Genomic DNA, 44,116 nt, shown 5'->3' on the forward strand with positions numbered 1-44,116 from the left:
GCACGCATCGACGGCGCGACGACCTGGCAGCTGTTCTGGCGCATCCATGTGCCGCTGTCCGTCCCCGCGCTCTCTTCGCTCGCGATCCTGCTGTTCCTGTGGACCTGGAACCAGTTCCTGCTCGCCGTCGTGCTCGTGGACGACCCGACCAAGCGCACGATGGCCGGTGCGCTGGGCGCTTTCCAAGGGCAGTGGGGCACCGACGTCCCGCTGCTGTGCGCCGGATCGCTGCTGATCCTCACTCCGACGCTGCTGGTGTTCCTCGTCTTCCAGCGCCAGTTCGTCGCCGCGCTGCTGCAGGGCTCGGTGAAGGGATGAGGGAAGGCCCGGGGGCGCCCCCGGCGTTCGATCCGGACGTGGCGCACGCGCTGCGCACCACCGACGACGTGGTCACCTCGCTGCGCCCCGAGGGCATAGCCGAGCTGCGCGAGCGGGCGGTGCCACCGAGCGAGTACGAGATCACGCTCGGCGGGAGCCTGGCGCTGACCCGCCACCTCGTCCCGGCGGGGGACGCCCCCGGCATCGCGCTCCTGCTCCTGCGTCCTCGCAGGCGCGGCGCGCGCCTGCCGGTGCTCTATCACGTGCACGGCGGCGGGCTCGTGGTCGGCTCCGCGGCCGACGATCTGCCTGCCCTGGCCGGGACGGCTCAGGACCTCGGGCTCGCCGTGGCATCCATCGAGTATCGCCTTGCGCCGGAGTTCCCCTACCCCGTGCCTGTGGAGGACGTCTACCGAGGGCTGGTCTGGTTGATGGAGCACGCCGATGCGCTGAGCCTCGACCCCGACCGTGTCATCGTCGGTGGCATCAGCGCCGGTGGCGGGCTGGCGGCGGCCACGGCGCTGCTCGCCCGGGATCGCGGCGGACCATCGCTGCTGGGACAGCTGCTGGTGTGCCCGATGCTCGATGACCGCAACGACTCGGGCTCGGCAGACCAGATGGCGGGCGTCGGCGCGTGGGACCGCGTGGCCAACGAGACGGCGTGGAACGCCTACCTCGGTGCCGACCGCGACGACGTGGCGATCTACGCCTCGCCCGCCCGAGCGAGCGATCTGTCGAATCTCCCGCCCATGTTCCTCGATGTCGGATCGGCTGAGACCTTCCGTGACGAGGTGGTCGCCTATGCGGCTCGGTCCTGGGCCTGCGGAGGCGACGCGGAGCTGCATGTCTGGCCGGGCGGCGCACACGGATTCGATGCGCTGGCCCCCGATGCCGAGATCAGTCGCCGCGCCCGCGCCGCTCGGGCGGAGTGGCTCCGTCGACTGCTCGCCCGCAGCGGTGCCGCGGCACTGCGCTGACCCGCGGCGTCAGAGTTCGCCCGCGAGCGCCCGGCGATCCAGCTCCTCTTGATCCTGCACATACGGAGTGCCGTGGGTGTGGAAGGTCGGGATCGTCTTCATCCCCCACGCCTGTCCCTTGGCGCGCTCGGCCTGGGACCACTCGACGGTCGGCCAGTCCGGGTCCAGCAGCAGGCGGGCGCCGGCGTTGGCCAGCTCGATCCGGTTGCCACCCGGCTCCCAGACGTAGAGGAAGAACGTCTGGTTGATCGCGTGCTTGTACGGCCCGTACTCGATGTACACCCCGTTTTCGAGAAAGATGTCGGCGGCTTTCAGGATGTCCTCGCGGGTGTCCGGTGCGAGGGCGAAGTGGTGGAACCGGCCCCGCTGCTTCGTCCAGTCGTCGGAGTAGACCACGTCGTAGGACTTCTGGTTGAACCGGAACCATCGGGCGCCGTAGCCACCGGCATCCAGTCGCACCCGCTCGGACTCGCGCGCGCACATGACGTCGCTCCAGAACTCACCCGCCGCCGTCACATCGGCGGCGAGGTAGTTGATGTGGTCCATCCTCCGGGTGTTCACCCCACGGCCGGGAAAGGCCGACGCCTGATTCTTCAGCGCTGGGCGGTCCTCGTCGTCAGGGACGTACAGCTCGGTGTCGTAGTGCAGGGCCATGAGGTGCCCGTCCGGGTCCTCGAACTCGTAGGAGCGCCCCACTCCCACCTCGGGATCGCGCCAGCCGTGACCCAACCCGCTGCGTTCGATCGCCGCAACCCGCCGCTCCAGGGCTTCGGGTCCCGAGGCCCGGTAGAGCGTGCGGCCGACGCCGTTGGTGTCCGAGGCGGTGAGCTTGAGGGTGTAGAGCTGGTACTCGTCCCAGCAGCGCAGGTAGGCCGAGTCGCCGATGCGGGCGACCTCGCGCATCGCGAGGAGGTCGCGGAAGAAATGCAGGCTCTCCTCGAACTTGGGGGTGAACAGCTCCACGCCACCCAGGTGGGCGATGTCGAAGTTCTCACTGGTGGCCATGGGGCGTCCTCTCTGACGGTCCTAGGGGCGCGGACGGGGGTACACCGTGCCGTCGAAGATCTTGCGTGCGGTGCGGATCGATCTCGACGACGCCTGCCAGCGTCCCTGCTCATCCTGGGCCACGGTCACCTCGGCGCGGAAGGTGCCCGAGGGGTGCTCGATGTCGGTGCCGACGGCATCCGCCTCGAGGCGGGCGAGGTCGGAGCCGACGGCGCCGGGGATGCGGATGCCGGCAGCGACGGATGCCGCCATGAGCACGCCGATCGACGTGTGCACGCGGGTCGGGATGAACGCGCGCGTCGAGACGGCGCCGCCGGCTGCGGGGGCGGAGAGCAGGATGAGCTTGGGGACGGTCTGCGCCGCGACATCGCCGAGTCCCATGAGCCTTCCCGCCTCGAGTCGGATGCGCTCCAGCTGCGCACGCAGGTCGGCGCGCTGCTCGAGGTCCACCGGGTCCTCGTCACCGGCCACGGCGAATTCGTCTGCCTGCAGCAGCACCACCGGCATCCCGTTGTCGATGAGGGTGACGCGGTGCCCGTCGATCTCCTCGCTCACCTGCCCGGTCGGCAGCAGCGGCCCGCCGCCGCCGGCGAGGTCGATGAGCACCGGGCTCGCCGTGCCGGGGACGCCGTCGATGGCGGTATCGCCGTCGTAGGTCGGGGCGCCGTCCCGGGCCTTGAAGGTGACCGTCGCGACGCCGCCGGTGTTGAGCAGGCGGATGCGCACGGTGCACTCCTCGCCTGGCGCGGAGAGAAGCCCGCGCTCGAGCGCGAAGGGGCCGACACCGGCGAGCAGGTTGCCGCAGGTCTGCAGATCGGCGACGACCGGTTCGTCGATACCGACCTGCAGAAACAGGTAGTCGATGTCGACGTCGGCCAGAGGCGAGGCCGAGACGACGGCCACCTTCGACGTCAGCGGGTGCGCGCCGCCCAGGCCGTCGATCTGAGCCCGGTCGGGACTGCCCATGATCCGCAGCAGCAGGTCGTCGCGCACATCATCGTCGGCGGGCAGGTCATCCGCGAGGAAGAACGCGCCCTTCGAGGTGCCGCCGCGCATGAGCATGCAGCGGATGCCGTCTCTCAGCGGGTCAGCGCCCGGCACCGTCATGCTCCGTCTGCGTCACGTACCGCACCCCGGCCTGATCCAGCACGGAACGGAGGCGGTTGATGTCCATCGAGATCTCACCGTCGCGGTAGCGCGCGCGGTTCGCCTTCTCCCGATCTGCGCGCTCGCGGGCCGCCGTGAGCGTGGCTGCCGCGCGATCCCGAGGCACGATCGTGACGCCGTCGTCGTCGGCCACGACGATGTCGCCGGGGTGCACGTGGGCGGACCCGAGCATGACCGGAACGTTCACCGACCCGGCTGCCTGCTTGACGGTCCCTTCCGCGCTCACGTGTGCGGTCCACACCGCGAAGCCCATGCGCCGGAGCTCCTCGGTGTCGCGCACGCCGCCTGAGGTGACGTAGGCCCGCACGCCGCGGACCTGCATCTGCGTGGCCATGAGCTCGCCGATGACCCCGTGGGCGGGGCCGTCCGTCGGGACCACCACGATGACGTCGCCTTCCCGGGCCTGTTCGATCGCGGCGTGCACCATCAGGTTGTCCCCTGGGGGCAGACGGACGGTGATCGCGGTTCCCGAGATGGCGGCGCCCTGCTGGATGGGTCGGATCTGCGACCCCGCGTAGCCGGTGCGCCCCAGCGCTTCGTGAGCGGTGGCAGAGCCGAACTCGGCGAAGGCGGCGGCCGTCGCGGCATCCGCCCGCTCGATGTCGGTCACCACGACGTGCGTCACTCCAGCACTCCGGTCACCTGCGGGAGATAGCGCATGTAGGCCTCGCCCATCGTCTCGTGGGCAAGGCCCAGGTTCGGTCCGGCGTTGCGCTTGAGCTGCACGCCCCGCCGCACCGCGAGGTCGGTGTAGTACGACCACATGTGCTGCTGCGCCGGGAGGGCCTGCATCGCCGCGCGCTTTGCGGGAAAGGCGGTGGTGATGTCCAGCAGCACATTGGGCGAGAAGCCGCACTGCTCGGGCTGGTGCGGCTCGAAGAAGAACACCGGCGGGGCGCCGATGATCTCGTCCTTCGTCGGCATCGTGCCGTCAGAGCCCGCCACGCCGATCGCCTGTGCGAGCACCCGAGCCTGCAGGGCCATGCGCGCGGCGGCCGGATGGTCGCCGTTGTACGGATCGGCGAGCGTGTGGGTGAGCACCACCGTCGGCTGTACGCGGCGGTAGACGTCCACCAGCACGGCGACGGCCTCGGGGGACTCCCGCAACGGATAGTCGCCCAGATCCAGAAACTCGATCTCGGCGCCCAGGGCGGCCGCGGCCGCCGTCGCCTCGGTGCGGCGCAGGTCCTTGATCTCGTCGAGGGACTTGCCCAGCAGCCACTGGCTCGCCGATTCGCCCCGCTCGCCATAGCTCAGGCAGACCACGCTCACCCGCTCGCCGCGGGCGGCGGCGGCCGCGATGGCCCCGCCGGCACGCCAGACGAAGTCGCCGGCGTGTGCGCTGATCACGAGCATCGAGGCGGTGCTGCCGGGCATGTCCACTCCTGTCGGGCGATTCGATCAGCGAACCACACGGCGCGTGACGTGGTCAAGATTTTGTTTACAATCATGGCGACCAGAACCACTATGGACAGAGGGAAATGGTCTCCGTACGATCACGGCTAGACCGATCAGACGACGAAGTCGAGAGGGAAACCCCAATGGCACGCACCCTGCAGGATCTGCTGGACGAGAAGGGGAACATCGTCCAGATGCTTCGCGACTCGCAGCTCGGTACCTACATCTACCCCGTCGTTCCGGCGGAATTCACGAACTGGCGACGCGAGCAGAAGGCGTGGCGCGACACCGCGGTGCTGTTCGACCAGACCCATCACATGGTCAACTTCTTCCTGTCGGGACCGGGTGCGCTGCAACTGCTCAGCGACACGGGCATCAACTCGTTCGCGAACTTCCCCGTGAACACCGCGAAGCAGTTCGTGCCGGTCTCTGCGGCGGGCGGGGTCATCGGCGACGGCATCCTGTTCCACCTGGCGCAGGATGAGTATGTCTACGTGGGTCGGGCGCCGGTGGCGAACTGGCTGCAGTTCCACGCCGAGACCGGCGGCTACGACGTGGAGTTCCGCTACGACGACCGCTCGCCCTCGCGCCCGTATGGGGCGGCGGTGAAGCGCGACTACTACCGCTTCCAGATTCAAGGGCCCAACGCCTGGGACATCATCGAGCGGCTCAACGGCGGGCCCCTCGAGAAGGTCAAGTTCTTCCACATGGGGCACCTCACGATCGCGGGCGAGCGGGTGCGGACGCTGCGGCACGGCATGGCGGGGGCGCCGGGCCTGGAGATCTGGGGGCCGTACGAGCACACCGAGAAGATCCGCGACGCCGTGCTCGAGGCCGGCCGGGAGTTCGGCATCGAGCCCTGCGGCTCGCGCGCGTACTCGTCGAACACGCTCGAATCCGGCTGGATCCCCTCGCCGCTGCCGGCGATCTACACCGGTGAGGCCGAGCGCGCCTACCGCGAGTGGCTGCCCGCGAACAGCTACGAGGCGATCAACGCGCTCGCCGGCTCGTTCGTCTCGGACGACATCGAGGACTATTACCTCACGCCGTGGGAACTGGGCTACGGGTCGTTCGTGAAGTTCGACCACGACTTCATCGGGCGGGACGCGCTGGAGAAGGTCGACCCCGAGGTGCAGCGCAAGAAGGTGACGCTGGCGTGGAACGACGAAGACCTCGCCCGCATCCTCGCGAGTGTCATCGACCGAGACGGCGTGGGCTACCAGTTCTTCGATCTGCCCAATGCCAACTACGGCTCGTCGAACTACGACGCCGTGATCGATGCCGACGGTGACACCGTCGGGCTGTCCCTCTTCACCGGCGTGACGGCGAACGAGCGGCGAGGGCTGTCGCTGGCCACGGTCGACCGCGGCGTGCCGATCGGCGCAGAGGTGCGGGTGGTCTGGGGGGAGCCCGACGGCGGCTCGCGCAAGGCCACCGTGGAGCCGCACGAGCAGATCGCGGTCCGCGCCGTCGTCAGCCCGGTGCCCTACGCCCAGACCGCACGCCAGGAGTACCACGGCGGCTGGCGCACCGCGGGGGCGCTCTAGCCGCGGCGGTCACGCGGCCGTGCAGCGGCGCGGCAGCCGGTGCGAAACGGAAGGGCTCGCATGAAGGCGCACTACAGCGACGTGTGGCAGGCGGTGGCCCGCGCGCTGCCCGACCGCGCCGCGATCGTGACGCCGACCGAGACCATGACGTACGGGCGGCTGCGTTCCGAGGCGGGCGCCTTCGCGGGCTATCTGCGGGAGCTGGGCGTGCAGCCGGGCGATGCGGTCGCGCTGCTGCTCTACAACCGTCCCGAATACGTCGTGGCGCTGTTCGCGTGCCTCGCGACGGGGATCGCGCCGGTGCCCCTGAACTATCGGTACCGCGCGCCCGAGGTGCGGGCGCTGTTGGAGGATTCCCGGGCCCGAGTGCTGGTGTACCCGACGTCTCTGGAGGAGGTGGTCCGCGAGGCCGTCGCCGGCTTGCCCGACGCGCCGCACATCGTGGCGATCGACGACGGGCCGGCGCCCGAGGCGGCCGCGTGGGCGCAGATCGTTGCGCGGGGCGGTGAGCTGCCGGCGAGGGCGCCGGAGGGGGGCGAGCTGCGCCTGTACACCGGGGGCACGACCGGACGGCCGAAGGCGGTTGTATGGGGCGGCGAGGACATCTTCGCGGTGCAGAGCTACTCGATCTACACCACGGCAGGGCTGTCCATGCCGGAGGCGATGGCGGATGCCGTCGCGGTCGCAGTCGATGCGGCGCGGCCGCCTGTGGTCACTCTGCCGCTGTCGCCATTCATGCACGGCACGGCCCTGTTCACCTCGATGAACACCCTCGCCCTGGGTGGCACGGTGCTCGTCACCTCATCGCCGCGATTCGATCCGGACGCGGCCGTGCGATTCGCCGTCGAGGCCGGTGCCACGCGCATCATCGTGGCAGGGGACTCCGTCGCGCTGCCGCTGGTCGAGGCGGTGGAGCGGGCAGGGCTGGACGTGTTCGGGTGCGTGCGGTCCATGATCAGCTCCGGCATGCGGTTCAGCCCGGAGGTCAAGCGCCGGTGGCACGCACGAGGCGCCATCACGATCACCGACCTGCTCGCCTCGACCGAGGGCGGCCCCTACGCCGTCAACGAGACGACATCCGCCGCGGACCTGCCGGGGGAGCTGCGCCTGCTGCCCGGCGCGGTCGTCCTCGACGACGAGCTGCGCGACGTGCAGCATGTCCCGGGTGCGCGCGGCGTCCTCGCCTTTCGCGGCACCCTGCCCCTGGGGTACTTCGGCGATGAGACCAAGACGCGCGAGACGTTCCCTGTCATCGACGGCGTGCGCCACGTCATGCCGGGGGACTGGGCCGTGGCCCGTGGTGACGGCACCGTCGAACTGCTCGGCCGTGGCAGCGCCGTGGTCAACACCGGAGGCGAGAAGGTGTACCCCGCCGAAGTGGAGGACGCCCTCGTGGCCTACCCCGGCATCGTGGACGCGGTCGTGTTCGGCATGCCGGACGAGCGCTACGGCGAACTGGTGACGGCGGTGGTCGTCACCGAGCCCGGTGCCGAGGTCGACGCGGAAGCCCTGCGGGCGCACGTGGACGCCCGGCTCGCCGGCTACAAGAGGCCTCGGCATCTGTTCGTCCGGGACTCCCTCGACCGCAGTCCGCACGGCAAGGTCGACCTTCCCCGGCTGCGGACGGATCTCGCGGTCCTGATCGGCGCCGCAGCCCCCACGACGACAGGCGCGGGAGTCTGGTGGCGGAGGGCATGATGCGGGTCGCTGTCATCGGCCTGGGTGAAGCAGGCAGCATCTACGCCAGCGACCTGCCGACGCGCGGGGCATCGGTCGTCGGTACCGACGTGCGCGGCTCGCTCTCCCCGGCGGGCGTGGACCGCGCCGTCGACGTCCCCCGCGCCGTCCGCGGGGCCGACCTGGTGCTGAGCCTGGTGGGCGCGAGCTCTGCGGCATCCGTGTTGGCCGAAGCGCTGCCGGCGATGGATGCCTCGAGCGTCTACGCGGACATGAACACGAGCGGACCCGCCGACAAGCGACTGCTCGCGTCGGCAGCGGCCGAACGCGGCATCCCCTTCGTGGATGTGGCGATCCTGGCCCCGGTGCCGCGCGCGCGGATCGACACCCCGCTGCTGCTCAGCGGCCCCGGGATCGGCCGGCTGCGTCCGCTTCTCGCGCGACTGCACATCCCCGCTACCGAGGTCGGCCCCGAGCCGGGGGCTGCGGCACGGCTGAAGCTGCTGCGCAGTGTGTTCATGAAGGGCCTGGCCGCCGTCGTCGTGGAGAGCGTCACGGCCGCGGAGATCTTCGGCGCCCAGGACTGGCTGATGGATCAGATCGCGTCGGAGCTGGGTGCACCCGACCTGCAGCCCGTGCACCACCTGATCGACGGAACCCGCACGCACGCGGTGCGGCGGGAGGCCGAGATGGTGCAGGCGCGGGAGTTCCTCGACTCCCTGGACGCACCGCATCCGATGACCGACGCGACCATCGAGTGGCTGCGTGCGATCGCCGGACGGGGGGATGCCGCGGGCTGACCCCGGCCCCGTCGTCGCGGGTTACGCGTCGGGCCACACCTCCGCGGCCAGCGCGACGGTCTCTTCGATCTTCGCCCACTGCTCGGCCTCGGTCAGGACGTTGCCCTCCTCGGTCGAGGCGAAGCCGCACTGCGGGCTCAGCGCCAACTGCTCCAGCGGTGCGATCTTCGCGGCCTCGTCGATGCGGCGCTTCAGCTCGTCGGGGTCCTCGAGAGCGCCTGACTTGGTGGTGACCAGCCCGAGCTCGACGACCTTGTCACCCCGCGGCAGGAACCGCAGCGGCTCGAAGCCGCCGGCGCGCTCGCTGTCGTACTCGAGGAAGTACCCGTCGTAGGCGGTCTCGGCCAGCAGCTGCTCGGCGACCGGCTCGTACCCGCCCGAGGAGATCCACGTCGAGCGGAAATTGCCCCGGCACACGTGCGTGGTGACGACCATGTCCGCGGGCTTGTCGCGCAGGGACGCGTTGATCAGCGCCGCGTAGCGCTCGGCGAGATGATCGGTGCGGATGCCGCGCTCGGCTGCCTTGGCCATCTCGACCTCCGAACAGAGGTAGGCCCACGCGGTGTCGTCGAACTGCAGGTAACGGCAGCCGGCGTCGTAGAAGGCCTGCACGGCCCCGCGGTAGGTGGCGGCGAGGTCCTCGAAGATCTCGTCGTGTCCCGCATACGCCGACCCCTCGAGCGCATCGCGCTCCAGCCGGAAGTCGAGCACCGTCGGTGCCGGAATCGTGAACTTCGGCACCACGCCGGCGGCATCGGCGAGCGGCTTGAGCGCGAGGAAGTGCTCGATCATCGGATGAGCCGACGGGAAGGCGATCTCGCCGTCGATGCGCAGACCGAGCGGGCGGGTCTGGACACCCTGGAACTGGATGCCGTGGTCCAGCTCGACGACGTTCACTCCCTCCAGCATTCCGAAGAAGTCGAAGTGCCACCATGACCGGCGGAACTCTCCGTCGGTTGCCACCTTCAGTCCTGCGGCGGCCTCCCGAGCCACGAGGGCCGCGATCGCGTCGTCTTCAACCTCGCGCAGTCCGGCATCGTCGAGCTCCCCTGCGGCATGGCGCGCGCGGGCGTTCTTGATGGCTTCGGGACGCAGGAAGCTGCCGACGATGTCGGCGCGGAAAGGCGGGTTCACGGACATGCCGGTAACCCTAGTTCAGCCGTGCGGCTCATCCCGGCGGCGTGACGCGAGGTTACGGGTGCACCGTTCTTCGCCGCCGTGATTTGCAAAACTCGTTCCAAAATCGTTGACAATCCAATCGCGACTCCGTACCGTCCAGACAGCGGGGTGGATCCGGCCTCGCGTCGTGTGCGGTGTGGCAACGACGGGGAGGTGAGCATGGCGGCTCGGCTGGCTCTGCAGGAGGTCACCCTCCGGTTCGGGGGCATCACCGTGCTGCGTGACGTGGGATTCGCGGTCGAGCCGGGGGAGATCTTCGGTCTCGTTGGACCCAACGGCGCGGGCAAGACGTCCCTGTTCAACTGCATCAGCGGGCACTACCGGCCCAGCTCCGGCTCGATCACGATCGACGGGGAGGAGATGCTGGGATCGACGCCGGCCGCTCTGGCGCAACGGGGGCTCGCCCGCACGTTCCAGCATCCGGCCCTGCAGCTGCACTCGAGCGTTCTGGAGAATGTGCTGCTGGGTGCCCACACCCGGCTGCCCGGCGGGCCGGTGAGCTGGTCCTTGCGGCTGCCGCGCACCGTGCGCTCCGAGCGCCGGCTTCGCGCCGAGGCGGTCGAACTGCTCGAGCGCCACGGCCTCGGCTGGGCGGCGCACCTGCCTGCCGACGAGCTCTCGCATGGACTGCACAAGGGCATCGAACTGTGCCGCGCGCTGCTGTCGCGGCCGAGCCTGCTGCTGCTGGACGAACCGGCCGCGGGCCTGCCGCACTCCGAGGTCGAACAGCTCATCCACTCCGTGCGTGCCATCCGCGACGACGACATCACCGTCGTGATCGTCGAGCACCACATGGGTCTCATCGCCGCATTGACCGACCGGGTGGTCGTGCTCGATCACGGGAGCAAGCTGATGGAGGGCACCGCCGCCCAGGCGCAGTCCGATCCGCGCGTCATCGAGGCGTACATCGGCAAGGAGGCCGTCGATGACGCTGCTTGAACTCGAGGACGTCACCGCGTTCTACGGACCCGTGCAGGTGCTCGACGGTGTGTCGCTGACGGTGCCCGAGGGCGGCGCTGTCGGCATCCTCGGTGCCAACGGCGCAGGCAAGACCACCACGTTGCGCGCCATCAGCGGGACGGTGCGCGCCGGTGGCGGCATCCGCTTCGACGGCAAGGACATCCGCGGCAGCCGGCCCGACCGCGTGGCTTCCCTCGGGATCGCCCACGTGCCCGAAGGGCGGGGGACCCTCGGTGGGCTCACGGTGCGGGAGAACCTTCGCGTGGGGGCGTACCGGCGCAAGGATCGCAAGGGCATCGCGGCGGACATCGAGTACTGCCTCGACCTGTTCCCGAACCTGCGTGAACGCATCCGCTCGCACGGCTCTGCGCTCTCCGGGGGCGAACAGCAGATGCTCGCCGTCGCGCGCGGCGTCATGGCCAAGCCCCGGCTCATGCTGCTCGACGAGGCGTCGCTCGGCCTCGCGCCGTCCACCGCCAAGAACGTCTACGACGCGATCGCGCGGCTGAGGCGCGAGTCGGGGATCGCGATGCTGGTGGTCGAGCAGAACGCCAATCTCGCCTTCCGGCTCGTCGACACCGCGACGGTGCTCGAGACCGGACACAACGCCCTCACCGGCACCTCGGCCGAGCTCAGGGGCATGGACGAGATCCGACGCGCGTACCTGGGGGGCTGAGATGGGCACCTTCATCCAGCTCGTGGTGGACGGTCTGTCGCTCGGCTCCGTCTACGCAGCCCTCGCCCTCGCCATCGTGCTGGTAAATCAGGCCACCGGGCTGATCAACTTCGCCCAGGGCGGCATGGCGGTCCTCTCCGCCTACATCGCCTGGTGGTTCGCGGGGCTCGGGGTGCCGCTGATCCTCGCGATCCTGCTCTCCGTCGTGGTGTCGTTCCTGATGGGCGCGGTCATCGAGCGGTACGTGATGCGCCGCTTCGAGCAAGGCGACCCCGACACGGCGGTGGTGGTCACGATCGGGCTGCTCACGCTGATCACCGGCATCTGCGGCTGGCTGTGGACCTACAACAACCAGCAGTTCCCCTCGCTGTTTCCGCTTGACACCGTCTCGGTGTTCGGGGCGGCGGTGAGCGTGCGCTCCATCGGCACGACGGTGGTGATCATCGCGATCATGCTCCTGCTGCAGGGACTGTTCCTCGGCACGAAGCTCGGGCTGGCGCTGCGTGCGGTCGCAGTGAACCCGCAGTCCGCCGCCTTCTCGGGGTTGCCCGTCGGCCGGCTGCTGATGGTCGGGTGGGGCCTGGCCGCGTGCCTGGGCGCGGTGGCGGGCGCCCTCATCGCGCCGCAGCTGACGCTGACCCCCGGAATGATGGACACGGCGCTGGTCTACGCCCTCGCCGCCGTCATCCTCGGCGGCATGTCCAGCCCCATCGGCGTGGTCCTGGCCGCCTGGATCATCGGCGTCCTCGAGAACCTCGCCGCCGTGTACGTGCCGTTCATCGGATACGACTTGAAGGTCGCTGTGCCGTTCGTGCTGATCTTCATCGTGCTGATCGTGAGACCCCAAGGTCTGTTCGGACGCAGATCGGTGGTGCGAGTCTGATGCCCGCCTACTCCGCCTTCTTCTCCCGCCGGTGGGTTCGGCTGGTGATCGCGCTCGTGATCGTCGTCGCCGTGCTGCTGCTGCCGCTGGCTCTGCCGGAGTTCGCCAATCAGACGCTCGCCCGCATCGGCGTCTTCGCCGTCGCCGTGCTCGGACTCAATGTGGTGATGGGCTACACCGGCCAGGTGTCGCTCGGTCAGATCTTCTTCGTCGGGCTCGGAGCGTACGTCACCGCCTACGGGGTGCGCAACGACGTGAACATCGTCCTCGTCCTGCTTGCCAGCGTGCTCATCCCGGGAATCGTGGGGCTGGTCATCGCGCTCGCGGCGGCACGACTGGGTGGCCTGGCGATCGCCATGGTCACGATCGCGCTGCCCATCGTGGGGGTGCCGCTGGCCAAACGGCTGTCGGAGTTCACCGGCGGATCGCAGGGCACCTCGGCCCGGTTCTCCGACGCCCCCGAGTGGACCGGTCTGTACGACGACCAGTGGCAGCTGTACATCGTGATCCTGATCGGCGGAATCGTGTTCCTGCTCACCCGCAACCTCGTGCGGGGAAAGTACGGCCGCGCCTTCGCCATCGTGAAAGAGAACGAGGCCGTCGCCTCGTCGATGGGCATCTCGCCCTACCGCTTCAAAGTGCTCGCCTTCACCATCGCCTCGCTCATCGGCGGCGTCAGCGGCTTTCTGTACATGGTGGTCGTGCAGTACACGTCGCCCGAGACCCTCAGCTTCGGGCACTCCATCCAGCTGCTGGCGGCGATGGTCATCGGCGGTGCCGGCAGCATCGTCGGCTCGCTCCTCGGCGGCGCCTACTACGTGCTGGCCCCGCAGCTGACGAACGCCGTCGACCCGAGCCTCACCGCCGTCCTGCAGGGCGCGCTGCTCCTGCTCGTGCTGTTCGTCCTCCCCGGCGGGCTGGCATCGCTTCCCGCCCGCCTGCAGCGCCTGCGCCGACGCGCCGCCGGCGGCCGCGAGCACCACCCCGGCGCACCACCCACTTCGAGCACGGACGTCCCGACGCCCGCCGCGACGAAGGGAACCCAAACAGAGAGGCACGATCAGTCATGAACATGAGCAAGAGACATCGGAGCATGCTGGGCATCGTCGCCCTCGGCTCTGCGCTCGCATTGACGCTCGCCGGCTGTGCACGCGGCGGTGAGGGGACGGGAGCGACCGACGACGCCGCACCGGCGAGCCCAGGCATCACGGACAGCTCGATCGCCCTCGGCATCACGACCCCGCTGAGCGGGCCGACGGCGGGGCCGGGCACCTGCACCGTGGCGGGCATCACCGCGTACTTCGGTGAGCGCAACGCCGAGGGCGGGATCGAGTTCGGCGACGGTGTGACCCGCACCGTCGACATCGAGGCCCTCGACGACGCGTACGATCCGCAGAAGGCAAAGGCCAACTACGACCAGCTCAAGGACAGCGTGTTCGCGATGACCTCGGGCCTGGGCACCCCGACCAACCGCGCCTACCTCGAGGCCGCGATCGCCGACGAGGTGCCGCAGGTGCTCGTCATGACGGGCGATCCGATCTTCAGCGACACCGGCGAGAGCCCGTCTCAGCTGGGGTTCGTGCCGATCTACCAGAACGAAGGGCTGGCGTTCGGCGAGCTGCTCGTGGCGTCCGGTGATGACCACAAGGTGGCGATCCTGTCCCAGAACGACGACTTCGGCGAGGGCTACGTCGAAGGCTTCAAGGAGGCTGTCGAGGGGGCCGACAACGTGGAGATCGTCGAGGAGCTCACCTACGAGGCGACCGACACGGCGGTGGACGGGCAGCTCACCGAGCTCGCGGCATCCGATGCCGACGTCTTCTTCAATGCGATGTCGATCACCCCGCTGGTGATCTCTTCGCTGCAGAAGGCGCAGCAGCTCGGCTGGACTCCCAGTTGGTTCCTGCCCTCCAACACCTCCAGCCCCGCGGCGATCCTGCAGCCCGGCGGCGCCGAGGCTTTCCCCGGTGTCTACTCGGTGTCCTTCGCCAAGGCCCCCGCGAGTCCCGCCTTCGCCGAGGACGAGGACGTGCAGACGTTCCTGGCCAGTCTCAAGGAGTACGCGGACTACCAGGACATGCCCGCCTTCCCGCACTGCATGTGGAGCTACATGGTCGGGGCGACCCTCGAGCAGGCGTTCATGGAGATGACCGAGCCGACGCGCGAGAGCTTCATGGAAGCGCTGCGGTCGATCACCGACTTCCAGGCGCCGCTCATGCTCGAGGGCACCGCGGTGGACACCACCACCGACGGCCAGCCGGCCGTGTCGAGCGTGGTCGTGCAGAAGTACAACGGCAAGGGATACGACACGGTCGAATCGTTCGGCTGACCCGTGCCCACGACGGCGGTCCGGCTCCACGTCGGACCGCCGTCGTGCGCGATGACCCGGGTCACACCAGCGTGCGGAGGAACTCCACGATGCCGGCGAGATGTTCGCGGGTCGCGGTCTCGGCGGCGTCGGGATCCCGGGCGATCACGGCGTCGATGATCGCGAGGTGCTCCGGGAGCGACTGGGCTGCCCGTCCGGGGTGGAACGCGAGGCGGAACTGATGCCGCGCCGACTGCGCCCGCAGGCGTTCAAGGAGCTGCACCGCGGTGGCGTGGCCGCTGAGCTCGCGCACCTGGCGGTCCATCTCCTGGTTCAGGCGGGAATACCCCACCAGGTCGCCCGACGCGACCGCGCCCGTGATCGCGTCTCGAAGCTCACGCAGCCGCGCCGTGCCGGACTCGTCGATCCGCTCGGCCGCGCGGCGGGCGCACAGCGACTCCAGTCCTGCGCGCACCTCCACGATCTCCACGGCCTCTTCGACGCTGATCGCCCGCACCCGGGCGCCGCGGTTGGGCAGCCTCTCGACCAGGCCCTCGTTGGCGAGGGTGAGCAGCGCCGTGCGCACGGCAGCCCGAGTCGCCTGGAAACGTTCGCTCAGGTCCGCCTCGATCAGTCGCTGATGGGGCGCGAACTCGCCGTCGAGAATCGCCTCTCGGATCTGCGGGGCGAGATCTGGGCGAGCGAGGTCGACTTCAACGTGGGGCGTGGACGGGAACGTCATGGGGAATCGCCTCTCTGACTCCCGCGGAGCCTCGGGATCGTCGGCACCATTGTCGCCGATCTGCGCGCCAATCCGCTCCATCCGCACTGGTCGATCGTCGACCGTCAGCGTGCGGCCGGGACACCGAGCCGGTCGACGAGCGCGAGTCCCTTCTGCGCCCACTGGATCTCGCCGCGTGCGCGCTCGACCAGGCCTTCGTACGCGAATCGCTTGTAGGCGATCGTGCGCTCCCGGTCGGCCTCGGGCGTGACGGCGAGGCGGCGCTTCAGCATGGGGTTGTCGACGGCATCGATCCGACGGATCTCGCCCTCCCATTGCTCCCGCTCGCCCTCCCACTGCGCGATGTGCGCGCGCAGGAACGCGCGGGCCTGGTCGGGCGTGGCCGATTCCAGATAGGCGGCCCTCAGGTGGGCGGGGTCGCGGACCCGCTGATATTCCGGCGGCGAGGCGATCCAGTCCAGGAAGGCCTGGTCGCCGGCCGGCGTGACGTGGTACATCCGGCGGGTGCCGCGCTGGCCCCGGGCCTGCTCCTCGCCGCGGATGAGGCCTTCGGCCTCCATCTTGCGCAGCTCCGGATAGATCTGCGAGTCCGGCGCGTGCCAGACGTGCCCGACGGATACCGCGAACTGCTTCTGCAGGTCGTAGCCGGACTGCGGGCCCACTCGGACGAGTGCGAGCAGGGCGTAGCGCAGACTCATCGGATGTCCTCCTTCGGCGCCGGCGTGCGCATGCCGGCCGTCTGCCGAGATTACCGTCGGACGCCGCACCCGGCGGCACGAGGCCCTCAGGCCTACGGGCCCCGGGGCGCCGGCTGAATTGCCGGTGGGCCCCCCCCGTGGTAGGACTGCCGGACCACCGTCGAGTACGGCACCGGGCTGACCACGACCCGCACTTCCGTCTGCTCGTGGCGCTCAACGGATGCCTTGGAAGTTCCGCCGTCGGGCTCCCCCCAGACGACCTTCAGCTCGGTGCCCTCCGGCACGTTGGGGTCGACGACGCCCAGCGAGAGTCCGCGCCGTTCGTTGGCGCTGTAGCCGGTGAACATCGACAATCCCACCACGGCACCGTCGGCGTCGATGATCGAGTCGTAGTTGGCCGAGCCGTAGTTGGCCAGCGGCAGGTCGAAGAACTTGTAGTTGGGGCCATCCACGTTCAGCAGCGACCCCCACACCCGGGTGAGGTCCTCGGCGTTCCAGGCCAGCGTGACCTTGCGGCGCTGGGTGTCCTTGTCGATCTTCTCGAGGGCATCGCGGCCGATGAAGTCGTGGTCGAACTTGACGAAGGAACCGTAGCCGAGCTCCCACGGGGTCATGTAGTAGTCCTCGATGTCCTGCGAGACGAAGGACCCGGCCAGCGTGCCAGTCGCCTCGTAGCTGTCGACGCCGAGCCACTCGCGGTAGGCGCGTTCGGGCTCTCCGGTGTAGATAGCCGGCAGCGGAGAGGGGATCCAGCCGGATTCCAGCGTGTTCGAGGGGTACGCGCGCGACCCCACCGGCACCAGGCCGAACTCCGCGCCTGCTTCGACGATGGCGTCGCGGATCATGTCGTGGTCGGCGTAGGGGCCCCATACCTCCAGGCCGGGGGCGCCCGCCATGCCGTGGCGCAGCGTGCGGACGGACTTGCCCGCGATCTTCATCGTCGACATGTTGAAGAAGCCGAGCTTCTCCAGCTCGCCGCCGTTGAGCTTCTCGATCACGGCCCAGGCGTTGGGCCCCTGGATCTGGAAGCGGTAGTAGTCCCGGGTCACCGGGTGGCCATACGGGCGGGAGGGGGAGCGACGGTCGACCGTGATGTCGAGGTTGCGGTAGCCGCCGGTCTCACCGTGGAACAACAGCCAGTTCGAGGCCGGCGCGCGACCGACGTACACGTATTCGTCCTCGGCTTCGCGAAACAGGATGCCGTCGCCGACGACGTGTCCCGACGAGGTGGTGGGAACGTACTGCTTGGCCTTGTTCACCGCGAAGTTCGCCACCGAGTTGATCGCGGTGTCGCTGATCAGCGCGATGGCGTCCGAGCCCTTCAAGAACACGTTGTCCATGTGGTGCGACTGATCGAACAGCACGGCGGTCTGACGCCAGGCCTGCTGCTCCTTGATCCAGTTCTCGAAATCGGCGGGGACGACGGGGTAGATGTACGAACCGATCTGCGAGTTGCGCAGCATCTGCACCGGGTTGGTCCCGTCGATCAGCTCCTGCAGGTTCTTGGCCACGGATGAACTCCTCTGTTCTCTCGATGGACGCCCCGGTCGAGGCATCCGTGTCAGGCGAAGACGATGGTCTGGTTGCCGTGCCGGATGACGCGGTCCTCGGTGTGCCACTGCACGGCGCGCGACAGCACGGCGCGTTCGACGTACGCGCCCCGGGCCTGCAGATCGGTCGCACTCATGGCGTGCGTCACGCGGGCGACGTCCTGCTCGATGATGGGGCCCTCGTCGAGGTCTCGGGTCACGTAGTGGGAGGTCGCGCCGATGAGCTTGACGCCACGTTCCTTCGCCTTCTTGTACGGGCTGGCGCCGATGAAGGCGGGCAGGAACGAATGGTGGATGTTGATGATCGGCACGCCCACCTCCGTGAGGAACCGGTCGGAGAGGATCTGCATGTACCGCGCCAGAACGACGACGTCGACATTGCCCGCCAGGAGCTGGGCGATCTGCGCCTCGGCGGCGGATTTGTCCTCTCCGCTGGAGGGGACGTGGAAGAAGGGCACGCCGAAGGAGCGCACGGAGTCGGCGCTGGTGGTGTGGTTGGAGATGACCATCGGGATCGTGACGTTCAGCTCACCCCGGCGGTGGCGCCAGAGAAGCTCGAGCAGGCAGTGGTCGCTCATGGAGGCGAGGATCGCCATGCGCTTGGGCACCGACTGATCGGTGAGCTGCCAGGTCATGCCGTACGGGGTGAGAGTGGCATCCAAGTCGGCCCGGATCTGTGGCATCGCCCCTGCGAGGCCAGGGCGGTGGAACACCAGCCGCTGGAAGAAGGCGCCGCCCTCGGGGTTGTCGGAGTACTGATCCAGCGTGACGATGTTGCCGTTGTTGCGGGCGACCAGCGCGGTGGTCGCCGCGACCAGTCCGGGCTGGTCCGGGCCGTGCGTGATGAGGCACGCGTGATCACGCAGCGATGCCGGGTGCAGGGACATGACCTCGTCCCGTCAGGATCGATCGTCGAGGTAGTCCTGCACCCACTGCGCGGTGGCCTGCAGGCCGCCGAACGTGTAGAAGTGCAGCTTGACCGTTCCCGCGGCGGGGTCGCGCGCGATCAGGTCGGCGAGGTTCGTGACGAACCGGTCGGGCCCGGCGGTGCCCATGAGGTTGGTCAGCGAGAACCCGTACTTCTTCACGATCATCGCGTTCGCCCCCACGCCGAACCGACGGGCGAATCCGATCAGCCGCTTGATGCCGGCCGGTCCCGGGGTGCCGATGCGCAGCTCGGCGTTGATGCCGCGCTCGCGCACGCGGTGCACCCAGTCGGCCACCGCGTCGCTGTCGAAGGCGAACTGGGTGAGGATGACCGCGCCCAGCCCCTGCTCCCGAAGTGCCGCCGATTTGTCCTCGAGGTGGCGCCAGAGCACCTCTTCGGGGATGTCCGGGTGGCCTTCGGGGTAGCCGGCGATCGAGACCTCGGTGACGCCGTAGCGCTGGAGGATGCCGGAGCGGATCACGGAGAGCGAGTCGGAATAGGGGCCCTCGGGTTCGGCAGGGTCGCCGCCGACGACGAAGACGTGCTCGGCGGCGCCGACGTCCTGCAGGCGTTGGAGGAACTCCTCGAGCTGGGCCTCGGACGCCAGCCGCCGGGCGGAGATGTGGGGCACGGGCACGAAGCCCCGCTCTCTCACGGCCTGTGCGGCGGCGACCCGCATCTCCAGATCCTCGTTGCCGAGGAAGGTGACGTTGATCTTGGTGCCGGCGGGAATCGTGTGACGGGCTTCTTCGAGGGCGGGGATGTCTTTGCCGGTCATCTCCACCGAGAAGCCGTCGAGCAGACGCAGGGCTGCGGAGTGATCCGCCGCAGGGGAAGTCTGGGCCACTGATCGAGGTCCTTTCCGCTCTCAGGGGGAGGGGCGACGTTGCGCCTCCGAGAGCAGAGTACCTATGGCGATAGGTAATGACAAGAGGTATGTCTGCGGGAGTGGACGCATGAAGGCGGGGCCCGGTCGTCATGACCGGGCCCCGCCTTGGTGCGCGTCGGCTCAGTGAGCCATCGCCGCCAGGGCCTGCGGATCGATCGTGGCGATCGAGCGCGTGTCCTGGAAGGCGCGGACGCCGTCGATCCCCTGCTCCCGGCCCATTCCCGACTGCTTCATGCCGCCGAAGGGCGCGCGCAGGTCGAGGCGCGTGGCGCCGTGGTCGTTGACCCAGACGTAGCCGCACTGCAGTGCGCTGCCCACGCGGTGGGCGGCCTCGGGGCTCGCGGTCCAGACCGACCCGCCCAAGCCCGCCCAGGTGTCGTTCGCCAGGCGCACGGCTTCGTCCTCGGTGTCGAACGGAATGAGCGGGATGACGGGGCCGAACTGCTCCTGGGTGACCACGCGCAGGTGCAGCGGCGGGTCGACGACCAGCGCGGGGCGCAGGAAGTTGCCGCCCGCCAGGTCTCCGCCGGGGAGGTCGCCGAACTCGCGCACGTCGGCGCCGGCATCCTTCGCCTCGGCGATGATCTCCTCGACGAACGCCTTCTGGGCCGGCTGGTGCAGCGGACCCATCGTGGTGCCGGCGTCGAGGCCATGGCCGAGCACGACCTTCTCGAGCCGGGCGGTGAGGCCGGCGACGACCTCGTCCAGCCGCGAGCGGTGCACGTACACCCGCTTGGCGTTCATGCAGATCTGCCCCGTCGTGTCGTACACGGCGGCGAAGAGCCGATCGAGGTGCACGTCGTCGATGACGGCGTCCTCCAGGAAGATGGCGGCGTCGTTGCCGCCGAGTTCGAGCATGACGCGGGTGAGGGTCTTCGACGCCATCTCCATCACGCGCTTTCCGCCCGCCACCGAGCCGGTGAAGGAGACTTTGGCCACATCGGTGTTCTGGATGAGGCCGGCGGCGTTGTCATTGTCGCCCGTCACGACGTTGAGCACGCCGGCGGGCAGCTTCTCGGCGAGTCGCTGGGTCACCCGCGTCGTCGCGAGCGGGGCCGAGGGCGGTGGCTTCACGATCACGGTGTTGCCGGCCAGCAGTGCGTGCGGCAAGGAGGCGCCGAGGATCGCGATGGGCCAGTTGAAGGGCACGATCACCGTGACGACGCCGAGAGACTGGTACGACACCTCGGTGGACACCGGGATGGCCCCGGGGATGACCGGCAGGGTCCTCGGCGTCTCGACCTCATCGGCGAGCATGAGGGCGAGGTTCCAGCGCAGCTCGAACACGAGGGCGTCGACCCACGCCTCGAAGCGCACCTTGCCGTTCTCCTGGGACAGGATGGCGGCGTCCTCGTCACGCTCGTCCGCGATGCCGACGATTGCTTCGGCCATGATGCGCGCGCGCTCCTTGGCGCCCAGCGCGTCCCAGGCGGGATGTGCGGTCTTGGCGGCCGCGACGGCATCTGCGACGTCGGCGGCCGAGGCGGACGCGGCCTCTCCCACGACGACGCCGGGCTTTGCCGGGTCGACGATCGTCAGGGTCTCGTCGGTGAAGCGCTCCCGACCCCCGATGTACAGGCCTGTTCGCGCTCCGGTCGTGATGGCATCTGCGGTCATGTCGACATTCACCTCTCTGTGTCGGCGCACGGTAGCGCCCCTGCCGATCGATCAGGTCGATTCTGCTGCCCCAGGCCGCGTCGATCAACGGCATGCGGCGAGCTCACGCGAGGTCGCGGCGCTCCAGGATACGACCGACCGAGGCTGCGCCCATCGCCAGCAGCGTGAGAACCGTCATCGAGAGAAATGCCGGCACGGCGGTGTCGGTGCCGGCGAGCCCGCCGAGGGGCGAGGCGAGCGCGCCGAAGGCGAACTGGCTGAACCCGATCAGCGCCGAGCCGGTGCCCGCCGTGCGCGCTGCGCGCCCGACAGCGATGGCGGAGGCGGCGGACATGACGGTGCCGCATCCGGCCGCGAAGACGCCCATGAGCGGCAGGTACGCGGCGAGGGTGAAGGTTCCCGAGATCGCCAGCACCCCGGATGCGCCCGCCGCGCCCACCTGCATCAGCTGGCCGATCAGCAGGGTGCGGCCGGTGCCGACGCGCGGGGCGACCCGGCCGCTGAGCCACGCGCCCGACATGATGCACAGCCCGGTGAACGAGAAGGTCAGCGAGTAGCCGAGCGGGGTCGCGCCGAAGATGTCCTGAACGATGAACGACGACGAGCTGATGTACACGATGAGGGTGCCGTACCCCAGCCCGAACGCGATCGCGAAGCCGACGAACGCGCCGTCGTGCAGCAGCCGCCCGACGTTGCCGCCGATCGCCGCGAGGGTGAACGGATGCCGACGCGGTGCGGGCAGGCTCTCGGGGATGACGACGGACGCCACGATCAGCATTGCGGTGGCCAGCACCGCGACGCCCACGAGCGCGGCGCGCCAGCCCCCGGTCTGGGCGAGCCAGCCGCCGAGCGGGGCGGCGATCGCCGGTCCCAGCGCGATCATGGCCCACAGCAGACTGAACGCGCGCACCGCTCGCTGCCGGTCGGCCAGGTCCGACACGATCGCCCGACCCAGCACCGCCCCCGCCGATCCCGCGAATCCCTGCACGGCTCGCACGGCGATGAGCGCTCCGAGCGTGGGGGCGGCTGCGGCGAGGTACGCGCAGACGGTGAACACTGCGAGTGCGGCGAGGAGGGTGCGCCGCCGCCCGAGGGCATCCGAGAACGCCCCGATCACCAGCTGTCCCGCGGCCGAGCCGACGAGGAACGCCGTCATCGTCAGCTGAACGGCGGATGCCTCGACGTCGAACGCCGCCGCGATCTGCGGGAACGCCGGCAGGTACACGTCCGTCGAGAGCGACCCCGCCATCGAGACGAAGCCCAGCGCGAGCATGAGGCCGGGGTCGATGCGCCCCGCGGTGCGCTGCACGGGGCGCGGAGGGCTCATGCGCGGGTCGCGATGTCGGGACGGAACCCCTTCTTGGCCAGCTGGATCTGCTCGTACACGTGGTGGCGCAGCTCGGTGAAGCGTGGCATCGATCGTGTCTCGAGCTGGTCGCGCACTTCTGGCAGGTCGACGATGAGGTCCTCCTGCACGATGGTCGGAGAGCTGGAGAGCATGATGACCCGCTCACCGAGGTACACCGACTCGTCGATGTCGTGCGTGACGAAGAGCACCGACAGCCCGAGGGTCTTGCGCACGCCCCGCACGAGGTCCTCCAGGTCTGCTCGGGTCTGCGCGTCGACGGCGGCGAACGGCTCGTCCATGAGCAGCACTTCGGGCTGGTAGGCGATGGCGCGGGCGATGGCCACCCGCTGCTGCATGCCGCCGGAGAGCTGCCACGGATACGACCGCGGGACGTGGTCCAGCCCAACATTCGCCAGTGCCTCGTCGACGAGTGCCCGGCGCTGCTCCTTGCCCATGCCGGCGTTCTTCAGCGGCAGTTCGACGTTCTCGGCCACGCGCAGCCAGGGGAAGAGGGAGCGCCCGTACTCCTGGAAGACGACGGCCATCTTCTTCGGCGGGGCGGTGACCTTCTTGCCGTCGAGCAGCACCTCCCCCGACGTCGGGGCGAGCAGTCCGGCGATGCACTTGAGCAGCGTCGTCTTTCCCGAGCCCGACGGGCCCACGAGGCACGTCAGCTCGTTCTTGCCGAGGTCGAAGGTGAGATCGCGGACGGCCTCGATGTCGCCGCCGTCGGTGGTGTACACCTTCTTCAGGTTGCGCACCGACAGCAGGGTGTCCGCCGCGGGCAGGGTGCGGCCGTACGAGACGGTGTTCAGTGGGGCGGCGGGATCAGCCAGCATTCTCGATGTCCTTCAGTCCGTAGTACCAGCGGAGGATGCGGCGTTCCACGAAGCGGAAGATCACCGCGACGAGGAAGCCCAGGATTCCCAGCAGCAGGATGCCCGACCACATCTCGGGGATCGCGAACGTGCGCTGGAAGCGGATGATGGCAGCTCCCAGACCGCCGGTGGGCGCGAACATCTCCGAGATCACCATGAGGATGAGTCCGATCGGCAGACTCTGGCGCACTCCGGCGAGGATCTGCGGTGCCGCCGAGGGGAGCACCTGGTAGCGCACCCGGTTGAACCCCGAGATGCCGTAGGAACGGCTGGTGTCGTTCTGCACGGGGTCGGCGGCGCGCACACCCTCCACCGTGTTCAGCAGCACCGGCCAGACCGCGCCGATCGCGATCACGACGATCTTCATGGCATCGTTCGGGCCGATGATCAGCAGCAGCGGCGGCACCAGCACGGGTGCGGGCAGCGCGCGGAAGAACTCGAACAGGGGTTCGGTCAGCGCCCGCAGGGTGCGGTTCAAGCCGATGACGATGCCCAGCAGCATGCCCGCGACGATGGCGACGGCCACCCCGGCGGCGAAACGGCCGACGCTCGGCACCACGTCGGCCCAGAAGCGCGGGCCGAACCACAGTGTGAAGAACTCGCCGATCAGCTCGGCCGGCTCGGGGACGAAGAAACTCGGCGAGACGATGGTGCTGATCCACCAGACGGTGACGAGGATCGCGGGCAGCCCCAGGGTGAAGGCGAGCCCGACGAGGATCTTTCTCATGCCGGCACCTCGCCTCGTACCGACGTGTGCCACGACAGCAGTCGGCGCTCGAGCGCTCGGGCCCCCAGATTGATCAGCACACCCAGCAGCCCGGTCGCGATCATCAGCGCGTACATCGTGTTGTAGTTGCCGGCGTTCTGGGCGAAGGCGATCTCGTTGCCCAGGCCGGGCGTGCCGATGACGAGCTGCGCCGTGACCGCCAGGATGAGCGCGATCGCGGATGCCAGGCGCACACCCGTCATGAGGTACGGGAGGGTCGTGGGGAACACGATCCCGGTGACCAGCTGCCAGCGTGAGAACCCATAGCTGCGACCCGTGCTCATGGCCACCTGATCGACGTCGGCGACGCCGTAGAGCACCTGGATGAAGATCTGCCAGAACGCCGCGTAGACCACGAGCAGCAGCGTCGCCTCGAAGCGGATGCCGAACAGCAGCACGGCAAGGGGGATGAGGGCCACCGAGGGGATCGGGCGCAGGAACTCCACCGTCGAGTTCGTCGCACGGCGCAGGAACGGCGACAACCCGATCACGACGCCCAGCACGCTCGCAAGCACCAGGGCGATGAGCAGGCCCACCCCCCACGCCAGCAGCGTGTCGCCGACGGCGACCCAGAAATCGGGGAAGGTGGCGACCTGGAACAGGTGCGGGATCACCACAGTCGGAGGCGGGAGATACCTCGCGTCGACGAGTCCCGTGCGCGAGGCGAGCTCCCAGATCGCCAAGAAGAGCACGATGCCGGCGATGCCGAGCAGCGCCTTGCGAGGGGAGAACCGGCGTCGGGCGCGCGCTTTCGCGATCGCGACGGTGCGGGTCACCGTCGCTTCGTCGGGTGCTGCGATGCTCATCGTCGATCTCCTCGTGGCCGGTTCAGTTGAGCGGGGTGCCGGAGCCGTAGCGGGCGCGCAGGTCGGCCTTGCGCACCTTTCCGCTCGCGGTGCGCGGCAGTTCGTCGGTGAAGACCACGTGCTGGGGGATCTTGTACTTGGCCAGTCGGCCGTTCAGGTGCTGCGCGATGGCGTCTGCGGGCAGGTGCGCGCCGCCCTTCAGGCTCACCACGGCCAGCGGCACCTCCCCCCATCTCTCATCGGCGACCCCGATGAGCGCGACGGACGAGATCTCGGGGATCTCCATGATGATGCTCTCCACCTCTGCGGAGTAGATGTTCTCCCCACCCGAGATGATCATGTCCTTGAGCCGGTCCGAGATCCGCAGATAGCCCTCGTCGTCCATGGTGCCGAGGTCGCCGGAGCGGAACCAGCCGCCGACGAAGGCGGCCGCGGTGGCCTCGGGGCGGCGCCAGTATTCGGTGATGACGTTCGGGCCGCTGACCCAGATCTCACCCACGGCGCCGACGGGGGCATCCGCGCCGTGCTCGTCGACGATCTTCACGTCGGTGAAGAAGTGGCGGATGCCGGCGGAGCCCATCTTCGCCTTCGACATCCGCGGCGGCATCGCCGTCGCACCAGGGGAGGTCTCGGTCATGCCGTAACCGCAGGAGAACGACAGGCCGCGCTGTTCGTACGCCTCGAGCATCCGCTCAGGCATGGTGGAGCCGCCACAGGTCAGGTGCTGCAGGCTGCTGATGTCGGTCGTGTCCCAGTCGGGGTGCTCCTGGAGCATCTGGAAGGTCGTGGGAACGCCCGCCAGCATCGTCACCCGCTCGGCTGCCACCGTTTTCAAGACGTGAGCCGGTTCGAATTTCTCGTGCAGGATCACGCGGCCGCCCTGCAGCAGCACGGGAAGCGCCCCCATGCTGAGGGAGGCGACGTGGAACAGCGGCGAGATCAGCAGCACGCGCTCGGCGGCGTGGACGCCGTAGTCGACGATCGCGTTGAAGCAGTTCCACGTGAGGTTGCCGTGGGTGAGCACGGCGCCCTTCGGGTGCCCGGTGGTGCCGGAGGTGTAGAGGATGAGGGCCGGGTCGTCGAGGGTGACGGGCACATCGAGCTCGACGTCCGCGCCCGAGGTGAGGACCTCGTCGTACGACTCGACGGCGGGATAGGAGTCGCCGGCGACGATGATGCGCCGGGTGACACCGGTGGACCAGGCGCCGGCGCGGGCGAGGTCGCGCAGGTCGGCGTGAAGGATCAGGGTGGTCGCGCCGGAGTCCTCGAGCGCGAACTCGATCTCCGGCGCGGCGAGACGGGAGTTGAGCGGCACGAAGATCGCGCCGAGCGTGGCGGTGGCGAACAGCGATTCCAGGAAGGACGGGTGGTTGTTGCCGAGGTAGGCGACGCGGTCCCCGGCCGATACGCCTCGGTCGGCGAGGGCCACGGCCAGGCGCCGGATGCGCTGGGCGAGAGCACGGTAGCCGAGCGACTCGTCGCGGAACGAGATCGCGACGTCGTCCATCGAACGCATGCTGCGGCGGGTGATCCACGTTCCGATGCCTTGATTGTGCACGACGGCCTCTTTCGAACGGCGGGTTCGGTGCCGTGCCGGCCCGCCGCCGGGAGGGCGGCGGGCCGACGCGGTCAGTTCAGCAGCAGGACCTGCTCGAGGTCCGGCTCCTGCTCGAGGAACTGGTACTTCAGGGCGAGCGCGCTGAGGTCCTCGATGATGCTCTCGTCGAGGTCGGCGGAGAGGTGCTCGAGGTTGATCTTCTCGACCACTGCGGGATCCATGCCGGTGAAGGTGGCGATCACGTCGCGGTAGGCGTCGGTGTCGGCCATCGCCGCGTCGAGCGATGCCGCGATGCCGGCACGGAACTTCTCGACGACGTCGGGGTTCTCCTCTGCGAATTTCGCAGAGGTGAACGTCACCATCGACGCCAATCCGGGGATGGCGTTGCCCATGGGCTCACCGAGCAGCATGAGGCCGTCGGTGGCGAGCGCGGCACCCACGAACGGCTCCGGCACCCACGAGGCGTCGATGTTGCCCTGTTCGAGCTGAGGCTGCTGGTCGGGGAAGGCGATCTCGGTGAACTCCACCGCGGTCGGGTCTCCGCCGTCCATGGCGACCGACTCCATGATGGCCAGGTCGCCCTGCGTGTTGAAGGCGTTGACGGCGACCTTCTTGCCCTCGAGGTCCTTCCAGGTCGTGATGCCGGAGTCCTCCTTCACGATCACGCCGGTGGGCAGCATGTCCGGCGGAACGTCGACGCTGGAGTACCCGGCGATGATGTTCATGTCCAGACCCTGGCTGGCGGCGACCAGCACGGACAGCGGGTTGCCCACGGCGAACTCGATGTCGCCGCTGGAGACGGCGGGCAGCAGTGCCGCGCCTCCCTGGCCGATCTGCACGGTGACGTCCAGGCCCTGCTCCTCGAACAGGCCGTCGTCGATGCCCATCTGCACGGCGGCGGCAGCCGCGATGGGGATGAGGCCGACGGTCACGGGGATGAGTTCGGCCGTGCCCTCGCTGTCGGCGCCGGGATCGGCGGCCTCGCCGTCGAGCGACCCGCCCCCGGAACAGGCGGTCAGCAGCAGGCCGGCGGTCGCCAGTACGGCGACGGCTGTGATTCGTAGATTGCGCATCTGGAGAAACTCCCTTGTGACTGACGGATGGTGCGGAACCGCCGCGGGCGGCGGGTACAGCGACACTGCTCGGTCATGCGGTGTTCGGTTGTGCGGTGTGCGGTGTTCTGTCCTGCGGTGTTCGGGGGTGCCTGTTCAGGCGGCGTACAGGCGCTGCAGGCTGCGGGCCACGACGGCGGGCTTGGCGCCGCCCTCGGTCTCGATCGTGATGTCGACGACCAGCTGGTAGCCGCCGCCGACTTCGGTGATCTCGGCGATCGTGCCCGTCAAGCGGATGCGGGAGCCGACCGGGACGGGGGAGACGAAGCGCACCTTGTCGAGGCCGTAATTGACCTTCGTGCCCGCCCCCTCGACCTCGAGCAGCTCGCTCCAGAGCGGAATCAGCAGCGACAGCGTGAGGAACCCGTGGGCGATCGGGGCGCCGAACGGGCCGTCCTTCGCGCGCTCGGGGTCGGTGTGGATCCACTGGTGGTCGCCGGTCGCGTCGGCGAACGTGTCGACGCGCTCCTGCGTGATGTCGAGCCAATCGGAGTATCCGAGGTCGGTGCCCACGAGCGAGGGCAGATCGGCGTAGGCGACGGTGGTGGTCATAGGGCGCTCCTGGGGTCGGTTCAGACGAATGCGGACAGGCCGGTGAGGCCACGGCCGACGATGAGGGAATTGATCTCGTGCGTGCCCTCGTACGAGTACACGGCTTCGGCATCGGCGAAGAATCTCGCGACGTCGTGCTCGACGAGGATGCCGTTGCCCCCGAGCACCTCGCGGCCGAGGGCGACCGTCTCACGCGCCAGGCGTGCGGTCTGAAGCTTCGCCAGCGCCGAGTTCACGTCGTCGTACGCCCCGGCGTCCTGGCGGGCCGACAGCTGTACGGCCATGCCGAGGGAGGCGACCGTGTTGCCGAGCATGCGGGCGAGCTTCTCCTGCACCAGCTGGAACCCGCCGATGGGTCGGCCGAACTGCTCGCGCTCGGTGACGTAGCGCACGGCCGCCTCCAGCGAACCGGACTGCAGCCCGGCGGCGATCCACGCGACGTCCGAGCGCATCGTGCGCAGGATCGCGGTGACGTCACGCCACGAATCGATCCCCTGCAGCCGGTCCTCCTCGCTCACGCGCACGCCGCCGAGGTCGATGACGCCGTTCTGCATCGGGCGGAGCGAGACTTTGCCGTCGATGTTGCGGATGCTCACCCCCGCGGCGGTGCGGGGCACGAGGAAGGCCTTGACGTCGTCGTCGGCCACGTCGCGGGCGAACACCGCCAGCACGTCCGCGGATGCCGCGCCGCCGATCCACCGCTTCGCGCCGTCGATGATCCAGGTGTCGCCGTCTCGGCGGGCGGTGGTGGCCAGCCCCCCGGCGATGTCGGATCCGTGGTCGGGTTCGGTCAGCGCGAAGACGCCTTTCAGGCGGAACGAGCGGATGGCGCCGTCCATGCGCGCCGACTGTTCGCGCGATCCGCCGAGGGCGACGGTGGCGCGGAAGAGGCCGGACTGGGCGTTGTAGAGCGTGGCGACGGAGACGTCCGCACGGGCGAGCACCAGGGTGCGGAACCCGGAGAACATCGACGATGTCGCCTCCCGCTCGTCCACCCCGGCGGGGTTCATGAGATCCAGCGGAATGAGCACGCCCAGCACGCCCTCGGGCATGGTCGCGGTCTCCCACGCGTCGCGCATGAGCGGCGTGACGTCACGGTCGAGCGCGGCCGCAAGCGTGGTCAGCACCGCACGGGCGGCAGAACTCAGGTGGGTCTCTGCGAACCCGTAGGGGTCGTAGCCGAGCGCGGTCGGGGCGATGGTCACGAGTCACCCCCGAGGCCCAGCAGCCGGACGGCGTTGTCCTTCATGATCTCGGGCAGCGCCTCTGGCTTGAACGCGGCGTGCGCGAGGTCGCGGATCCACCGGTCGGGGGTGATCATCGGAAAGTCCGATCCGAACAGCACGCGGTGCTTGAGCACCGAGTTCGCGTAGCGGACGAGCTCGGCGGGAAAGTACTTGGGGCTCCAGCCCGACAGGTCGATCCAGGTGTTGTGCTTGTGGGTCGCCACCGACAGTGCTTCGTCCTGCCACGGCACGGAGGGGTGGGCCATGATGATCTGCAGATCGGGGTGCTCGGCGGCCACGACGTCGAGGAGCATCGGGTTCGACAGCCCCAGCCGGAACCCCCGCCCGCCCGGCATCCCCGCGCCGATCCCGGTCTGCCCGGTGTGGAACAGCGCCACGACGCCGGCATTCTGCAGCACCTCGTAGAGCGGGAAGTGCACGGGATCCGACGGGTCGAACCCCTGCACGGTGGGGTGGAACTTGAACCCGCGCACGCCGTGGTCTTCGATCAGCCGACGGGCCTGGGCGATGGCGGCATCCCCCTTGCGGGGGTCGACGGAGCCGAACGGGATGAGCACGTCGTTGTTGCGGGCCGCGCCCTCGGCGATCTCGGCACTGGAGATCGCGGGGTGGCCGAGGTTGGTCTCGGAATCCACGGTGAACACCACCGCGGCCATCCGGCGTTCGCGGTAGTAGGCCGCGATCGCGTCGAGGTCGGGGCTCGGTCCGTCGGTGGCGAAGTACTTCGCCGCAGCCTCGGTGAGGTCCTCCGGCAGCGACGAGTGTCCGTGCGCGTCGATCTCGACGTGCACGTGGACATCGATCGCAGTGATCGCATCGATGTCGATCGCGGGACTGTACCGGGTCATCATCGCTCCGTTGCGAGGGTGTGCCGGCCCCGAAGGGACGGGGTCAGGCGGTGGGTGCGGGCTGCTGGAGCTCTTCCGGCAGGGGTGGGAACTGTTCGCCCACGCCCTGCAGATTGCCGGCGAGCAGCACCTCGCCCGACTCGACGAGCGCATCGAACGTCCAGCCGCCCTCCCGGTACGCCGTCACGACGGGCTCGGGGTGCGACCACACCTGCAGGCGATCGCCGCCGACGCCGATGGCCTGGCCGGTGATGCCCGCTGCGGCATCCGATGCCAGATAGGCGATGAGTCCGGCGACGTCGTCTGCTGTGCCGAAGCCGAGGTCGTGGCGGAAGAACGGCGGCATCTGCTCGCCGGCGGCGTCGGCGGATACGGCGGCGGCGAAGTACGGCACCGTGGCGGTCATCGCGGTGGCGGCGACCGGGATGACGGTGTTCGCGGTGATCCCGGCCTTCTTCAACTCGAGCGCCCAGGTGCGCACCATGCCGGCGATCCCCGCCTTGGCGGCGGCGTAGTTGGTCTGCCCGAAGTTGCCTCGCTGGCCGGTGGGGGAGCCGATGCAGATGACGCGCCCCGGGACGGAGTTGGCGCGCATGTAGGTCACCGCTTCGCGCACGCAGGTGAAGGTGCCGCGCAGATGCACGTCGATCACGACGTCGAAGTCGTCATCGCTCATCTTCCACAGCACGGTGTCTCGCAGCACCCCGGCATTCGTCACGACGATGTCCAGCCCCCCGTACGTGTCGACGGCCGCCTTCACGAGCTGCTGCGCCGTCTGGGTGGGGCCGACCGCGGCCACCACGGCGGTCGCCCGGCCCCCGGCGTCGACGATGGATGCCACGGCCCGGGCCGCGACGTCCTCCGCCACGTCGTTCACCACGACCGCGGCGCCCTGACGGGCCAGCTCCTGTGCGTAAGCCAGGCCCAGCCCGCGGCCCGATCCGGTGACGATGGCGACTTTGCCTTCGAGTGACATTGAAGCTCCTTCGGTTGCGTCACATGAAACTCCACATCATTGAAAGTGTCAATGATTTGAGAGGTCCAGCATCGGCCGGATAGGATTCAGGCATGGCCTCCCCCTCTCCGTCGCCCGAGCACGGGCGGCCGCCGACCGGTATCGAGCGCCTCTGGGGAACCTCCGTCGGTGGGGATATGGCGTTTCTGCTCGCGCGCGCCAACGCCCGCTCGGTGGCTGGAGCCAACCGTGCGCTGGCCGGATACGAGCTGAAGGTGCGGTCCTATTCGGTGCTCTCGCTCGTCGCCGACGGGGCGCGGCCGACCCAGCGGGAGCTGTCGGAGTTCCTGCGGCTGGACCCCAGCCAGATCGTCGCCCTCGTGGACGACCTCGAATCGCGTGCGCTCGCCCGCCGGGAGTCCGACCCCAACGATCGCCGGGCCAACGTCGTGGTGGCGACGGCCGCGGGTCGTGAGACGCACCGCCTTGCCCGCGCCGCCGTGCAGGCCGCCGAGGCCGAGAGCTTCGGTGCTCTCGACCCTGACGAGCGCGAACAGCTCACCGCGCTGCTGCGCGGCATCGCCGAGGACCCCGTCGCGGTCGACGCGGGCTGAGGTCGCCGCCTCAGCGATCGAGCACGAAGCGCTCTCGCCCGGCGAAGACGCCGATGATGCACTGGCCGGCGAGCACCGCCAGCAGCAGCGCGAGGGAGGCGAACCAGGCACCCGTGAGGTCGTGGAGCCAGCCGAACACGACGGGTCCGGTCGCGGCGATCAGGTAGCCCACCGACTGCGCCATGCCCGACAGCGCCGCCGCAGTGTCGTGGTCGCGGGCGCGCTGGGCCATGAGCGTCATGGTCATGCCCAGCGAGGCCCCCGACGACAGACCGAGACACGGCGCCCACAGTGCCACGAGGCCCGGCGCGACAATGAGCCCGAGGATGCCGGCGATCGCGAGGGTCGGGATCAGCGCCGGGACGCGTGCGCGGAAGCCGCTGCGGCGCAGCAGCAGCGGGAGGATGAGCGACCCGGCGATCGAGAACAGCTGGTAGAGCATCACATCGAACCCGGCGACGATCGGTGAGCGCCCGGTCGACACCGACAGCGGGGCGAGCCACGTGACCAGCATGTAGAACACCGACGCCTGCGTCCCCATGTACCCGGCGACGAGCCACGCTGTGCGGTCGGTCCAGATGCCCGTCGGCGGCCGCCTGCCGCCGCCACCCCGGGTGTGCGCGGGGGCGGTGACGCCCGCCGGGCCGCGCGCCGCCCATGCCCACGCGGCGATCGCGAAGGGGAGCAGGGCGCCGCCGGTGACCAGCAGCGAGAACCGCCATCCGGCGGGGTCCTGCGGCCACGGCCACTGCGAGATCGGCACGGCGGCTCCCGACGCGACCGCGCCGAACCCCCCGAGCAGAGCCGAGTACACCGCCGTCATCGCCGCGATGCGCTGCGGGAACTCCCGCTTGACGATGGCGGGCATGAGCACGTTCACGATCGCCAGGGCGATGCCGATGAGGGCGGCGCCGATCCACAGGCTCGCCGTCGGTCCCGGGAGGGAGCGGACGATCGTGCCCACGGCCAGCAGCACGAGCGAGACGAGCATGACGCGGGACATTCCGAACCGGTGCGACAGGTCGTGCGCGAGCGGGGAGAACAGCGCCCAGGTGACCAGCGGCACCGAGGCGAGGAGCCCCAGCGTGCCGGGCGCGAGGCCCGTGCCGTCGCCGATCTGCGCGAGCAGGGGACCGACGGCGGTGATCGTCGGGCGCATGTTCGCCGCGATCAGGAAGAACGCCGTGACCAGGCCGATCGACGCGTCGCGTCGTGTCGGCGAGCGATCGGGTCCCATGGACACGGGACTATACCGGGGCGACGGCGGAGGGTCGGACGCCCGGGGTCAGCGGTCCAACGGCCAGCCGGTGTAAGCCTCGGCGAGGTAGGCGCGCCCGCCGTCGGACTCGACCACGCTGCGCAGCTCGCCGATCTGGCGCCGTCGGTCGAAATCGGCGGCATCGGGGGGCACGTGCAGCATGTTCGTCATCCACCACGAGAAGTGCTGCGCCTTCCAGATGCGCCGCAGCGCCCGCTCGGCGTACGTGTCGATCAGTCCCGCGTCCGCTTCGACCAGCAGGGCGCGGAGCGCCTCGGCGAGCAGCACGACGTCGGCCACGGCGAGGTTCATCCCCTTGGCCCCGGTCGGCGGCACGGTGTGCGCCGCGTCGCCGACGAGCGCCGCCCGGCCGCGCCGCAGTTCGCGCGCGACGAAGCTGCGGAACCGCAGCACGTCACGCTGGAAGATCGGACCCTGTTCGAGCGTCGTTCCGGGTACGCGCTCCTGCAGCATCCCCCAGATCTGGTCCTGCGAGGGCGCGTCGGGGTCGGCGTCGGGGTCGCACTGGAAGTACATGCGCTGCACCGTGGGGCTGCGCTGGCTGATGAGGGCGAAGCCGTGGTCGGAGTTCGAGTAGATCAGCTCCGCGGAGCTCGGCGGCGCTTCGCACAGGATGCCGAACCACGCGAAGGGGTATTCGCGGAAGTACCCGCTCGCTGCAGCACCCGTGACCGCGGTGCGCACGACGCTGCGGGAGCCGTCGGCGCCGACCACGAAGTCCGCGTCGATCTCGGTCACGCCGCCGGCGGCATCCGTCGCCACCACTCGCGGCCGATCGGTGTCGATGCCCGCGACGTGCGAGGCGGTCACCCCGAACCGCAGATCCTGCCCCGCCGCCAATCGCAGCGCGAGCAGATCCTTCAGCGCCTCGTGCTGCGGGTACAGCCACACCCCCCTCCCCACGAGCGCCGCAAAATCGATGCGATGTCCCTCGCCCTCGAACCACAGCTCGATGCCGTCGTGGCGTCGCCCGACGGTGTCAACGCGTGTGCCGGGATCGATGCGGCGCAGCAGCTCCACCGTGCCCTGCTCCAGGATGCCGGCACGCACCGTGGTCTCGATGTCTTCGCGGGAGCGCTGGTCGATGACGACGGAATCGATGCCCGCCTCGGCGAGCAGGTGCGAAAGCACGAGCCCGGCGGGACCTGCCCCGACGATGGCGACGCGGGTACGCGTGACGGTGGTGGTCATGACGGCTCCTTCGGCGGATGACAGAGCCCATCGTGGGCCCGGGCGCGGATCCGCACCGGCACAGTCCCGTTCAACGGGAGACGGTCGCGCTACCGCCGGTACCCGAGGGAGCGCTCGATGTCGCGTGCCGCGCGCTGCAGCTCGACGACGGCGAACTCCGACTCCGCCCCGCGCGGTACGACCACCGACAGTGCCGCGACGACGTGGCCGGTCTCGTCCAGGAGCGGCACGGCGATGCCGGTGGAGACGTCCTCGATGTACCCCGGCGCGATCGCGTGGCCCAGCGTGCGCACCTCGGCGAGCTTGCGGCGCACGGCTGCCGGGTCCACCAGCGTCTCGCGGGTCAGCGCGAGCAGGGGGCCGGCGAGCACCCGCTCCTGCAACGCCGCGCCGCCGAACGCGAGCAGCACGAGCCCCGAGCTGGATGCGTGAAGGGGAAGCCGCCCCGCCACCCGTGTGATGTTCGCCCCGGACTCGGCGCCGCTGAGGCGCTCCAAAAACAGCGCCTCGTCCTGCTCGAGGATGGCCAGCTGGGTGTGCTCTCGCACACGCGACTGCACGCGTTCCATGAAGGGCAGCGCCGCTTGGCGCAGCCGCAGCGCCGATGAGGACCGCGTGGCCAGCTCCCACAGGCGCATCCCGACGCGCACGCGGCGGTTCTCGTCACGCTCGAGCAGTCCGGCTGCGGCCAGCTCTCCCACCACGCGGTGCGCCGTCGAGCTCGGCAGTCCCGCGCGGCGACCGATCTCCGCCGTCGTCTGCACGGTGCGGGTGGGGGTGAACGTCTCGAGGATGCGCACGAGCCGATCGATGCTCGATTCACCGGACGGGGAGTTCGCCATGGCCCGAGTGTGGCACATGCGCAGAGAGGGGCTCTCGTTCAATGGGAGATGAATTCCGGTGTCGGCCGACGCGCGCGACGATGGGACGAGCTGACTTCACGGCGTCGAAGGAGACCCATGACCGAGACCACAGCCGCCGCGCCCGAGACGCTGCTCGCCTCGCCCGACCAGGTGACGCAGGACGAGATCACCCATGAGATCCGCGATCGGCACGGCGAATACGCGGCGCGTGAGGCGGCGGGCGAGGCCCTGCCGGCCACGATGCGCGACTTCCCGCCGTACCGTTCCACCATCCTGCGCCACCCGACGAAGAACCCGAAGCTCGTCGATCCCGAGACGATCGAGCTGGTCTCACCCGCGTTCGGGCAACGTGATGTCGCGGCGATCGAGTCCGACCTCACGCTGCAGCACACCGGTGAGCCGCTCGGTGAGCGGATGACGGTGCGAGGCACCCTGCGCGACTCCTGGGGCCGCCCGCTGCGCAACCAGCTCATCGAGATCTGGCAGGCCAATTCCGCCGGCCGCTACATCCACCAGCGCGACCAGCACCCGGCGCCGCTGGACCCGAACTTCACCGGTGCGGGCCGTGCGATCACGAACGACGCCGGCGAGTACCTGTTCACCACGATCAAGCCTGGTCCGTACCCGTGGAAGAACCACGTCAACGCGTGGCGTCCGGCCCACATCCATTTCTCGGTCTTCGGATCCTCGTTCACGCACCGTCTCGTGACGCAGATGTACTTCCCCGGAGACCCGCTGTTCGCCCTGGACCCGATCTACAACACGATCTGGCGTCAGAGCGACCGCGATCGCCTGGTCGGCGTCTACGACCACGACCTGACATCACCCGAGTGGTCAACCGGCTACCGCTTCGACATCGTCGTCGACGGTCCGGATGCCACGTGGTTCGAGCCGGAGGAGCACGACGCATGACCGTCCCCGAGCGCACCCACGTCCCCAGCCCCGGCCAGACCGTTGGTCCCTTCTTCGCCTACGGCGTCGAGTACGCCAAGATGCACGAGGTCGCCTTCCCGCACTCGCCGGGGGCGATCCTGCTCGCCGGCACGGTGTTCGACGGGGACGGCAACCCGATCCCCGACTCGTTCGTCGAGATCTGGGGCGCCGACGAGGACGGCACCATCCCGACCGCACGCGGCGCGTTCCGCCGCGACGACCACACGTTCACCGGTTTCGGGCGCACCTTCACCGACGACGAGGGCCACTACGAGTTCTGGACGCGCAACCCGGGCGCCGCAGCGGGCAAGGCGCCCTTCATCGCCGCGATCGTCTACGCCCGGGGCCTGCCCGACAAGCTGCACACGCGTATCTACCTGCCGGACGACCAGGCGGCGCTGGATGCCGACCCGCTGCTGCGCTCGCTCGCACCCGACGAGCGCGCTACGCTCATCGCGTCGCGCACCCCCGACGGCAACCTCCACCACGACATCCGGCTGCAGGGGGAGAAGGAGACCGTCTTCCTTGTCTTCTGACGCACCCGTCCCGTTCGATGTCGGGCTGCTCTCGCCCGTGACGGCCGGGTACGACCAGGACACCTCCGATGCCGCGGTGCTCGTGGCCCTGGTGGCGGCCGAGGTCGCACTCGCGCGCGCCTGGGCGCGGGTCGGCGCCGCGCCCGGCGTGCTGGCAGAGGCCATCGCCGACGCGCTCGGGGCGCAGCCGTCCCCTGACGAGCCCGGCCTGCCAGAGACCTCGTGGCTCTCCGCCGCCGACCTCGCCGTCGCTGCCCGCGCCGGCGGCAATCCCGTGATCCCGCTCGTCGGGGCGCTGAAGCAGCGCGTCCCCGCCGAGGCCGCCGAGTGGGTGCACCGCGGCGCGACGAGCCAGGACATCGTCGATTCCGCGCTCATGCTCACCGCCCGGCGTGCCGGCGGTCAGATCGTGGCCGACCTCGAGGCCATCGAGTCGCAGCTCGCGGCGCGCGCCGCCGCGCACCGCGGCGACGTGGCCGTCGCGCGCACCCTCGGGCAGCACGCCGTGCCGACGACGATCGGGTTGCGCCTTGCGACATGGCTGGGTGGCATCACCCGCGCCCGGTCACGGCTCGCCGGCGTGCTCGGTGAGCTCCCCGCACAGCTGGGGGGCGCCGGCGGCACGCTCGCCTCGTTCGTCGAGGTCGGCGGTGTCGCCGCGGCGAGCGGGCTCCCCGGCGCGTTCGCGGCGGAACTCGGCCTCGCCGCGCCCGACGCCCCCTGGCACACCACCCGGTGGCCGGTCACCGAACTCGGCGATGCGCTCACGCAGGCCACCGATGCGCTGGGCGTGATCGCGGGCGACGTCGTGACCCTCAGCCGAACGGAGATCGGCGAACTCGCCGAAGGGTCGGGCGGCGGATCCAGCGCCATGCCGCACAAGCGCAACCCGGCCGCCGCCGTGCTGGTGCGCTCGGCGGCGCTGCGGGCACCGCACCTGTCCGCCACGCTCCACACCGCCGCCGCGCTCGCGGTCGATGAGCGCCCCGACGGCGCGTGGCATGCCGAGTGGCCGGCGCTGCGCGAACTGCTGCGGCTCGGTCGCGGTGCGGCCGCGACCACGGCCGGCCTCGTCGCGGGTCTGCGAATCGCCCCGTCGGCCGCCGCGCGCAACCTCACGATGACCGAGGGGCTCATCCTCGCTGAGCGGGTCGCCCTGGTGCTGACGCCGCTGCTCGGGACCGACGCCACGGCCGATCTTCTCGCCCGTGCCGGCGCCGGCGAGCCGCTCGCCGACCTCGTGACGGCCGCCGCCGGTGCCGCGGGGGCCGACCTCGACGTCGCCCAGCTGCTCGACCCGGCAGGCTACCTGGGCCTCGCCGATTCGCTCGTCGACGCCGCCGTTTCCCGTGCCGCGTCCCCCGAGGAGCCGTCGTGACCCGCCCTGTCGTCGCCCTGTCCACCCCCGTCGGGCCCGAGGCTGCGCCGCTGCTGGTGCTGGGGCCGTCGCTGGGGACCACCGGCATCCTCTGGGAGAAGGTCATCCCGGCCCTGGCGGAGGGGCATCGGGTGCTCATGTGGGATCTGCCGGGGCACGGTCGGTCGGCACCGGCATCCGCCGCGTTCACCGTCGCCGACCTCGCCGACGCGGTCGTCGCGGCCGTGCGCGAGGTCTCCACCGCCCCGTTCCTCTACGCCGGAGTCTCGCTGGGCGGTGCGACCGGGCTGGAGCTGCTGCTTCGGCATGCGGATGCCGTGCGCGCGGCGGCCATCATCGCCTCGGGTGCTCAGCTCGGCGATGCGGACGGGTGGCACGCCCGCGCCGCCAAGGTGCGTACCGAGAGCACGTCGAGCATCATCATCGCGTCGGCGCAGCGCTGGTTCGCCCCCGACTCGGTCGCGCGGGAGCCCGAGCTGTCTGGCCGACTGCTGCACGCCCTGCAGAACACCGACGACGAGTCGTACGCCCGCTGTTGCGAGGCGCTGGCCGCATACGACGTGCGCGCCGAGCTCGGCCGGATCGAGACGCCGGTGCTGGCGGTGTGGGGCGAATTCGACGCCGTCGCACCCGAGGCCAAGGCCCGCGAGATCGCCGACGGGGTGCCGCAGGGCCGCATCGTGCGCATCGCGGATGCCGCGCATCTGCCGCCCGCCGAGCAGCCGGAAGACATGGCGCGGGTGCTCGTGGAGTTCTTCGACAGCAAGGGGACGCGATGACCAGACCGCGGGGTGAGGGACTGAGCGACCAGGAGCGCTACGACAACGGCATGACGGTGCGCCGCGCCGTGCTGTCGGATGAGCACGTCGACCGGGCGAGCGCCGCGACGACCGAGCTGACCGCCGACTGGCAGGATTTCATCACCCGCGTCGCCTGGGGGGACGTCTGGTCGCGGCCGGGCCTCGACCGCCGCTCCCGCTCGATCGCCGTGCTGTCCTCGCTCATCGCGCACGGCCATCAGGAGGAACTCGCGATGCACCTGCGCGCCGCGGTGCGCAACGGGCTCACGATCGACGAGATCCGAGAGGTGATCCTGCAGTCGGCGGTCTACTCCGGGGTCCCCGCCGCCAACACCGCATTCCGCATCGCGTCGGAAGTCTTCGCCGAGGACCGGCCGTGATCGACAAGACCGTGCCCGACGTCGTCGCCGCCGTCGCCGGCATCCCCGACGGGGCGACGGTCATGATCGGCGGGTTCGGTCGGGCCGGTCAGCCGGTGGAGCTCATCGACGCGCTCATCGCGCAGGGCGCCACGGACCTCACGATCGTCAACAACAACGCCGGCAACGGTGACACCGGCCTCGCGGCGCTGCTGGCGACGGGGCGGGTGCGCCGCATCGTGTGCTCGTTCCCCCGGCAGCACGACTCCTGGGTCTTCGACGAGCTGCACCGCGCCGGCCGGATCGAACTCGAACTCGTGCCCCAGGGCAATCTCGCCGAGCGCATCCGGGCCGCGGGCGCCGGCGTCGGCGCGTTCTTCACCCCGACAGGCGTGGGCACGCAACTCGCCGAGGGCAAGGAGCAGCGCGAGATCGACGGGCGGCAGTACGTGCTGGAGTATCCGATCCGCGCGGACTTCGCGCTCATCTCCGCGCTGCAGGGCGACCGCTGGGGGAACCTCGTGTACCGCGAGACGGCACGCAACTTCGGGCCCATCATGGCCACAGCCGCGACGACCACGATCGCGCAGGTGGATGAGGTGGTGCCGCTGGGCGACATCGATCCGGAGCGGGTCGTCACCCCCGGCATCTTCGTCGACCGCGTCGTCGCGGTCGGCTGGCGGCCGTGGCTGCGCGAGGGTGCGTTCGTGGGCGGGGTCGACGTCGAGGGCCGTCCGCGGGCCGACGAGGCGGAGGGTCGGCGATGACCGGCCTCACGAGGGACGCCCTTGCGGCACGGATCGCGGCCGACATCCCCGAGGGGGCGTACGTCAACCTCGGGATCGGCGCTCCGACGCTCGTGGCGAACTACCTGTCGCCCGACCAGGAGATCATCCTGCACACCGAGAACGGGCTGCTGGGCATGGGCGGGGCGCCCGAGTCCGACCTCATCGACCCCGACCTGATCAACGCGGGCAAGCAGCCGGTGACCGCGCTTGCCGGTGCCGCCTACTTCCACCACGCGGACTCGTTCGCGATGATGCGCGGGGGTCACCTCGACGTCTGTGTGCTGGGGGCGTTCCAGGTGTCGCAGTCGGGGGACCTCGCCAACTGGTCCACCGGCGCACCGGGCGCGATCCCCGCCGTCGGCGGAGCCATGGACCTCGCGATCGGGGCGAAGAGCGTCTACGTCATGACCGATCTGCTCACCAAGCAGGGCGAGCCCAAGCTCGTGTCGTCCTGCACGTACCCGCTCACCGGGGTCGCATGCGTCACGCGGGTGTACACCGATCACGCCGTCTTCGACGTCACCGACGCAGGCTTCGCCGTGCGGGAGCTGTTCGGCGACACCACTGTGGCCTGGCTCGCTGCGGTCACCGGGCTGGCAATGGCCGATGGCCGGGGGGAAGGACGCTCATGAGCGCTGCATTCATCTACGACGCCGTGCGCACGCCCTTCGGCCGCGCCGGGGGCGCGCTGGCCGGGGTACGGCCCGACGACCTGGCCGCGGTCGTCATGCGAGCGACCGTGCAGCGCACCGGGCTGGACCCCGCCCGCATCGCGGACGTCATCTTCGGCGACGCGAACCAGGCGGGCGAGGACAACCGCAACGTCGCGCGGTTCGCGGCGCTGCTGGCGGGCTTTCCCACCTCTGTCACCGGGGTGACCGTCAACCGGCTGTGCGCGTCGTCGGTCGAAGCGGTCATCCAGGGCGCGCGGGCGATCGAGACGGGAGACGCCGACGTCGTGCTCGCCGGCGGCGTCGAGTCGATGAGCCGCGCCCCGTTCGTCGTGGAGAAATCCCCCAAGCCGTGGCCGGCGGTGGGCAACCAGACGATGTGGAACACCTCGATCGGGTGGCGCATGGTCAACCGGGCGCTGCCGACGCCGTGGACGATCAGCAACGGCGAATCGGCGGAGAAGATCGCCCGCGAATGGGGGATCTCCCGCGACGCGCAGGATGCCTTCGCCGCGCGGTCGCATCATCTGGCCGCCCAGGCCTGGGAGGCAGGTGTCTACGATCCGGAGATCGTGCAGGTGGCCGGAGCAGAACTCGCGCGCGACGAGGGGATCCGCTCGGACACCTCCGCGGACAAGCTCGCTGGGCTCACCCCCCTGTTCGCCGCCGACGGCACCGTGACGGCGGGCAACTCGTCGTCGATCAACGACGGCGCCTCAGCGGTGCTGCTCGCCGCCGAGGGTGCGGTGCAGGGCGAGCCGCTCGCGCGCATCGCCGCGCGGGCCGCGCACGGCGTCGATCCCGATGACTTCCCCATCGCACCCATCGAGGCGGCGAACAAGGCGCTCGCGAAGGCCGGCAAGACCTGGGCGGACGTCGATGTCGTCGAGCTCAACGAGGCCTTCGCGTCGCAGTCGCTCGCGTGCCTGGCCGGCTGGCCCGACCTCGACCCCGCAAAGCTCAACATCCACGGCGGGGCCCTCGCGATCGGTCATCCGCTCGGCGCCTCGGGCGGTCGCATCATCGGTCACGCCGCGCACGAGCTGAAGCGGCGCGGCGGGGGCGTGGCGGTCGCCGCGATCTGCATCGGCGTCGGCCAGGGGCTCGCCGTGGTGCTCGAACGCTGACGTCTGCGCTCAGCGCACGCCCTTCATGAGCGCCAGCACCGGCTTCACGAAGATCAGCAGCAGCACGCCGACACCGATCGCGATGAACCCGAGGACCGAGAAATACGGCACCTCGTTGTCGGGATCGTAGTACTCCGCCAGCAGCCCCGAGATGGCCGTGCCCAGCGCCACCGACAGGAAGAACAGGGCGACCATCTGGGTGTGGAAGCGCGCCGGGGCGAGCTTGGTCGTCACCGACAGACCCACCGGCGACAGCAGCAGCTCGGCGACGGTGAACACCAGCAGGATGCCGATCATCGCCAACAGCGGTGTGGAGCCGGCGCCGCCCCCGGCGAACGGGAGGAACAGCAGGAACGCCGCGCCCATGATGATGACGCCCAGACCGAACTTCACCGGGGTCGAGGGCTGCCGCGTGCCGAGCTTCGTCCACAGCCACGCGAAGACACCCGAGAGCACGATGATGAAGATCGGGTTGATCGACTGCACCCACGGCACCGGCATCTCCCAGCCGAAGAGGTCGCGGTTGAGCTTCACGTCGGCGTAGATCGTCACGACGGTGAACTGCTGCTGGTACAGCGACCAGAACGCCACCGACGTGATGAACAGCGGCACGAACGCGAACACCCGGCTGCGCTCGACGGCGTCGATGCTGCGGCTCGAGAGGATCACGACGAAGTAGGCGATCGTGGCGCCGACCGTGGTGATGATGACGATGAGAGACAGGTTCTCGGGGCGGATCACCCCGACGAGCACCAGCACGACGATGAGCACCACCGCCGCCGCGGCGATGCCGCCGACCAGCGCGTAGCGGTTGCGGGGGAGCGGGTTGGCGACGTGGCGTGCCGCCTCGGGGAGCGACCGGCGCCCGAAAGAGTACTGCAGCAGCCCCAGCGCCATTCCGACGGCAGCCAGCCCGAAGCCCCAATGGAACCCCAGCGAGGCCTGCAGCAGACCCGTCAGCAGCGGGCCGGCCAGCGCGCCGAGGTTGATGCCGAGGTAGAACAGCGAGAACCCGGCATCCCGTCGGGGGTCGTCCCGCCGGTACAACGTTCCCACCACGCTCGTGGCGTTGGCCTTGAGGCCGCCCGATCCCAGCGCGATGAGGATGAGTCCGACGCCGACCCCGAGGAATCCGGGGATGAGGGCGAGGGCGACGTGACCGGCGACGATGACGATCGCACTGTAGAAGAGCACCCGCTCGGAGCCGAGGATGCGGTCGGCGATCCACGCCCCGAGGATGGTCGAGAGGTAGACCGAGCCGCCGTATGCGCCCACGATGCCGGCAGCCACGGCGCGGTCGAGCCCCAGCCCGCCGTCGGTGGCGGAGTAGTACAGGTAGATGAGCAGGATGCCCTGCATGCCGTAGAAGCTGAACCGCTCCCACATCTCCACGCCGAAGATGTGCGCCAGCGCCCGGGGCTGCCCGAAAAAGCGGGTGTCGCGGTCGCCGGCGTCTTCCGCGGCGGTCTCGATGGGGCCCGTGGGAGGTCCGACGGGGACCTGGGCCGGCTCGTTCGCGCTCATTGGCCCAGGGTAGACCTCACTGCGGCAGAGAGGGATGGGGTTCGCGTGCAGGGCGCTGCGGGATGAACAGAGCGAGCACCAGGGCCACCACCGCGGCGGCGCCGCCCAGCAAGAACGCCACGTCGAACGCCGCCGCCGTCGGCACCTGCACGCCGCCCTGCGTGACCGACAGGCTCGCCAGCACCGCGGCGATCACGGCAGCAGCCGTGCTGGTGCCGAGCGAGCGGAACAGTGCGTTCAGGCCGTTGGAGGCGCCCGTCTCGCTCTGCGGCACGCTGCGCATGATGAGCATCGGCATGCTGGCGTAGCCGAAGCCGATCCCGACGCCCACCAGCAGATTGGCCACCAGGATGTGCCACACCTCGGAGGAGAACAGCAGCGTGAACCCGTACGCGACGATGAGGGCGATCGCCCCGAGGATCAGCAGCAGCCGAGGGCCGACGGTGCGCGCCACCCGCCCCGAGTAGGGCGACAGCACCATCATCACCAGGCCCGCCGGCGCGATGACGAGGCTGGCGGCGAGCAGTGACAGTCCGAAACCCGCAGGGGCCGGCAGCTCCAGCAGCTGCGGGTAGGCCACGTTCGAGGCGAAGAGCGAGAACCCCATCGCGAGAGAGGCGATGTTGGTGAGCAGCACCGGACGGCGGGCAGCCACCCGCAGGTC

Annotated in this window: 45 protein-coding genes; 19 read left to right on the plus strand and 26 right to left on the minus strand. The window is 69.9% G+C overall.

Annotated features, from left to right (window positions below; all coding sequences use genetic code 11):
• Both NQ160_RS02110 and NQ160_RS02115 read left to right on the plus strand, forming a co-directional pair.
• The coding region (locus tag NQ160_RS02110) for a carbohydrate ABC transporter permease (protein WP_257513585.1) at positions 1 to 318 on the plus strand (318 nt) is incomplete at its 5' end.
• Between the two features lie 38 nt (positions 319 to 356).
• Positions 357 to 1,295, plus strand: a complete 939-nt coding sequence (locus NQ160_RS02115; protein WP_257513586.1) for an alpha/beta hydrolase — start codon at positions 357 to 359, stop codon at positions 1,293 to 1,295.
• A gap of 9 nt (positions 1,296 to 1,304) precedes the next feature.
• Here the strand turns inward: NQ160_RS02115 and NQ160_RS02120 are convergent, their stop codons facing one another.
• The 4 genes from NQ160_RS02120 to NQ160_RS02135 are packed head-to-tail and all read right to left on the minus strand — an operon-like array spanning position 1,305 to position 4,844.
• The gene (locus NQ160_RS02120) at positions 1,305 to 2,300 is read right to left on the minus strand and encodes a VOC family protein (RefSeq protein ID WP_257513587.1); all 996 of its coding nucleotides are present in this window, start codon (positions 2,298 to 2,300) and stop codon (positions 1,305 to 1,307) included.
• Positions 2,301 to 2,321: 21 nt separating this feature from the next.
• Positions 2,322 to 3,401, minus strand: a complete 1,080-nt coding sequence (locus tag NQ160_RS02125; protein WP_257513588.1) for a PrpF domain-containing protein — start codon at positions 3,399 to 3,401, stop codon at positions 2,322 to 2,324.
• Entirely contained in the window at positions 3,388 to 4,092 is a 705-nt protein-coding gene (locus tag NQ160_RS02130) for a 4-carboxy-4-hydroxy-2-oxoadipate aldolase/oxaloacetate decarboxylase (RefSeq protein ID WP_257513589.1), read from the minus strand. The genes NQ160_RS02125 and NQ160_RS02130 overlap by 14 nt, the downstream gene beginning before the upstream one ends.
• On the minus strand, positions 4,089 to 4,844 hold the full coding sequence (locus NQ160_RS02135; RefSeq protein WP_257513590.1) for a PIG-L deacetylase family protein: 756 nt from the start codon (positions 4,842 to 4,844) through the stop codon (positions 4,089 to 4,091). The genes NQ160_RS02130 and NQ160_RS02135 overlap by 4 nt, the downstream gene beginning before the upstream one ends.
• Before the next feature lie 164 nt (positions 4,845 to 5,008).
• Between NQ160_RS02135 and ligM (NQ160_RS02140) the strand changes: the two genes are divergently transcribed.
• Genes ligM (NQ160_RS02140) through NQ160_RS02150 form a run of 3 tightly spaced genes read left to right on the plus strand, consistent with a single transcriptional unit; the run spans position 5,009 to position 8,889 of the window.
• Positions 5,009 to 6,412 carry a vanillate/3-O-methylgallate O-demethylase gene (gene ligM, locus NQ160_RS02140; protein WP_257513591.1) on the plus strand — a complete coding sequence of 468 codons (1,404 nt, stop codon included), beginning with the start codon at positions 5,009 to 5,011 and terminating at the stop codon, positions 6,410 to 6,412.
• A 60-nt stretch (positions 6,413 to 6,472) separates the two neighbouring features.
• A complete protein-coding gene (locus NQ160_RS02145; protein WP_257513592.1) occupies positions 6,473 to 8,110 on the plus strand; it encodes an AMP-binding protein in 1,638 nt (545 codons plus the stop codon).
• On the plus strand, positions 8,107 to 8,889 hold the full coding sequence (locus NQ160_RS02150) for an NAD(P)-dependent oxidoreductase (protein ID WP_257513593.1): 783 nt from the start codon (positions 8,107 to 8,109) through the stop codon (positions 8,887 to 8,889). The genes NQ160_RS02145 and NQ160_RS02150 overlap by 4 nt, the downstream gene beginning before the upstream one ends.
• A gap of 21 nt (positions 8,890 to 8,910) precedes the next feature.
• Here the strand turns inward: NQ160_RS02150 and NQ160_RS02155 are convergent, their stop codons facing one another.
• Positions 8,911 to 10,029, minus strand: a complete 1,119-nt coding sequence (locus NQ160_RS02155) for a 5-methyltetrahydropteroyltriglutamate--homocysteine S-methyltransferase (RefSeq protein WP_257513594.1) — start codon at positions 10,027 to 10,029, stop codon at positions 8,911 to 8,913.
• Positions 10,030 to 10,227: 198 nt separating this feature from the next.
• On the opposite strand from NQ160_RS02155, the gene NQ160_RS02160 reads away from it, so the two are divergent.
• The 5 genes from NQ160_RS02160 to NQ160_RS02180 are packed head-to-tail and all read left to right on the plus strand — an operon-like array spanning position 10,228 to position 14,916.
• Positions 10,228 to 11,007 (plus strand): ABC transporter ATP-binding protein, encoded by a 780-nt coding sequence (locus NQ160_RS02160; RefSeq protein WP_257513595.1) that lies wholly within the window; start codon positions 10,228 to 10,230, stop codon positions 11,005 to 11,007.
• The gene (locus NQ160_RS02165; RefSeq protein WP_257513596.1) at positions 10,994 to 11,704 is read left to right on the plus strand and encodes an ABC transporter ATP-binding protein; all 711 of its coding nucleotides are present in this window, start codon (positions 10,994 to 10,996) and stop codon (positions 11,702 to 11,704) included. The genes NQ160_RS02160 and NQ160_RS02165 overlap by 14 nt, the downstream gene beginning before the upstream one ends.
• Position 11,705: 1 nt before the next feature.
• On the plus strand, positions 11,706 to 12,587 hold the full coding sequence (locus NQ160_RS02170) for a branched-chain amino acid ABC transporter permease (RefSeq protein WP_257513597.1): 882 nt from the start codon (positions 11,706 to 11,708) through the stop codon (positions 12,585 to 12,587).
• The gene (locus tag NQ160_RS02175) at positions 12,587 to 13,657 is read left to right on the plus strand and encodes a branched-chain amino acid ABC transporter permease (RefSeq protein WP_257513598.1); all 1,071 of its coding nucleotides are present in this window, start codon (positions 12,587 to 12,589) and stop codon (positions 13,655 to 13,657) included. Before NQ160_RS02170 ends, NQ160_RS02175 begins: the two co-directional genes overlap by 1 nt.
• Positions 13,658 to 13,680: 23 nt before the next feature.
• Positions 13,681 to 14,916, plus strand: a complete 1,236-nt coding sequence (locus NQ160_RS02180) for an ABC transporter substrate-binding protein (protein WP_257513599.1) — start codon at positions 13,681 to 13,683, stop codon at positions 14,914 to 14,916.
• A gap of 61 nt (positions 14,917 to 14,977) precedes the next feature.
• On the opposite strand, the gene NQ160_RS02185 is transcribed toward NQ160_RS02180, so the two are convergent.
• From NQ160_RS02185 to NQ160_RS02260, 16 genes are all read right to left on the minus strand, one after another.
• A complete protein-coding gene (locus tag NQ160_RS02185; protein ID WP_257513600.1) occupies positions 14,978 to 15,637 on the minus strand; it encodes a GntR family transcriptional regulator in 660 nt (219 codons plus the stop codon).
• Positions 15,638 to 15,741: 104 nt separating this feature from the next.
• The gene (locus tag NQ160_RS02190; protein WP_257513601.1) at positions 15,742 to 16,335 is read right to left on the minus strand and encodes a PadR family transcriptional regulator; all 594 of its coding nucleotides are present in this window, start codon (positions 16,333 to 16,335) and stop codon (positions 15,742 to 15,744) included.
• A 92-nt stretch (positions 16,336 to 16,427) separates the two neighbouring features.
• Positions 16,428 to 17,846: a vanillate/3-O-methylgallate O-demethylase gene (ligM, locus tag NQ160_RS02195; RefSeq protein ID WP_257513602.1), complete on the minus strand. Its 1,419-nt coding sequence runs from the start codon at positions 17,844 to 17,846 to the stop codon at positions 16,428 to 16,430.
• Between the two features lie 50 nt (positions 17,847 to 17,896).
• Positions 17,897 to 18,772: a formyltetrahydrofolate deformylase gene (purU, locus tag NQ160_RS02200; RefSeq protein WP_257513604.1), complete on the minus strand. Its 876-nt coding sequence runs from the start codon at positions 18,770 to 18,772 to the stop codon at positions 17,897 to 17,899.
• A 12-nt stretch (positions 18,773 to 18,784) separates the two neighbouring features.
• On the minus strand, positions 18,785 to 19,591 hold the full coding sequence (locus NQ160_RS02205) for a methylenetetrahydrofolate reductase (RefSeq protein WP_257513630.1): 807 nt from the start codon (positions 19,589 to 19,591) through the stop codon (positions 18,785 to 18,787).
• Positions 19,592 to 19,822: 231 nt separating this feature from the next.
• Positions 19,823 to 21,319, minus strand: a complete 1,497-nt coding sequence (locus tag NQ160_RS02210; protein ID WP_257513605.1) for an aldehyde dehydrogenase family protein — start codon at positions 21,317 to 21,319, stop codon at positions 19,823 to 19,825.
• A gap of 103 nt (positions 21,320 to 21,422) precedes the next feature.
• Positions 21,423 to 22,646, minus strand: a complete 1,224-nt coding sequence (locus tag NQ160_RS02215) for a multidrug effflux MFS transporter (RefSeq protein ID WP_257513606.1) — start codon at positions 22,644 to 22,646, stop codon at positions 21,423 to 21,425.
• Positions 22,643 to 23,506: an ABC transporter ATP-binding protein gene (locus tag NQ160_RS02220; RefSeq protein ID WP_257513607.1), complete on the minus strand. Its 864-nt coding sequence runs from the start codon at positions 23,504 to 23,506 to the stop codon at positions 22,643 to 22,645. The genes NQ160_RS02215 and NQ160_RS02220 overlap by 4 nt, the downstream gene beginning before the upstream one ends.
• Complete coding sequence (locus NQ160_RS02225; RefSeq protein ID WP_257513608.1) at positions 23,496 to 24,272, minus strand: ABC transporter permease; 777 nt, start codon at positions 24,270 to 24,272, stop codon at positions 23,496 to 23,498. The genes NQ160_RS02220 and NQ160_RS02225 overlap by 11 nt, the downstream gene beginning before the upstream one ends.
• The gene (locus tag NQ160_RS02230; RefSeq protein ID WP_257513609.1) at positions 24,269 to 25,117 is read right to left on the minus strand and encodes an ABC transporter permease; all 849 of its coding nucleotides are present in this window, start codon (positions 25,115 to 25,117) and stop codon (positions 24,269 to 24,271) included. Before NQ160_RS02230 ends, NQ160_RS02225 begins: the two co-directional genes overlap by 4 nt.
• Positions 25,118 to 25,139: 22 nt before the next feature.
• Positions 25,140 to 26,675 (minus strand): acyl-CoA synthetase, encoded by a 1,536-nt coding sequence (locus tag NQ160_RS02235; protein ID WP_257513610.1) that lies wholly within the window; start codon positions 26,673 to 26,675, stop codon positions 25,140 to 25,142.
• A 71-nt stretch (positions 26,676 to 26,746) separates the two neighbouring features.
• Positions 26,747 to 27,748: an ABC transporter substrate-binding protein gene (locus NQ160_RS02240; RefSeq protein WP_257513611.1), complete on the minus strand. Its 1,002-nt coding sequence runs from the start codon at positions 27,746 to 27,748 to the stop codon at positions 26,747 to 26,749.
• A 135-nt stretch (positions 27,749 to 27,883) separates the two neighbouring features.
• Positions 27,884 to 28,339 carry a MaoC family dehydratase gene (locus NQ160_RS02245; RefSeq protein ID WP_257513612.1) on the minus strand — a complete coding sequence of 152 codons (456 nt, stop codon included), beginning with the start codon at positions 28,337 to 28,339 and terminating at the stop codon, positions 27,884 to 27,886.
• A gap of 20 nt (positions 28,340 to 28,359) precedes the next feature.
• Positions 28,360 to 29,544 carry an acyl-CoA dehydrogenase family protein gene (locus tag NQ160_RS02250; protein ID WP_257513613.1) on the minus strand — a complete coding sequence of 395 codons (1,185 nt, stop codon included), beginning with the start codon at positions 29,542 to 29,544 and terminating at the stop codon, positions 28,360 to 28,362.
• On the minus strand, positions 29,541 to 30,434 hold the full coding sequence (locus NQ160_RS02255; RefSeq protein ID WP_257513614.1) for an amidohydrolase family protein: 894 nt from the start codon (positions 30,432 to 30,434) through the stop codon (positions 29,541 to 29,543). Before NQ160_RS02255 ends, NQ160_RS02250 begins: the two co-directional genes overlap by 4 nt.
• 43 nt (positions 30,435 to 30,477) lie before the next feature.
• Positions 30,478 to 31,410, minus strand: a complete 933-nt coding sequence (locus NQ160_RS02260) for an SDR family oxidoreductase (RefSeq protein WP_257513615.1) — start codon at positions 31,408 to 31,410, stop codon at positions 30,478 to 30,480.
• Positions 31,411 to 31,502: 92 nt separating this feature from the next.
• Between NQ160_RS02260 and NQ160_RS02265 the strand changes: the two genes are divergently transcribed.
• A complete protein-coding gene (locus NQ160_RS02265; RefSeq protein ID WP_257513616.1) occupies positions 31,503 to 32,003 on the plus strand; it encodes a MarR family winged helix-turn-helix transcriptional regulator in 501 nt (166 codons plus the stop codon).
• A 10-nt stretch (positions 32,004 to 32,013) separates the two neighbouring features.
• Here the strand turns inward: NQ160_RS02265 and NQ160_RS02270 are convergent, their stop codons facing one another.
• The 3 genes from NQ160_RS02270 to NQ160_RS02280 form a co-directional block, all read right to left on the minus strand.
• A complete protein-coding gene (locus tag NQ160_RS02270) occupies positions 32,014 to 33,240 on the minus strand; it encodes an MFS transporter (RefSeq protein WP_257513617.1) in 1,227 nt (408 codons plus the stop codon).
• Between the two features lie 48 nt (positions 33,241 to 33,288).
• A complete protein-coding gene (locus NQ160_RS02275; protein ID WP_257513618.1) occupies positions 33,289 to 34,473 on the minus strand; it encodes a 4-hydroxybenzoate 3-monooxygenase in 1,185 nt (394 codons plus the stop codon).
• Between the two features lie 89 nt (positions 34,474 to 34,562).
• Complete coding sequence (locus NQ160_RS02280) at positions 34,563 to 35,315, minus strand: IclR family transcriptional regulator (RefSeq protein WP_257513619.1); 753 nt, start codon at positions 35,313 to 35,315, stop codon at positions 34,563 to 34,565.
• A gap of 117 nt (positions 35,316 to 35,432) precedes the next feature.
• On the opposite strand from NQ160_RS02280, the gene pcaH reads away from it, so the two are divergent.
• From pcaH to NQ160_RS02320, 8 genes are read left to right on the plus strand one after another with little or no spacing between them, the layout of a single operon-like run.
• Positions 35,433 to 36,248: a protocatechuate 3,4-dioxygenase subunit beta gene (gene pcaH / locus NQ160_RS02285; RefSeq protein WP_257513620.1), complete on the plus strand. Its 816-nt coding sequence runs from the start codon at positions 35,433 to 35,435 to the stop codon at positions 36,246 to 36,248.
• Complete coding sequence (pcaG, locus tag NQ160_RS02290) at positions 36,245 to 36,805, plus strand: protocatechuate 3,4-dioxygenase subunit alpha (RefSeq protein ID WP_257513621.1); 561 nt, start codon at positions 36,245 to 36,247, stop codon at positions 36,803 to 36,805. The genes pcaH and pcaG overlap by 4 nt, the downstream gene beginning before the upstream one ends.
• Positions 36,795 to 38,183, plus strand: a complete 1,389-nt coding sequence (locus NQ160_RS02295) for a lyase family protein (protein WP_257513622.1) — start codon at positions 36,795 to 36,797, stop codon at positions 38,181 to 38,183. Before pcaG ends, NQ160_RS02295 begins: the two co-directional genes overlap by 11 nt.
• Positions 38,180 to 38,962 (plus strand): alpha/beta hydrolase, encoded by a 783-nt coding sequence (locus NQ160_RS02300; protein WP_257513623.1) that lies wholly within the window; start codon positions 38,180 to 38,182, stop codon positions 38,960 to 38,962. Before NQ160_RS02295 ends, NQ160_RS02300 begins: the two co-directional genes overlap by 4 nt.
• Positions 38,959 to 39,363 (plus strand): 4-carboxymuconolactone decarboxylase, encoded by a 405-nt coding sequence (gene pcaC, locus NQ160_RS02305; protein ID WP_257513624.1) that lies wholly within the window; start codon positions 38,959 to 38,961, stop codon positions 39,361 to 39,363. Before NQ160_RS02300 ends, pcaC begins: the two co-directional genes overlap by 4 nt.
• Positions 39,360 to 40,109, plus strand: coding sequence for a 3-oxoacid CoA-transferase subunit A (locus tag NQ160_RS02310; RefSeq protein ID WP_257513625.1), 750 nt, complete (start codon positions 39,360 to 39,362; stop codon positions 40,107 to 40,109). Before pcaC ends, NQ160_RS02310 begins: the two co-directional genes overlap by 4 nt.
• Positions 40,106 to 40,762: a 3-oxoacid CoA-transferase subunit B gene (locus NQ160_RS02315; RefSeq protein WP_257513626.1), complete on the plus strand. Its 657-nt coding sequence runs from the start codon at positions 40,106 to 40,108 to the stop codon at positions 40,760 to 40,762. Before NQ160_RS02310 ends, NQ160_RS02315 begins: the two co-directional genes overlap by 4 nt.
• Positions 40,759 to 41,928, plus strand: coding sequence for a thiolase family protein (locus tag NQ160_RS02320; RefSeq protein ID WP_257513627.1), 1,170 nt, complete (start codon positions 40,759 to 40,761; stop codon positions 41,926 to 41,928). Before NQ160_RS02315 ends, NQ160_RS02320 begins: the two co-directional genes overlap by 4 nt.
• A gap of 9 nt (positions 41,929 to 41,937) precedes the next feature.
• On the opposite strand, the gene NQ160_RS02325 is transcribed toward NQ160_RS02320, so the two are convergent.
• Both NQ160_RS02325 and NQ160_RS02330 read right to left on the minus strand, forming a co-directional pair.
• Entirely contained in the window at positions 41,938 to 43,452 is a 1,515-nt protein-coding gene (locus NQ160_RS02325) for a peptide MFS transporter (RefSeq protein WP_257513628.1), read from the minus strand.
• Between the two features lie 16 nt (positions 43,453 to 43,468).
• Positions 43,469 to 44,116: MFS transporter (locus tag NQ160_RS02330; RefSeq protein ID WP_257513629.1), on the minus strand; the 648-nt coding region annotated here is incomplete at its 5' end.

It is taken from the genome of Microbacterium sp. zg.Y909 (genome assembly GCF_024626565.1).

Excerpts from the sequence above, each read along its gene's own strand:
- pcaC (WP_257513624.1), top strand. The coding sequence starts at position 38,959 with ATGACCAGACCGCGGGGTGAGGGACTGAGCGACCAGGAGCGCTACGAC.
- NQ160_RS02325 (WP_257513628.1), bottom strand. The coding sequence starts at position 43,452 with ATGAGCGCGAACGAGCCGGCCCAGGTCCCCGTCGGACCTCCCACGGGC.
- NQ160_RS02190 (WP_257513601.1), bottom strand. The coding sequence starts at position 16,335 with ATGAGTCTGCGCTACGCCCTGCTCGCACTCGTCCGAGTGGGCCCGCAG.
- NQ160_RS02210 (WP_257513605.1), bottom strand. The coding sequence starts at position 21,319 with ATGACCGCAGATGCCATCACGACCGGAGCGCGAACAGGCCTGTACATC.
- NQ160_RS02280 (WP_257513619.1), bottom strand. The coding sequence starts at position 35,315 with ATGGCGAACTCCCCGTCCGGTGAATCGAGCATCGATCGGCTCGTGCGC.
- NQ160_RS02225 (WP_257513608.1), bottom strand. The coding sequence starts at position 24,272 with ATGAGAAAGATCCTCGTCGGGCTCGCCTTCACCCTGGGGCTGCCCGCG.
- NQ160_RS02155 (WP_257513594.1), bottom strand. The coding sequence starts at position 10,029 with ATGTCCGTGAACCCGCCTTTCCGCGCCGACATCGTCGGCAGCTTCCTG.
- NQ160_RS02220 (WP_257513607.1), bottom strand. The coding sequence starts at position 23,506 with ATGCTGGCTGATCCCGCCGCCCCACTGAACACCGTCTCGTACGGCCGC.
- NQ160_RS02160 (WP_257513595.1), top strand. The coding sequence starts at position 10,228 with ATGGCGGCTCGGCTGGCTCTGCAGGAGGTCACCCTCCGGTTCGGGGGC.
- NQ160_RS02180 (WP_257513599.1), top strand. The coding sequence starts at position 13,681 with ATGCTGGGCATCGTCGCCCTCGGCTCTGCGCTCGCATTGACGCTCGCC.
- NQ160_RS02260 (WP_257513615.1), bottom strand. The coding sequence starts at position 31,410 with ATGTCACTCGAAGGCAAAGTCGCCATCGTCACCGGATCGGGCCGCGGG.
- NQ160_RS02270 (WP_257513617.1), bottom strand. The coding sequence starts at position 33,240 with ATGGGACCCGATCGCTCGCCGACACGACGCGACGCGTCGATCGGCCTG.
- NQ160_RS02245 (WP_257513612.1), bottom strand. The coding sequence starts at position 28,339 with ATGACCACCACCGTCGCCTACGCCGATCTGCCCTCGCTCGTGGGCACC.
- NQ160_RS02135 (WP_257513590.1), bottom strand. The coding sequence starts at position 4,844 with ATGCCCGGCAGCACCGCCTCGATGCTCGTGATCAGCGCACACGCCGGC.
- NQ160_RS02215 (WP_257513606.1), bottom strand. The coding sequence starts at position 22,646 with ATGAGCCCTCCGCGCCCCGTGCAGCGCACCGCGGGGCGCATCGACCCC.
- NQ160_RS02275 (WP_257513618.1), bottom strand. The coding sequence starts at position 34,473 with ATGACCACCACCGTCACGCGTACCCGCGTCGCCATCGTCGGGGCAGGT.
- NQ160_RS02230 (WP_257513609.1), bottom strand. The coding sequence starts at position 25,117 with ATGAGCATCGCAGCACCCGACGAAGCGACGGTGACCCGCACCGTCGCG.
- NQ160_RS02205 (WP_257513630.1), bottom strand. The coding sequence starts at position 19,591 with ATGACCGGCAAAGACATCCCCGCCCTCGAAGAAGCCCGTCACACGATT.
- NQ160_RS02175 (WP_257513598.1), top strand. The coding sequence starts at position 12,587 with ATGCCCGCCTACTCCGCCTTCTTCTCCCGCCGGTGGGTTCGGCTGGTG.
- NQ160_RS02320 (WP_257513627.1), top strand. The coding sequence starts at position 40,759 with ATGAGCGCTGCATTCATCTACGACGCCGTGCGCACGCCCTTCGGCCGC.
- purU (WP_257513604.1), bottom strand. The coding sequence starts at position 18,772 with ATGTCCCTGCACCCGGCATCGCTGCGTGATCACGCGTGCCTCATCACG.
- NQ160_RS02170 (WP_257513597.1), top strand. The coding sequence starts at position 11,706 with ATGGGCACCTTCATCCAGCTCGTGGTGGACGGTCTGTCGCTCGGCTCC.
- ligM (WP_257513591.1), top strand. The coding sequence starts at position 5,009 with ATGGCACGCACCCTGCAGGATCTGCTGGACGAGAAGGGGAACATCGTC.
- NQ160_RS02145 (WP_257513592.1), top strand. The coding sequence starts at position 6,473 with ATGAAGGCGCACTACAGCGACGTGTGGCAGGCGGTGGCCCGCGCGCTG.
- NQ160_RS02255 (WP_257513614.1), bottom strand. The coding sequence starts at position 30,434 with ATGACCCGGTACAGTCCCGCGATCGACATCGATGCGATCACTGCGATC.
- NQ160_RS02240 (WP_257513611.1), bottom strand. The coding sequence starts at position 27,748 with ATGCGCAATCTACGAATCACAGCCGTCGCCGTACTGGCGACCGCCGGC.
- NQ160_RS02150 (WP_257513593.1), top strand. The coding sequence starts at position 8,107 with ATGATGCGGGTCGCTGTCATCGGCCTGGGTGAAGCAGGCAGCATCTAC.
- pcaH (WP_257513620.1), top strand. The coding sequence starts at position 35,433 with ATGACCGAGACCACAGCCGCCGCGCCCGAGACGCTGCTCGCCTCGCCC.
- NQ160_RS02265 (WP_257513616.1), top strand. The coding sequence starts at position 31,503 with ATGGCCTCCCCCTCTCCGTCGCCCGAGCACGGGCGGCCGCCGACCGGT.
- NQ160_RS02315 (WP_257513626.1), top strand. The coding sequence starts at position 40,106 with ATGACCGGCCTCACGAGGGACGCCCTTGCGGCACGGATCGCGGCCGAC.
- NQ160_RS02120 (WP_257513587.1), bottom strand. The coding sequence starts at position 2,300 with ATGGCCACCAGTGAGAACTTCGACATCGCCCACCTGGGTGGCGTGGAG.
- NQ160_RS02165 (WP_257513596.1), top strand. The coding sequence starts at position 10,994 with ATGACGCTGCTTGAACTCGAGGACGTCACCGCGTTCTACGGACCCGTG.
- NQ160_RS02185 (WP_257513600.1), bottom strand. The coding sequence starts at position 15,637 with ATGACGTTCCCGTCCACGCCCCACGTTGAAGTCGACCTCGCTCGCCCA.
- pcaG (WP_257513621.1), top strand. The coding sequence starts at position 36,245 with ATGACCGTCCCCGAGCGCACCCACGTCCCCAGCCCCGGCCAGACCGTT.